The following is a 57,671-nucleotide window of genomic DNA, read 5'->3' as shown; positions in this document are numbered from 1 at the left end:
GGCTGTACACCGCTTTTTGTCAGGGGCGGCGCGCGGCCGCGACGAAGAGCGGCATGGCCAGGAGAAGCCGTCCGGTACGCGCGCGTTCGGCCTGTTCCGCCATCCACCCGTCGGCGTCGTCCGCGGTGATGGCGCCGGCGTCACGGGCGGCACCGGCGGTTCTCGCGAGTACGGGCAGCATCAGCGGGCCGGTGAGGACAGCGGTGTGGACCTCCACGGTGACGTCGTCGAATCCGGCGTCCAGCAGGAGGGCACGATAGGCGCGGGCGACGTGGGGGGTGGGGATGAGGTCGGCGCGGGTGTGCACGATGGTCCGGGTGAGTGCCGGAGTGTCGGAGTCGATGACGAAGGTGTCCCAGTCCTGCCCGATCAGGACGACGCGCCCGTCCGCGGCGAGCACCCGTCGCGCCTCGCCGAGCGCCCCGGCGGGGTCGTCGAGTTCGTGATAGAGCTTCTCGGCGCGATACCCGGCCAGTTCCCCGTCCAGGAACGGCAGTTCGCGGGCGTCGCCGACGCGGAGATCCGCGCCGGGCTCGCGCCGGCGGCCCTCGGCGATCATCAGCTCGCTGAGGTCGACGCCGGTCACCCGCGCGCCGCGTCCGGCCATCTCGGCGACGGCCAGGCCGGTGCCGCAGCCGACGTCGACCACGGACGCCCCCGGTGTGAGGTTGAGCAGGTCGTAGGAGCGGGCGCGCAACCGGACGAAATCGGGGAGGGCGTCGAGCGCGTCGAGCACCCGGATCAGCGCGATGACGGGGTCGCCTCCCGGCTCCTCCCTGCCTTCCCACTCTGCTCGGCCTGCGTCGCCCGCATGGTCCGCTCGGTTCGCGGTGGTGTTGTTGGACATGTCATCGAGGATGCGACTTAATGTCGACATGAAGTCAAGCGACGACGGCGCGATGATGAGCATCGGCGAGATCGCCCGGCGATTCGGCCTGCCCACCCATGTCCTGCGGCACTGGGAGTCCATGGGACTGCTGACCCCCGCCCGCATCAGGGCCGACCGTCGTCGCTACGACCGTGACCATCTCTATCGCGTCGCGATGATCCTGCGCGCCAAGGAAGCCGGGTTCTCCCTCGCCGAGATCCGGGAGGTGATCTCCACCCCTGACCCGGAGGCGCGACGCGACATCCTGCGCCGCAGGCACGCGGAGCTGACACGACGCGTCGCCCAGGCGCGGTCGTCGCTCCACTTGATCGAATGTGCCCTGGACTGCGACCACGAGGATTTCACCGGCTGCGCCCACTTCCAGCGCATGCTGGCCGAGAAGATCGGCGCGTGATCGTCCGCATCGGGCTCGGGAACGGCGACGCCCGTCGCGGCGCGCTCAGGAACGGACGAGGCGGGCGATGGCGTCGGTGGCCTCCCTGACCTTCTCCTCGGCCTCGGCGCCGCCCTTGGCGGTGGCCTCGGCCACGCAGTGCGCCAGATGCTCCTCCAGCAGGGACAGCGCGAAGGACTGCAGGGCCCGGTTGGCCGCCGACACCTGGGTGAGGATGTCGATGCAGTACTTGTCCTCCTCGACCATCCGCTGCAGGCCCCGCGCCTGCCCCTCGATCCGGCGCAGCCGCCGTAGATGGTCCTGTTTGTTGGCGGTGTATCCGTGCATCTCTCCCCCTCCGCTCGGCCTCCCCTGTTGAAGAATACCCCCCGACAGTATTTGAGGCAGCCTCGCGAACCGGATCCCCGCTACCCGCCACCGACCACCTCGGCGGGCGGCGACGCGAGCTCCCAGTCGCGCAGCAGACCCTGGGTGACGACCGTGACAGCGCAGCGCTGCGCGGCGTACGTGAGGGCCATGGTGTGGTGTTCCGCGGAGAAGTCGGCGACGGCGTCGGCGACGAGGAACGGCTGGAGGTCCTGCATGAAGGCGTCGCAGACGGTCATGAGACAGCCGATGTGCGCGTAGACACCGCAGACGATGATCTGGTCGCGACCCATGGCCTCCATCCGGGCGCGCAGGTCGGTCCTGCAGAAGGCGCTGTAGCGCCACTTGGTGAGCAGGATGTCGGGCTGCGCGGGAAGAAGGCTCGCGACGATCTCACTCTCCCGGAGGCCGGGGATCCCCGGGCCCCAGAAGTCCTGGAGCAGGCCGCGCTCGCGTTCGCTCTGGCCTCCGGGCTGCATCGAGTAGACGACGGGAACCCCCCGCGCGGCGCACGCGTCGCGCAGGAGGCCGATGTTGGCGATGAGCCCGTTCAGCGGCGAGGCGCCGGCGGCGAAGGGGGCGAGGAAGTAGTTCTGCATGTCGTGGACCAGCAAGATGGCGCGGCACGGATCAGGGCGCCAGCTCACCCGGTTCTCGGGAAGATCGTCCTCCCCCGGCAGCGGGTAGGGGGCGATCTGGGGAAGGGCCACGGGCACTGTCTCCTTTCCTGCGGTTTTCCTGCGGTTTTCCTGCGGTGACGGGTCTTTCCCGCGCCGGCGGGTCAGCGGTCCTGGTCCAGGCCGACGGCGCGGAGCATGGTCTGGAACTTGGCTGTGGTCTCGGCGAGCTCGGTCTCCGGCACCGACCCCGCGACGATCCCCGCGCCCGCGAACAGCCTCAGGGTGTGGTCGGCGACCTCGGCGCAGCGGATGGTCACGACCCACTCGCCGTCGCCCGTCGCGTCGCCCCATCCGACCAGGCCCGCATACAGGCCGCGGTCGAACGACTCGATCTCCTCGATGGCCTCGCGCGCGGCGCCCGCGGGCGTACCGCAGACGGCGGGGGTGGGGTGCAGCACCGTGGCCAGTTCCAGCGACGTGACCGCCGGGTCGTCCAGCACGCCGGTGATCCGGGTCGACAGATGCCACATGGAGGCGGTGGACAGCGGCGAGGGCCCGGCGGGGACCGACAGCTTGCGGCAGTACGGGCGCAGCGCCTCCACGATGCTCTCGATCACCAGGGCGTGCTCGCGGAGGTCCTTGTCCGAGGAGAGGAGGGCGCGGGCCCGTTCGCGGTCGACGACGGGGTCCGGGTGGCGGGGCGCGGACCCCGCGAGCGGGTTCGTCGTGACCCGGCGGCCCGAGCGGGAGACGAGCAGCTCGGGGCTGGCTCCCAGGAGGGTACGGGCCGTGTCGCCGCTCGACGGCAGGTCGACCGCGTAGCCGTAGGCCTGCGGGTCGCGCCGGACGAGATTGCGCAGTACACGGCCGACGTCGACGGGGGCGCCCAGGGTGATGTCCATGGTGCGAGCGAGCACGATCTTCTTGAGCTCTCCGGCGGTCAGCTTGACCAGCGCCTTCTCCACCCCGCGCACGTAGTCGCCAGGGTCGGAGACCGGCCCGAATCCGGTGAACGTCCCCGTGATCCGCTCGGGGGCGGCGGAGAGACCGGCCGGCGGGCTCGTCCAGCAGACGGCGGCGGGCACCAGCAGGCGCGCGGGCCGGTCGTCGCGGAAGGGAATCGCGCCCACCACGACGGGGTTGGGGTGGCCGGAGTCCAGCGCGTCGCGCAGGGCCGAGGCGACGCGTCCCTGCAGGCTCGTCGTCCCGGAATCGGGGACCTCCCGGAACACTCCCCGGGCGAGCAGGGTACGGGTCGGCGAGGTGAAGAAGAAGGTGCCGGGCTCGTAATCTCCCAGGAGGTCGGGCATTCGAGACATGGTGAGGGTGTCGTTCGACGGCATCGTGAAGAGGTCTCCTGTCGAGAGGGATCCAGGAATGGGAGGGGGCGACGCTACGACCGGAGCGTGGCGCCCCCGTCGACGTACAGGTCCTGCATGGTGATGTGCCTGGCACGGTCGGAGGCCAGGAAGAGGACGGCGTCCGCGATGTCGGAGGGATCGGCCAGCCTGCCGAGGGGGATGCCCACCCGGAAAGTGGCCGGCGACCCGTCGATGGCCGTCCGGGCGTCGTGGTCGCCGGTCCACAGGGCGCGCTGCATGGGAGTGTCGGTGGAGCCGGGCGACACCACGTTGCAGCGGATGCCGTACGGCGCCAGCTCCAGGCCGAGACACTTGGTGAACTGCGCGGCGGCGGCCTTGGAGGCGGCGTAGGCGGACATGTTCATCCGTGGCACGCCCGCGGCGTTGGAGCCCACGGTGACGATCGCCCCGGATCTGCGGGGGATCATCCGGCGGGCGACCGCGCGGGACAGGTGGAAGACCCCGCCGGTGTTGACGGCGAAGGTGCGGGCCCAGTCGTCGTCGCTGATGGCGACGGCCGGTCCTGAGCAGAGCACTCCTGCGACGTTGACGAGCAGCCCGATCGGGCCGAGATCGGCCTCGACCCGTGCGACCACGTCGTCGACGGCGACGCTGTCGGTGACCTGGCAGGGATAGGCGACCGCGATGCCGAGCTCCGCGGCGACGCGCTCGACCCGCTCCGCGTTCACGTCGAGCGCGGCGACGCGCGTGCCCGTCGCGGTCAGGGCTCGCGCCACCGCCTCGCCGATGCCCTGTGCCGCACCGGTGACCATGGCCACCGCGCCTTCCGTCACCATGTCCTCGCCGTCCCCGCCGTGCTCGCAGTTCTCGCCGCCGTCAGCCTGTGCCGGTACGCAGGCTAACCCCATTACTTTGGGTTGCGCAGCAAAAACTTATAGTTACTTTTCACAGATCAGGAGGACATCACGGGTGTTAAGGGGAACACTCCGGCCCACCGGACACGGTGGTCAGGGAGGGCCCGGGTGGCGGGAGGGCCCTTCGGCGGCGGCTCCGGGGACGGCACCGATCCTCGGGCTCCCAGCCGGTGGCGCGACTCGACGCGTTTATGTTCAATCAACGTTGCGTCAACCGCTATGTCTTACCATCATCCTTCGTGACAAGTCAGGATACTTCAGAGCGATCTACGTACATTCCCCCCGCACCCCCCGTTGAACCTTCCGTGCGGGCAGAACCTCCCGTCGAGGAGGAGAACACCAGCGCCCTGGCGATGATCGAGCGCATCGGCTCGATCATCGTCCCGATCGGTGTCGCGCTCTACGCCGTCCTCTACCTCGGCGTGGAGCAGATGTACGGGGTGTTCAACATCAGCCCGCAGCAGGCGGGCATCGACCAGTCCGTCCTGCTCGGCCGGTTGATGGGGACGCTGATCCTGCTCCTGCTGATCGTCGTGCCGCTCCTCGGCCTCGTCGTCGGGTTCGGCTGGCTGATCGACAAGGTGACCCGCGGCGCGGTCGGGAGGTTCACGGCGGCCGTACGGCAACGCCCCTGGATCGCCGCCCTGATCGCCGCGCTGTGGTGCGGCGCGACCTACTGGGGCCTGTTGAGCCTCGTCGGCGAACTCGACATCGCCGCCATGGTCGTCGTGGCGGTGGGGCTGGGTGTTCTGACGTTCCTGGTACCGTTCCGGCTGTTGCGCCGCAAGCCCGTCGGCCGCGCCGGCATGAAGGTGCTCACCGGCGCTCTCACGGGCATCGGCCTGGGGTTCCTGCTGATCCTGCAGATGGTCACGGGAGCGATCGAGGTCCAGGAGACGGGACAGGCCAACGACCTCCTGCCCTACGTCGGGTTCCAGGACCAGTGGACCGTCATCAAGAACGCCGAGGACGACAAGCCCCTCTACGAGGGCCGGTGGATGATGCTGCTCGGAGAGAGTGAGGGCACGTACGTCTTCTACGACTGCGACAAGCTGGACACCTTCCGGCGCCCGATCGAGACCACGAATCTCGGCAGCATCCAGCTCCAGCCCGAACGGGAGGCGGGCTACAAGTGCGGCACGCTCGTCGAGCAGGACGAGCAGGCGCAGGCCGGTGAGGGCGAGAGCCAGTAGACGTATACGAGCCCCCCGTCCCCCCGTCGCCCCCTCTTTCGCCTTCCCCTCGGGTTTCCCTTTCGAGCCGGCTCTCCCTTTTCGAGCTTTCTCGCGATGCCCGCCGGCGGCGGGACCCGATGTTCCGGGTCCCGCCGCCGGGGACGGCACGGGGGATCGGTGCGGAGGTCGGCTCCCGCACCGGTGCCGTCGGAACGGGATGCCGGTCCGGCACACCGTCGTCAACGAGGGACCGGGGCGGCACACCGTCGTCAGGACGGAACGCGAATCCGGCACTCCGGCGTCAGGACGGGGTACCGTCCGCGCCGCACTTGATGACCGGGCGGATGCAGTCGCGCACGCGACGCTCCATCTCGGCCACCGGCCAGGCGTTGAAGAAGTCGCCGTGCATCGTGTATCCGCGGCCCGACGCCAGCCGGAAGTTGGCCGGGTTCCCGTTCACCGGGTAGCGCAGCACCTGGCGCAGCTTCGGCACCGGCACCGGGTGCGAGGCCGGGCAGGCCTGGTTGACCGGGTAGGCCATGTGACTCTTGTGGTCGGCCGAGTCCAGGTCCCTGCCGTTCCAGCACTGCGGGAAGTCCAGGTAGGACTCCATCATGGTGCCCGCCGGGCAGGTCACGAAGTCCTTGGACGGCGGGACGTGACCTGCGTGCAGGCACGACCAGCGGGCGTTGCTGGTCGGGTCGTCGGGGGTGGTCGCCTTGGCGTTGCCCGCGACGATCCGCAGGCCCAGCGGGAGCGGCTGGGTCCGGGCGACGATGTCGTCGCGCACGCCCTCACCCAGGTAGTAGAACGTGGTGATGGTCGGCTCCACCGGGGTGTCGCCGTTGTAGAGGGTCGGCACCCAGTACGACGACAGGTCGGTGCGCGGGTTGCAGTTGGTGGGGGAGCTCTGCAGGGACGCGAGGGTCGTGTGGGCGTTGGTGGTGGTGCTGCCGAAGAAGCTGTGCATGTGCGACGCGCCGGGCAGGCCCGGGAAGATGATCGGGTCGTCGGGCAGCCGGTGGCTGAAGGGGCAGTCGGCGAGGAACTCCGCCACCCGTACGACCGCGGCGGACGAACCCCCCGCCTGGGCCTTCGACGTCGCGCTTGCCTGGGTGGTGTGGATGACGAGGGACGTGCCCAGCAGCGCCACTATGGCGGTCACCAGGGTCAGCGGGCGTAACCGGCGTCGTAGGCGGGCCGGGGAGAGTGCCGGGTGCATGGATGGACTCCTTTTGGGGGGACTTTCGACTGTTGGGACTCCGGTTCCGGGGAGGCTCCGGCACGGCTCGGGCGAGCCGTGCCGGAGCGGGGGGATCACTTGTAGACGCGCACGTAGTCGACGAGCATCTGCTTGGGGAAGCCGGTACTGGCGTCCGGCGGGCCGGGCCAGTCACCGCCCACCGCGAGGTTGAGGATGATGTAGAACGGGTGGTCGAAGACCCACGGCCCGCGCGTCGCCTCGACCTGCTCCTTGCTCAGGGTGAGGACCGTCCGGCCGTCCAGGGTGTAGACGATGCCCTTGCTGTTCCAGGTGGCGGCCCAGACGTGGAAGTCGTCCGAGAGGTCCGCGCCGCTGGGCAGCGTGTACGGGGCGCCGATGCCGCCGCCGCCGTTGTAGGCGGGGGCGTGGATGGTCGAGTAGGAGGTCTTGACGTCCTTGCCGAGCACCTCGAGGATGTCGATCTCCCCGTTGTACGGCCAGGGCCTGCCGGTGAGGAAGTCGGCGCCCATCATCCAGAACGCCGGCCACAGGCCGTTGCCCTTCGGGACCTTGACGCGGGCCTCGACCTTGCCGTACGTGAAGGTGAACTTGCCGCCGGTGTTGATGCGGCCGGAGGTGTACTGGCAGGGTCCGCCGGGGCAGGACGATCCGGCGGTGGTCTCCTGCCGCGCCGTGATGACGAGGTTGCCGTTGCCGTCCATGGCGGTGTTCTCGGGCTTGTAGTACTCGAGCTCGTTGTTCGGGCCGGTGCCCGGGTCCTGGGTCCACTTGGCCGCGTCGGGCCTGGTGCCCGCGCCACCGTTGAACTCGTCACTCCAGACGAGCGTCGTCGGCGGGTCGGCCGGGTCCGGCGGGAGCGGCGGCGGCGTGATCGGGGCGCCACCGGTGCCCCAGACCTGGAACTCCCACAGCGAGTAGCCGTACGGGGTGGCGCGCTGGGTGCCGTACATGCGCACGTAGCGGCCGGTGCCGTTGACGGTCAGCGTCTGCTTGAAACCGGTGCCGGTGGTCGTGGAGTAGATCGGCGTCCAGGTGGTGTTGTTGTCCGAGACCTGGATCTGGAAGGCCCTGGCGTAGGCCGGGTCCCACTGGAGGACGACCTGCTTGATCTGCGCGGTCGCGCCGAGGTCGACGGAGATCCAGCCCGGGTCGACCCAGCCGGTGGTGGAGCTGGTCGCCCAGCGGGAGGCGGGGTCGCGGTCGAACGCCCTGGCCGGGGTGCACTCCCAGCAGTTCCCGTCGCTCTGGGAGGTGGAGGCCGCGCCGGGCCTGCCGTAGGACAGCAGCTTGAGCGCGCCCGGGTCGGGGGTGGGAGTCGGGGTGGGGTCGGTGCCCCCGATGGTCCCGTAGACCTGGAACTCCCAGAGCGAGTAGCCGTACTGGGTGGCGCGCTGGGTGCCGTACACGCGCACGTAGCGGCCGGTGCCGCTGACGGCCAGCGTCTGGTTGCCGCCGGTGGCGGTGGTCGTGGAGTGGATCGGGGTCCAGGTGGTGCCGTTGGGCGAGGTCTGGATCTGGAAGGCCCTGCCGTAGGCGGCCTCCCAGTTCAGCGTCACCTGCGTGATGGTCGCACTGGCGCCGAGGTCGACCTGGATCCACTGCGGGTCGCTGAACCCGCTGGACCAGCGGGTGCCCGCGTTGCCGTCGACGGCCGCGGACGCGGGGAAGGCCACGTTCTCCGAGGACGAGGCGGTCGCCGTCTTGCCCTGGGAGAGCAGGGTGTCGGCGGCCGCCGCGGGCATGATCGCGAGACAGGACGTGACGAGGGTGACGGCCGCGGCTATCAGCAGGGCCATGCGGCGGCCGGGACTTCGGGACGAGGGCATCGCGTCTCCTCGGAGAGTGGGGGGTGCGTACCGGTATCGGGTCGGGGAGCGCTCTCTCAACCAGAGATTGCTCTCGTCCGACACGGGCTGTCAAGTGTCCGTTTAACCAGGACGAAACGGGCTACACATGATCCGGCAATCAACCGTGCATCCCAGGGAGCGCTCCCGGACAATCGTTTGCACCGTTACAACGGGCTGTGAACTGGGATTAAGAAGATCCTTATCGGGGAGCGATTTCTCCGATTTCCTCCGGCGGCCGTCGCGAGGGAAAATCTGGGTGAGTTCGGGACATTGACAGAAATCCTCCTTCCGGTCACCCTTTGTGAGGGAGCGCTCTCTTCATGATCATCGATTAAGCTGGGGAAGGGTGGGACCGCACGTTCAGGCACCACCGGTCAGCGGGCGGTACGAACTGCGGGAGAACCACATGAGACGACCCACCCTGGAGGCTGTCGCCACCCGGGCCGGCGTGTCCAAGTCAACGGTCTCCAGGGTGGTGAACGGTGAGCCGACGGTCGCCTCCGACATCCGCGACCTCGTCATGCGGGCGGTGAACGACCTGGGCTACATCCCCAACCCCGCGGCGCGCAGCCTGGTGACCCGGCGCACCGATTCCATCGCGGTGATCGTCTCCGACCCGTCGGCCGGACTCGTCTCCGACGATCCGATGTTCTCCACCGTCGTGCGCGCGGCCAGCCGCGAGTTCGAGGCGGCGGGCAAGCAGGTCATGCTCATGCTCGCCGGCTCCGACGACGCCCGCGTACGGGCCCGGCAGTTCGTGGCCGCCCGCCACGTGGACGGGGTCATGCTCGTGTCGATGCACGGCGCCGACCCCCTGCCCGCGGCGCTCGCCGCCACGGGCGTCCCCCTCGTCTCCCACGGCAGGCCCACCTTCCGGCTGGACGTGCCGTGGGTCGACAACGACAACACCGGAGGGGCCGCCCAGGCGGTGCGGCACCTGCTGGAACGGGGACGGCGCCGGATCGCCACGATCTCCGGGCCGCTGGACATGTCCGCCGCCCAGGACAGGATCGGCGCCTACCGCGAGGTCCTGAGCGAGACCGGACGGCGCTCGATCGTGGCCATCGGCGACTTCACCCGGATCTCCGGAGCCGAGGCCATGGCGCAGCTGCTCGAGGACGACCCCGCGCTGGACGCGGTGTTCGCCGCCAACGACCTGATGGCGATCGGCGCCATGCGGGCGCTGCGCCGGGCGGGCCGGCGGGTGCCCGACGACGTGGCGGTGGTGGGGTACGACGACATCGAGGCGGCCCTCTACACCGATCCCCCGCTCACCACGGTACGCAGCCCCATGGGCGAGCAGGCCGCCGCCTCGGCCCGCCTGCTGCTCGGCCTGCTGCGAGGCGAGCCCGCCGCCCCGGTGATCCTTCCGACCCAGCTCGTGGTCAGGGAGTCCAGCTAGCCGGGAGGACGGCCGGAGCGCACGGGGGCCGGCCGGTTCGGGTCCGACGGCGCGAGGGCACCGGAAGGCATCTGGCGATGCACCGAAAAAAGGGCAGCAAAAACTAGATAATCCATATGTTGACGGCTATCTGGACAATCATCTTAAAAATCCATACGGGCAATGGATGACCATCGTCCCGGAGGCGTGAGCCCAGAGAACGACCGTCCGCCGAGTACATGTGACGGGAAAATCAAATAATCTGGACATATTCCTCCAATTGACGAATCCGTTTAGCCCTCGTTAACGAGGGTTGCGCTTTGCCATGTCGATCATCGGGTAACTCCTGCTTGCCGCCACTATCGCGGTTCAAGCAATCCGACTCCCTTGAATCACAAAAGACATGGAAAGCGATGAATTCTAGCGGCAGAAGACGGATTTCGATTATCAATTCCGGCAAACGTGCTCGAAACTGGCCCGTCGCGGCAACGATCAGCGCTGTTCTGGCGCTTTCCTGTCAGGTTCCGGCTGACGCCGTCACCGGCATCACGGGAATCCCCTTCCTCGAAACGAGGACCGTCGGCGACGTGGTCGCTCCGGTTCGCGAGGCGGCCGGAAGGTGCGACCGCTCGCGTGTCCACGGGATGGGAACCGTCGCGCGGAAGAAATGCAAGTGCGGGAGAAGGCGCTGCTGTTGCCGCGACGGCCGTGACGGCCGTGACGGCGAGGACGGCCTGCCGGGCATCGGGCTGCGCGGCCCCTCGGGTCCGGCAGGCCCGACCGGCCCGACCGGCCCGGCGGGCGCGGATGGAGCCCCAGGACCGGCGGGACCCGCAGGAGCGACAGGACCCGCAGGAGCGGACGGGGCGACAGGACCCGCAGGACCTGCCGGGCCCGCGGGCGCCGACGGCGCGCCGGGAGTCGCCGGGCCTGCGGGACCGGCAGGACCCGCAGGAGCGGACGGCGCGACAGGACCCGCCGGACCCGCAGGAGCGGATGGCGCGCCGGGAGTCGCAGGACCTGCCGGACCCGCAGGACCCGCGGGCGCGGACGGGGCGACAGGACCTGCCGGACCCGCAGGACCCGCAGGAGCGGACGGGGCGACAGGACCCGCCGGACCCGCAGGACCCGCAGGAGCGGACGGCGCGATAGGACCCATCGGCCTGACCGGAGTCGCCGGAACGACCGGACCCGCGGGCGCCGACGGCGCGCCGGGTCCCGCCGGACCGGCGGGGCCTGCCGGGCCTGCCGGACCCGCGGGAGCGGACGGAGCGACAGGACCGGCGGGGCCCGCGGGGCCCGCGGGGCCCGCAGGGTCGAGCGCCCTGGCCACCAGGCAGGTCGCCGCGGGGACGCCGACTCTCGTTCCGGCCGACACGACGGTGACCGTTCTCGGCGGCGTGTGCCCTGCGGGCACGCTCGTCGTCGCCGGAGAATGGAGTGGCAGTGCCCTGGGGGTCGACGTGATCGCCTCCGAGTCGGTGATCGGCAACCGATGGAGCGTCACGTTCGCCAACGGCGGAGCGCTCCAGCCCACCGTGACGGTCTCCAGCTCGTGTGTCGGACCTGCGTAAGAAGCGTGGAAAGCGGCGGCGGGCGCCGGGTCCGGATCGGAAAATCATTGACGAAAACCGCACAGACCTTATCGCGGGCCACTGCCGGTGAATCACACCAAAATTCTCTCGACATCCAAGAACCCTAAATTCCGGTCATTGCCCACGGGACAGGAAATCTCTGGAGCACACGGTTTTCAAGCTCAACAACCTGGACACATCCCCGCCGTTGACGAATCCGTTTAAACCTTGTTAACGAGGGTTGCGCTTTGCCGTGTCGATCATCGGGTAGCTCCTGCTTGCCGCCACCGTCGCGGTTCAAGAAATCCGATTCCCTGGAATCATAAAAGACATGGAATGCGATGACTTCTAGCGGTAGAAGACGGGCTCAAATTATTGATTCCGGCAAACGTGCTCGAAACTGGTCCGTAACAACAGCGATCGGTGCCGTCCTGGCGCTTTCCTGCCAGACGCCGGCCAACGCCATGACCGACACCACAGGCATCAGTCCTCTCAACACGCGAGACCCCGGTGGCGAGGCCGTTCCGGTTCGGAGGGTGACCAGCCCGCTGGACGACGCGGGGGTGTCCCTGATGAGGCCCCTCAAGCGGGAAGACTGCAAGTGCCAGGGGAGGCACTGCGCGTGTGACCGTGACCGTGACCGTCCCGGCAAGCACAGCCGTACCGGCGGAAAGAACAGGGAGGGCCGCGACAGCGGAAGGAAAGCGTCGAACCTCGGACTGCCGTCGGAGTCCGCGAACCCGGCGAACCTTGCGAGCACGGCGAACCCAGCGAAACCGGGGAAACCGGCTGATCCGGCGGATCCGGTCGAGGCGAGCCTTCCGGACGGCCCGCTCGCGCCGACGGGACCGATGGGACCGATGGGACCCGAAGGACCGGCAGGCCCGATGGGCGCCATGGGAGTGGCCGGTCCGGCCGGACCGGCGGGAGCCACGGGAGCGAAGGGTGACACCGGCGCCCCCGGCGCACCGGGTGCGCCGGGTCCCGCGGGCGCGCTGGGACCCGTGGGCGCGACGGGCGCCATCGGTCCGGCCGGGCCGATGGGCCCGGCAGGACCCATCGGCCCGGCCGGAGCCGACGGGCTCACGGGACCGATCGGGCCGGAGGGACCGGCGGGAGCCGTCGGACCCGCGGGACCGGCAGGCCCGATCGGACCGGAAGGACCGGCGGGAGCGGAAGGACCGGCGGGACCCGCCGGGCCGATCGGGCCGATCGGGCCGATCGGGCCGGAAGGACCGGCAGGACCCGCGGGAGCCACCGGTGCCCCCGGGCCCGCGGGCCCGGAGGGCGTGGCGGGACCCGTCGGCCCCGCGGGCGAACCGGGTGCCGCCGGACCGGTGGGACCGACCGGCGCCACGGGAGCCGCGGGCACGCCCGGCGCACCCGGCCCTGCGGGACCCGCGGGGCCCGCAGGGCCCGCGGCGCCGACGTCCGCCGTGTCCGTGGCCTACCTGCTTCTCGAACCGATCACCGCGTCGGTTCGGAGCGACGGGACGGCGCGGATCCGCGACCCGCGAACGACTCCACGCTGGCACGACCTTTCGACGATCCCCGGCCATCCCACCGATGTGGTGGACGTCGCGGCGACGGTCCTTCAGGACGGCGCCCTTCCGTACCTTCACCTCACGGTTCAGAACTCGGCCGGTCAGGTCTCCTGGACGAAATGCCTGCTTGGCCGCCCGGTTCCGGTGACGGGAGGCTTCTTCGCTCCGGGAACGCCTCTCGGGCCTCCCGCGTACCCCGCCAACTGCGACAAGTTCACCAACGAGACACCGCCGGCCTGAACCCCTGCGGAGCCTCACCGGACAGCGGAAAACGCCGTGCCCGGCACCGGCCGGGCACGGCAGCGGAACCGTTCGGAGGACGTCCGCGGATCACGCGGCCCTCGGGCCGGGGGCGCGTCAGTTCCGGACGAGGACCAGCCGCGAGGGGTCTTCTCCGGCCAGCGGGACGCGGAGCCTGCGCCTGGCGGCGACCGCCCGGTACGCGGCGGTGCACGCGTTCGCACCCAGCGCGACGGCGACGAGCAGGCCGAGGCGGACCAGGTCCGGCCTGCCGAAGCTGAGCTCCCCGGCGCCGTTGACCAGGAAACCGGTACCGAAGAACCACGCCATGACGGCCGTCGCCAGCGCGACCACGGCGCGGACCCCGCAGGCGGCGTGGGCGCACACGGCGATCGCCATGATCAGTACGCGGCCGGCGACCTCCGCCGGCGCGAGGAGCAGCGAGGCGGCCATGGTGGCGGCGACGACGGTGACGAATCCTCCGGCGAGCGAGAATCCCGCCGGTTCGGTCCCGAACATCGCCACCACTCCTTTATAAAACAGACATTTGTTGCCTAGCGGACATTCGCCGAGCGGGCCGGTCTCTGCCCCTCCATGGAATCCCGGGAAATGCCCGCAGGCCAATGTCGATGTGTTCTCTTCACCCTTTCCCTACGTTCATTTGCGCCATTCCTCACCCGCCGCAGGTTTCCTACAGGCCCACGTCGCGGCGCATCAGGTCTTGCTCCATCTCCCTGCGGACGAGCAGCCTCGCCCGGCCGTCGCGTACGGCGACGACCGGGGGCCGGCCCATGAGGTTGTAGGTCGAGGCCATCGAGTGGTGGTAGGCCCCGGTGGCCGCCAGCGCGATGAGGTCACCCGGGCGCAGATCGGCGGGGAGCGGGACGTCCTCCGCGATCGTGTCGCCCGTCTCGCAGTGGTGGCCGACGACCGTGAACGAGCGCGGCCCCTCGCGGGAGACGCGCCCGGCGAGCCGTACGGTGTAGCGCGCCCCGTACAGGGCGGGACGGGGGTTGTCGCTCATCCCGCCGTCGACGGCGACGAACGTCCGCGAGCCCCCGCGCTTGACCGCGACGACACGGTAGAGCGTGGTCCCGGCGGTACCGGCGATCGCCCGGCCGGGCTCCACGATGAGCCGGGGCACCGGCAGGCCGAACCCGGCGGCCCGCTCCGTGAGCGCGGTGACGGCCGCGTTCGCGAAACGCCTCAGGTCGAGTCCCCCCGCGCCCGGCAGGTAGGCGATGCCGTGCCCGCCGCCCAGGTCGAGCTCGGGCAGGATCACGTGGTGGGTGTCGCGGATCCGGGCCATCTCGCCGACCAGGACCCTGACCGCCCGCTCGTACGGCTCGACGTCGTCGATCTGCGAGCCCAGGTGGCAGTGGAGCCCGGCCAGTTCCAGCCGGGGCTGGTGCAGGACCCTGGCCACGGCGTCCCCGGCGGCACCGCTCAGGATGGACAGGCCGAACTTCTGGTCCTCTCCCGCGGTACGGATCTTGGGGTGGGCACCCGCCTCGATGTCGGGCGTCACCCGGACCAGCACCTTCTGGCGACGGTCGATCGGGACGAGCGCGGCGAGCCTGTTGATCTCGGCGACGTTGTCCACCACGATCCTGCCGACGCCCTCGTCCACCGCCCTGCGCAGTTCGGCGGGCGTCTTCGCGTTGCCGTGCATGATGATCCGCCTCGCGGGGAACCCGACGGACCTGGCGACCGCCAGCTCGCCTCCCGAGCAGACGTCGAGGCTCATCCCCTCAGCCCGCATCCAGTCGGCCATCGCGCGGCAGAGGAACGCCTTGGCCGCGTACGCGATCTCGGCGCCCGGAAGCGCGGCCTGGTAGGCGCGGCAGCGCAGCCGCACGTCCGTCTCGTCGATCACGTAGCCGGGGGTGCCGAACCGATGGGCGATCTCGGTGAGGGACACCCCGCCGATCGTGACGTCTCCCGTGGCCGTGACGCGCGTGGTCGCCGACCACGGGGCGCCGGCGGTCTCACCGGGCGCGGTCGCCCTTCGCTCGGGGAAACCGGTGGAAGGGGCCTCAGGGCCCCTGCGGACGGGTAACGGCAACGGGATTTCACTCGCGTGCGAGACGCCCATGCTTCCTCCTGCTTTCGCGGCCCGGCCGGATGGCCGGACACAGGGGACGCTAGGTCGGCGAAGGGCGGATCGAACGGTTCCGGACGGGACCCTGACGCTCCTCCGCCCTACCCTGACACCTCCTTGACGGCCGGACGACGGCCGGACGACGGCCGGACACGAAGCGTGAGATCGGCAACGCGGAACATCCCCCCGGCACGGAGAACCGGCCAGAGGGACGCCCGGGGCCTTCGCCGACAGGTCGGCGAAGGCCCGGTGGGTGACCTAGCGGGCACTCTCCAGGAGCTTCTCGGTGGCGACGAGGCGCACGCAGGTGGCGAGGCCGGAGATGGCCGGTTCCAGCTCGTCGAGCTCGGGGTAGGTGGGGGCGATGCGGATGGTGCTGTCACGGGGGTCCGTCGCGTACGGGTGGGTGGCGCCCGCGGGGGTGAGGGCGATACCCGCCTCTCCCGCCCGCCGCACCACCTCGCGCGCGCAGCCCTCCAGCACGTCGAGGCTGATGAAGTAGCCGCCCGCGGGGCTGGACCAGGTCGCCAGGCCGCTGCCGCCCAGCTCCTTCGTGAGGATCGTCTCGACCGCGTCGAACTTCGGCCGGAGCAGCTCCCGGTGGCGGCGCATGTGCTCGGCCAGGCCGTTCTCGTCGCGCAGGAACTCCACGTGGCGAAGGTGGTTGAGCTTGTCGGGGCCGATGGTGCGCTTGGCGGTGTTCCCGAGCAGCCAGGCCACGTTGGCCGGGGACGAGCCGAAGAAGGAGACGCCGGAGCCGGCGAAGGTGATCTTCGAGGTGGAGCCGAAGACGAAGACGCGGTCGGGGTTGCCGTTCTCCGCGCACAGCGCCAGGATGTCGGCGATCTCCACGGGCGTGTCGGTCAGGTGGTGCACGGCGTAGGCGTTGTCCCAGAAGATCCGGAAGTCCGGGGCGGCGGCCGGCATGGCGGCCAGGCGCCGCACCGTCTCGTCACCGTAGGAGACACCGCCGGGGTTGCTGTACTTGGGCACGCACCAGATGCCCTTGACCTGGGGATCGTCGAGCACGAGGCTCTCCACGACGTCCATGTCCGGCCCCTCGGCGTTCATCGGCACCGGGATCAGCTCGATGCCGAACCGCTCGCACAGGGCGAAGTGGCGGTCGTACCCGGGAACCGGGCACAGGAACGCGATCCGCGGCTCGTCGGCCCAGCGGCGCTCGGCTCCGGGGAGCGTCCCGAGCAGGGCGTGGACGATCGAGTCGTGCATCAGCGAGAGGCTGGAGTTGTCCGCGGCGACGAGCTGGGCGGCGGGCACCTGCAGCGGGCCGCTGAAGATCTCCCTGAGCTCGGCCAGGCCCTGGAGCCCGCCGTAGTTGCGGCAGTCGGTGCCGTCCGCGGCGGTGTGACCGGCGGGCAGGTCCAGCAACGCCTCGGAGAGGTCGAGCTGCCGCGCCGACGGCTTGCCCCGCGTCAGGTCGAGGGACAGACCGCGCCGGACGAGCGCGTCGTAGTCACGCTGGGCACCGTCTCGCCGGGCGGTCAGCTCGTCGATGGTCAGGGCCGGAGAGGTCACGGGAGTTCCTTCGCCTGCTGGTGATCGGCTCCGGAGGCGGTCGGCGACCGGCTGGGAAGACGGTTGTGGAGCGGCTCCGAAGGTGGCCTGGTCGACTTCGAAGAATAGAAGACCACGACGCCCGATCGGAAGCCGGGCCGTTCGCGTCGCGCCGTCCCGGACGATTCAACGCTCGATCATGCGCGTCGTATGACCGGCTCGCCATACGATCGCCCTATGGCGGAGGTCATGGTGCGTGACGGAACCTGGACGTTCGACGGTGAGATCCTGCGCATCGTCCCCGGCCGCGACCGGAGCGTGAAGAAACTGCGGCAGCTGCTGGGCGAGGTGCGGGTCCCCCTGGAGGCCGTGGCCGGCATCGCCTACGAGCCCGGAAAGAAGGGCGGCAGGCTACGGCTGCGGCTGCGCGAGGGCGCCGACCCGTTCAACCAGGCGGCGGGCGGGCGGATCGCCGACGCCGCCGACCCGTACCAGCTGGTCGTGGACGCCGACCGCACCGGCGCCGCCGAGTACTTCGTCGACGAGGTACGCAACGCGCTGGTGATCGAGCAGGTGCCGGACGGTCCCTCGGAGCGCTATCTCATGCCCGGCCCCGCCCTGCCCGTGGTGGTTCCGGCGGGCGACGGCACGGCGACGTTCGACGGCGAGTCGATCCGCCTCGAATGGAACTGGGCCACCGAGGAGGCCAAGAAGTCGGCCGGTCCCCAGCGGATCGCGCTGAAGGACCTGAACGGCGTGGAGTGGTTCCCGACCGCGGGCCTGGAGAACGGCTACCTCCGTTTCCACCCGAAGGGCGTGGCACCGCACAAGCTCGCTCCCAAGCACGACCCGAGCTGCCTGGTCCTGTGGGGCTTCGACAAGGAGACCCGCACGACGGCGCTGCTCGTCGCCGCGATCCTCGCCAGGCTGCCGCACCCCTCGGACGCCCGGCTGCCCGCCGCCGCGGCGTCCCCGGCGATCGAGGCCGCCGCACCCGCGGCACCCGCCGGCGGCGACGACCCGGACTCGCTCCTGCGCCGCCTGCGCGAACTCGGTGACCTGCACAAGGACGGCGTTCTCACCGACGAGGAGTTCACCACCGCCAAGCAGGCCCTGCTCCGCCGCTTCTGAGCGGCGGCGCGGGCGTCACCGGCACTGGGCGAGCATGACGGTCTTGTCCGCGCGGGTGACCGGCAGGTTGTACTTCAGGGCCACCTGGGCGAAGCGGACGACGTAGGCGCAGCGGACCCCGCGTACGGGAGGGAGCCAGGACGCCGGTCCCGAGCCGCCCTTGGCCTCGTTGGCGTCGCCGTACACCGGGAGGAGGTTGAGCGGGTCGTTGGCGATGCGCTTCCGCTTGGACAGCGGCCACCGGGAGGCCCCCATCCGCCACTCGTAGGACAGCGGGACCACGTGGTCGACCTGGATCTCGTCGGAACGCTTCTTGGTCCAGCGGACGATCCGGCCGGTGTAGGGATCGCGCAACTTCATGGAGACGACCACGCAGTCGGATCCGCGGCGGTAGCGCACGTCCTCGCCGTCGCGGGCCAGCAGGTCGTCGCGGGTACGGCAGCCGTTGCGCGCGTACGGCACTCCTCTGGCGGTGTCGGCCCAGTTCTCGCCGAACCTGGCCCGGCTGTAGCCGGCCTTGGAACCCATCGGCGCGACCCGGAGTTTCCCGATCAGCCTGACGGCGACGCCCCGGTCTCCGGTCGACCTGACGGGCGCCAGTCCGGGGCCCATACCGTCCGGGTTGTCCAGCGGCGCGACCCGGGCCGGCGCGGCCCTCGCGCGCGTGTCGTCGTGCGTCGACAGTGAGAAGAGCACCGCGGCGCCGAGCACCACGGTGACCACCCCCCGCGTGCTCACCCATGCCTCCAGAAGCGTCTACGGGCTCTGCTTGACCGATTCCCGGTAATCCCCTGGTTGACACGGGGGTGTCCGCCGGCTGAGACCGTACCCGCAAGGCGGCCGGTCAGGGCTGGAAGCGGTCAGGGCTGGAAGCGGTAGCCCATGCCCGGTTCGGTGAGCAGGTGGACCGGGTGGGCGGGGTCACGCTCCAGTTTCTTGCGCATCTGGGCCATGTACTGGCGGAGGTAGTTGGTCTCCTTGCCGTAGGCGGCGCCCCAGACGTCGTTCAGCAGGCGGCGCTGGGTGATCAGCTTGCCGGGATTGCGGACCAGGATCTCCAGCAGGCGCCACTCGGTGGGGGTGAGCCGCACGCCGCCGGAGACGGTCTTGCCCGCCAGGTCCACCTCGTGCTCGCCGATCACGAACCGGGCCGGTTCCTCCTCGGTGACCGAGGCGCGACGCGACACCGCGCGGATCCTGGCGAGCAGCTCGTCGACGCCGAACGGCTTGATGACGTAGTCGTCGGCGCCCGCGTCGAGGGCCTCCACCTTGTCGCGGCCCTCGGCCCTGCCGGACAGCACGATGATCGGGACGGTGGTCCAGCCGCGCAGCCCGTGGATGACGTCCACCCCGTCCATGTCGGGCAGGCCGAGGTCGAGCACGACCAGGTCGGGGTGCCGGTCGGCGGCCTGGCGCAGGGCGGCGGCGCCGTCGCCGGCCACGGCCACCTCGTACCCGCGGGCGGCCAGGTTGATCCGCAGCGCCCGCAGGAGCTGGGGCTCGTCGTCGACGACGAGGATGCGCGTCACAGGTCCTCCACAGGTACGGGCGCGGCCCGGTGCCGCGGGAAGACGGGCAGGGTCAGGACCATGGTGAGGCCCCCGCCCGGTGTCTCGTCCGGTACGAGGGTGCCGCCCATCGCCTCCGCCAGCCCCCGGGAGAGCGCGAGGCCGAGACCGACACCGGTGGCGTTGTCGCGGTCGCCGAGCCGCTGGAAGGGCAGGAAGACCCGGTCGCGCGACTCCTCGGGGATGCCCGGCCCCCGGTCGACGACCCTGATCTCCACATGTCCGCCGTCGTCACCGTCCACGCTCGCGCCGACCAGCACGGCGACGCCCGGCGGGCTGTAGCGGACGGCGTTGGAGACGAGGTTGACCAGTACGCGTTCGAGCAGCGCGGGGTCGGCGGCGATCTCGGGGAGATCCTCGGGCAGGCGGTTCAGCACCCGGTCGTGCGGCGGGCCCAGCTCGTCGACGACCCGGGGGACGATCTCCTCGAGCGCCGTCGGCTGGAGCGTCAGCCCGAGCGCCCCCGCCTGCAGGCGGCTCATGTCGAGCAGGTTGACGACCAGGCGGTCCAGCTTGACCAGGGACTCGTCGGCCGTGGCGAGCAGTTCCTCCCTGTCCTGCGGCGACCAGTCGACGTCGGTGGCGCGCAGGCCCTCCACCGCCGCCCTGGCCGAGGCGAGCGGGGTGCGCAGGTCGTGGCTGACCGCGGCGAGCAGCGCGGTGCGCATCCTGTCGGCCTCGGCGAGCGGGCGCAGTCGCCCCGCCTGTTCGGCGAGGCGGCGGTGGCGCAGCGCCACCGCCGCCTCGGCGGCGAACGCCTCCAGCACCCTGCGGCCGGACGTGCCGGGCAGCCACCCGCGTACGGCCAGTACCAGGTCGTCGTCGACGACCACGTCGGTGCCGGCGACGCCGGGACGGGTGGACGGCTCCCCGCCCCCGGTCGCCACGATCCGCCAGCCGTCCGAGCGATCCGAGCCATCGAGACCGTCCGGTCCGTCCGAAGCCCCCGAACCGTCCGAACCGTCCGGACCGGACGGGCCGGGCGGGCCGGGCGGGCCGTCGGGCCGGCGTTCCAGCAGGGTGACGGAGGTCAGCCCGAAGATCTCCCTGAGCCGGGAGAGCAGGGACGGCAGCGCCGCCTCGCCCCGGAGCACGTATCCGGCGAGGGTCGCCAGCACCTCGGCCTCCGCGCCCGCGAGGGCGGCCTCCCTGGCGCGGCGGGCCGCCAGGTCGACGACCGCGCTCACCATGATCGCGACCAGCACGTAGACGACCAGGGCGAGCAGGTTCTCCGGTCGCGTCACGGCCAGCGAGTGGAACGGCGGCGTGAAGTACCAGTTGAGGAGGGCGAACCCGGCCACCGCGGCGGTGATCGCGGGCCACATGCCGCCCGTCAGCGCGACGCAGACCACCATCAGCAGGAACAGCAGTATCACGCTCGGCAACGTCGCGTGACCGATGCCCAGGAGGGCGGCGGTGAGCAGGGGGAGCCCGAGCAGCGCCGTCCCCCAGCCGGCGAGCCTGCGGGAGCGGGTGAGCGCGGCGCGCGACGGGCGGCGGCCGCCGGGCCTCCCCGCCTCCTCGTGGGTGACCATGTGGACGTCGACGGTCCCCGAGGACGCGGCCGTGGTCACCCCGACCCCCCGGAACAGGGCCCGCGCGAGCCGTCCGCGCCGGGAGACCCCCAGCACCAGCTGCGTGGCGTTCACCCGCCGGGAGAAGTCCAGCAGCGCCCGCGGCACGTCGTCGCCCACGACCTGGTGGTAGCCGCCGCCCAGGCTCTCCACCAGCGCGCGCTGCCGGGCCAGGCGCGCCGGATCGGCGTTCGCCAGGCCGTCGGCCATCGTCACGTGCACCGCCAGCAGGTCCGCCCGCGGGGACCTGGCCGCGATCCGCGCCGCCCGGCGCACCAGCGTCTCCCCCTCCGGGCCTCCCGCCAGCGCCACCACCACCCGCTCCCGGGTCTCCCGCACCTCGGCGGCGCGGTGCTCGGCGCGGTGGCGGCCGAGGCTGTCGCCGACCTCTCCCGCCACCCACAGCAGCGCCAGCTCGCGCAGCGCCGTCAGGTTGCCCGGCCGGAAGTACGTCGACAGTGCCGCCTCCGCTCTCTCCGGCGCGTACACGTCGCCGTGCGCCATCCGGCGGCGCAACGCCTCCGGGGCCATGTCCACCAGCTCCACCTGCCCGGCCCGCCGCACCACCTCGTCGGGCACCGTCTCACGCTGGACCACCCCGGTGATCTCCTCGACGGCCTCCCCGAGCGACTCCAGGTGCTGGACGTTGAGGGTGGAGACCACGTCGATCCCGGCCTCCAGGATCTCCTCCACGTCCTGCCAGCGCTTGGCGTTGCGCGAGCCCGGCACGTTGGTGTGGGCCAGCTCGTCGACCAGGACGACCTCCGGCCTCCGCGCGATGACGGCGTCCACGTCCAGCTCGCCGAACACGGTCCCGCGGTGCTCCACCGCCACCCGCGGGACGATCTCCATCCCCTCCAGCAGCCTCTCGACGCGCTCGCGACCGTGCGTCTCCACCAGCCCGACCACCACGTCCGTGCCGCGCTCCCCGCGCCCACGCCCCTCTGCCAGCATCGCGAAGGTCTTGCCCACCCCGGGGGCCGCCCCCAGGTAGACGCGCAGCCGTCCGCGTGCCATGCAGCTCGTTCCTCACCGATCGCCGAATCCCTGCCGGATGCCGGGCCGGACCCGGCCGTTCTCCCCTGAGGCCAGGCTACGGCGGGCGGTCTCCCGGCCGGTCAGGTGACCCGGTGGGGGACGGCTGTCACGTCAGAGCCAGTTGCGCTTCTTGAACGCCCGGTAGAGCAGCACCGTGCCCACGATGATCAGGATCGTGGACGTCCAGAACCCGATCGACTGGGCGAAACCGGGGTAGGGCACGTTCTGCCCGTAGAAACCGGTGATCATCGTGGGCACCGCGATGATGGCCGCCCAGCTGGTGATCTTCTTCATGATGTCGTTGAGCCGGAACCCCTGCTGGTTCATGTGGGCCTCGCGGACGTTGCTCACCAGGTCCTGCAGCGACTCGCTCCACTCCGCGGTGCGCAGGGTGTGGTCGTAGACGTCCTGGTAGTACGGGATGAGCTTGGGGTCCAGGACGTCCTGCCTGCGCAGCAGGCTGCCCACGACCTCGCGCGTCGGCACCGCCAGCCGCCGGAAGCGCACCAGCTTCTTGTGCATCTCGAAGGTCCGGCGCTGGATGTGCGGCATGTCCCCCGGGTTGTCCTGGAAGAGGTCGTCCTCCAGCTCCTCGACCCGGTCGTCCACCCCCTGCAGCACCTCGAAGTAGCCGTCCACGATGTAGTCGAGCAGGCCGTGCAGCAGGTACGGCACCCCGAACCTGACCATGGCGGCGTTGGCGTCCCAGCGCCTGATCACCTCGTCGATGTCGAACTCGGGGTTCTCCCGCACGGTGACCAGGGCGTTCCTGGTCGCGAAGATCGAGACCTCGACGAAGTCGATCCCCTTCTCCGCCGGTCTCGCCGCGTAGACGGTGACGAACAGGTGGCTGTCGTAGGTGTCGAGCTTGGGCCGCTGGTGGCTGTGCAGCGCGTCCTCGACCGCGAGGGGGTGCAGGCCCAGCTCCTCGCTGATCTTCGCCAGTTCCGCCTGCGTGGGCGAGCAGAGGTCGAACCAGACGACGGCGGACTCGTCCTCCACGTGTTCGGAGATGTCGTCGATGGGAAAGCCCTCGGCCTCCAGGACACCGTTGCGGTACAGGCGGGTACGGTCCATGGGCGTCAACCCTAGACCTGCCGCGACAGGCCCGGAATCTCCGGGAGATCCGCGTTTCCGCCCCTGGGCATCCCCAGTGACTTCCCCGCTCCGGCCGTGATCCCCTACGCCGCCGCGGAGGGAACCGGCTGCCCGGAAACGGCGGGTGCCGCGAGGAGGCGGCGGACGTGCCGCACGGCGGTACGGCCGGCGCGGTTGGCGCCGACGGTGCTGGCGGAGGGACCGTAGCCGACCAGGTGAACCCGGGGGTCGAGGAGGGCCCGGGTGTCCTCGACCCGGATGCCGCCGCCGGGCTCGCGCAGGCGCAGCGGGGCCAGGTGGCCGACGACGGGCCGGAAGCCGGTCGCCCAGAGGATCACGTCCGCCCCGACCAGGCGGGCGGGCCCGCCTGGCCCGGCGTCCCAGGCCACGCCCTCGGGGGTGATCCTGTCGAACATCGGCAGCCGGTCGAGGACACCCGCCGCCATGGCCGCCTCCACCCGGGGGGTCACCGGATAGCCGGTGGCCCCGACCACGCTGCCCGGTACGAGCCCGGCTCGGACGCGGGCGTCGACCCTGGCGACGGCCTCACGGCCGAGGTTCTCGTCGAGCGGCCCCCTGACGAAGGCGGGAGGGCGCCGGGTGACCCAGGTGGTCGTGGCGACCTCCGCGATCTCCATCAGGAGCTGCACGCCCGAGGCCCCGGCGCCGACCACCACCACGCGCATGCCCGCGAACTCCTCGCGGCTCACGTAGTCGGCGGTGTGGAGCTGGCGCCCCCGGAACGTCTCCTGGCCCGGATAGCGGGGCCAGAACGGGCGGTCCCAGGTGCCGGTGGCGTTGATCAGCGCGCGGGCCGACCAGTCACCGGCCCCGGTCTCCACCAGCAGCCGCCCTTCCGCGCCCTCCCGGACGGCCCGCACCTCGACCGGGCGGCGTACCGGCAGCTCGAAGGCCCGCTCGTAGGCGGCGAAGTATTCGGAGACGACCTCGGCCGAGGGCCGGGTCGTGTCGACGGCGCCCAGCGGCAGCCCCGGCAGGTCGTGCACGTGGTGGGTGGCGCCGAGGGTGAGGGACGGCCAGCGGAACTGCCACGCGCCGCCGGGCCCGGGGGAGCGGTCGAGCACCGTGAAGTCCAGCCCGGCCCGGCGCAGGAAGTAGGCGCTGGAGAGTCCCGCCTGCCCCGCGCCGATGACGACGACGTCGATGTTCGTGGCGTTTCGCGGCAGCTCGTCCTTCACATTCCCTGGCAACCATGGGGATCCGATGAATAATCCCGCTCACCGAGGGCAGCAGTGGCTACCACAACAGCCAAAGCCTGAGGTGGTAGCCACATGATAGTGCTGGGACTTCTCTTGATCGTACTCGCGGGTGCGACCGTGATCGCGGTCTCCTGGGACGAGACCGCAGCATCGACCACCACCGCTTCGTTCACCGTGTTCGACCGCCTGTTCCAGTTCACCCAGCTGGAGCTCTTCTTCGCGGGCGTGGCCACCGGAGCGGTCTTCCTGCTCGGCCTGGGGATGATGTTCTCCGGTATGCGGCGCTCGGCCGCGAAGCGTCGCAGCCTCCGCGCCTCGCGGATGGAGGCGCGTGACCGCGTCACCCGCCTGGAGGAGGAGAAGCGGGAGCTGGAGCGCAAGCTCGAAAAGACCCCCGCGACCGCGGCTCCCGCGACCGCCACGACCACGACCACGACCCCCGTGGTCGACCGTGACCGCGACGGCGTCGACGACCGCGTCGAGGACACCGCGCCCCACCCCCGGGTCGAGGTGCCCCGTCAGTCCTCCACCGACCAGCTCGTGGCCGGTCGCCACGGACGCTCGGACCACCGCTAGTCACATCCTCTCTCAGCCGGTGCGCCCCGCAGGCCGCACCGGCTGAGGCATGTACGGACCTCCCTCGCCCGCCTCCGGACCCTGATCCTGATCCTGATCCGGCACGGTCTCGTCCACCGGCGCCGCGTCGGCCGGGGTCCGAGCGGGTTTCCCGCGACGGTGCAGGAGCGTCATGAGCCCGCCCGCGACGAGCCCCCAGAACGCGGCGCCCACGCCCAGGAGCGTCAGTCCCGACGCGGTGACCACGAAGGTGACGACCGCGGCCTCCCTGCCCTCGGGGTCGGCGACGGCCGAGACGACGGCCGAGACGAGCGCGCCGAGCAGGGCGAGGCCGGCGACGGCCTCGACGAGCAGCGGCGGGGAGAGCAGCACGAGCGCGGTGGCCACCCCCGAGCCGATCCCGAGGACGATCATCGAGACGCCCGAGGCGACCGAGGCGATCCACCGGCGGGCCGGATCGGGGTCGGCGTCGGGTCCGGCGGACAGCGCGGCGCTGATCGCCGCCAGGTTCACCGCGTGGCCGCCCAGCGGGGCACCCAGCGTGCTCGCCAGGCCGGTGGAGACGAGGATCCCGCGCAGCGGGGGACGGTAGCCGTACCCGGCGAGGACCGCCATGCCCGGTACGTTCTGCGAGGCCATGGTGACCAGGAACAGCGGGAGCGCGATGCCGACCATCGCCTGGGCGCTCCAGGACGGGACGGTCACCTCCAGTACCGGCCGTACGTCCACCGCGCCCAGCCCTGGACCGGTCAGCGCGATGGCCGCGACGGCGACGAGGAGGGCCACCGGGACCGCCCACCTGCGGGCGAACCTGCTCAGCAGCGCCCAGGTGAGCACGACGGGAACCGCCGTCAGCGGTATCTCGGCGAGCGCCCTGACCGGCGCGACGCACAGGTCGAGCAGGACCCCGGCGAGCATGGCACCGGCGATCGGCGTGGGGATGGACGCGATCCACCGGCCCAGGACGGGGAAGAGACCGGCGGCGGTGAGGAGGAGTCCCGAGACCGCGAACGCCCCGACCGCGACGGGAAAACCGCCCTGTACGGTCCCGGTCGCGACCAGCAGCGCCGCCCCCGGGGTGGACCAGGCCACGACGATCGGGACGCGCTGCCGCAGGCCCAGCCAGACGGCCACCACGCCGTTGGCCACGCAGAGGGCGAGGAGTCCCGACGCCGCCTGCCGCCCGTCGGCGCCCACCGCCCTGAGCCCCGCCAGGACCACGGCGAAGGAGCCGGCGAAACCGACCACCGTGGTCACCACCCCGGCCAGCACGGGTTGAAGCATGCGTGTCATGTTCGGTCCTTGTGGGGATGACGCCGACCGTTCCGTAAACGGAACGGCTCTCATGCTGCACGATAACCCCATGGACTCCGGAGCACAAAGCCCCAGGCCCGCCAAGGACACCGGCACGCCCGACCGGCCCGCTGCGGCCGCCCGTGCGCCCGGCACGCCCTCGGCGGACACCGACGCGCTCGACCGGCTCTCAGGGAACGCCGGCGCGCCCGGCGAACCCGCCGTGGACGGCGGCACCCCCGGCATCGGGCGGCGGATCCGCCGGCTGCGCGAGGAGCGCGGCATCTCCCTGTCCGCCCTCGCCCGCGCCGCCGGTGTCGGCAAGGCCACGCTCTCCGGCCTGGAGAACGGCACCCGCAACCCCACCCTGGAGACCCTCTGGGCGATCACCGCCGAGCTCGGCGTCCCCCTGGCGATGGCCGTCGGCACCCCGCCGCCGGTGGACGCGGGCGGAAGCGAGCGCGCCCAGGTGGTCCCCGTCGTCCACGGCACGGCCGTCGAGGGGACGCTGCTCCAGGTCTTCGAGGACGAGAAGGTCACCTACGAGCTCTACCGGCTGGTGCTCCGGGCGGGGACGACACAGGTCTCGCCCGCCCACCACGAGGGTGTCACCGAGCACGTCACCGTCTTCGCCGGAACGCTGAGCGCCGGACCGGCCGGGGCTCCCCTGCGGGCCGGTCCCGGTGAGCACATCTCCTGGCGGTCGGACGTCCCGCACGCGTACGCCGTCCTCGGCGACCGGGACGTCCACGCCAGCCTGCTCATCCGCTACCCGCGCCGCTGATCCCGGCGCCCCTCGCGGACCCGATCGCATTCCTAAAATACGTAAAAAGTAATATTTCCCCCATGAAACCACGGTCCATGGCGATCTTCTTCTGGGCCACGGGCGTGGTGGCCTACGTCATCGCCGTCTTCCACCGGCAGTCACTGGGCGTGGCGGGCATCGAGGCGGCGGCGAGGCTCGACGTCGGCGCGGCGGGGCTCTCGGTCCTGGCCATGTGCCAGCTGCTGGTCTACGCGGGCATGCAGGTGCCCGTCGGGATGCTGGTCGACCGCCTCGGTTCCAAGCGCATGCTGGTCCTGGGTGCCGCGGTGATGGCCTGCGGCGAGCTCGTCTTCGCCCTGGCCGGAGGGCTGCTGCCGGGGGTCGCCGGGCGGGCGCTGATCGGGTGCGGGGACGCGATGACGTTCATCAGCGTGATCAGGCTGGTCGGCCTGTCCTTCCCCGCCCACCGTAACCCGCTGATGGTCCAGCTCACCGGCCTGCTCGGCCAGCTCGGCGCGATCGCCTCCGCGGTCCCCCTCATCTACTCCCTGCACACGTACGGCTGGACGCCGACCTTCCTGGGCGCCGCCTTCCTTGGCGTGGTCTCCGTGTTCCTGCTGGTCACGGTGCTGCGCGACCCCCGCCCCGAGCGTACGGGGGAGCCACCGAGCCTGAAGGCCGCCTGGGCCGAGCCGGGCACCCGGCTGGGCATGTGGACCCACGCGGCCACTCAGTGCTCGGGCGCGGCGTTCCTGCTGCTGTGGGGATATCCGTTCCTGGTCCAGGGCCAGGGGCTGGCCCCCGCGACGGCGGGCGTGCTGCTGACCACGCTGACCCTGTGCGGCATGGTGTGCGGGCCGCTGCTCGGCTATCTCGCCGGGCGGTTCCCCTTCCACCGCTCCCGGATGGTGCTCATCGTGATCGGCACCACCGCCGGGGCGTGGACCGCCGTGCTGTTCTGGCCGGGACGGGCGCCGTTCTGGCTGCTGGTGGCGCTCGTGGTGGTGCTGGCCGCGAACGGCCCCGGATCGATGATCGGCTTCGACTACGCCAGGACCTTCAACCCGGCCACCCGGATCGGCGCGGCCACCGGCATCGTGAACGGCGGCGGCTTCGTCGCGTCCGTGGTGGTGATCGCCCTGATCGGCGTCACCCTCGACCTCCTGGGCGACACCGGCCTGGACTCCTTCCGGTGGGCGCTCGCCACCCAGTACCCGATCTGGGCGCTGGGCGCCGTCCAGGTCGTCCGCTACCGGGGCAAGGCGCGACGCCGCCTGCTCCCGGCCGCCCAGGCGAGCCTGTGACGATCCCGGCTCGGACGAGCCTCGCGGAAGACTCCGGCTCGGACGACCTCGCGGTTCAGGCGAGCCTGGTGAAGGGCTCGGCGAAGTGGGCGGTGCCGATCATCCCGCCCTCCGCCCTGACCCGGTCGAGCAGTTCCACGCGCGTGGTGGCGGCCAGCTCGGGGTCGGCGTCGTAGAGGTAGGGCACCCGCGGGTCCTCCAGCTGCACCGGATGCAGCACCACGTCGCCGGTCAGCACCAGATCGCCGACCTGCACCACCTGGTGGCCGGGGGTGTGCCCCGGGGTGAGCAGCACCCGGATGCCGGGCAGCACCTCCGCCCCGCCGTCCACCGCCTGCACCCGCTCGCCCAGCGGCCGGACGACGTGGTCGAGGACCGCCCCACCCGCCGCGTCGATCTCGGCGCGCTGCAGGACGTGCCGGGCGTTGGCGAAGACCGGCGCCCCCGCGACCACCGCACCGCTCGCGTGGTCGCTGTGCAGGTGCGTGATGACCACCGCGTCCACCTCCTCGGGGGCCGTCCCCACCCGGGCCAGCTCCGCGCCCAGGGCGCCGGGCACCGGCGCCCAGCTCGCCGCGGGCGAGTCGCGGGGACCGATGCCGGTGTCGACCAGCACCGTGCGGCCCGCCGCGTCGCGCAGCAGGTAGCAGTGGAAGTGCAGGATCCACTCGTCCGACTCGCCGTGGCGGCCACCGGGGAACATCTGCGGCATCGGGCGCCGGATCGCGTCGCCCATCGGTCCCACCGCGTCGCACAGCGGGAACACCTCGACCCCGGCGACCGTTATGGGTTGATGTAGCATCCGCTCTCCTGTTCGGGATGGGGCGACGGTGCTACCGTGATACCGGGCGTGACGCACCGCTGGCTAGGCCGCGTGCGATGATCCGCCCCCGTTTCTCGCTTTTTCTCCCGGCACCGCCCCTGTCCCAGGCGCGCGGTCCCGATCTCCCGATCTCCCGATCTCCCGTGAAAGGTCGTTCATGACCACCGAACCCGTTTTCAAAGAACCCACCGTCGAAAAGATCACCGCCAAGAAGGTGCCGCGTCCCCGCGGAGGCGACTCGGGCACCATCAGGAAGACCCCCCGAGGGAACGGCGCGACCACGACCGGACGGTCCCCCGGACGCGACGCCCCCGCCGAGACCGTGACCGGCCTGCTCGACGTCCGCGACCGGACCGGACACCTGCGGACAGGCGGTTACCTGCCGTCCCCGCGCGACGTCCGCGTGCCCCCCTCCCAGATCTCCGAGTACGGCCTGCGCCCCGGCGACCACGTCGTGGCCACCGCACGCGCCCCGTACGAGAGGCTGGAGGGAGTGGAGAGCGTGAACGGCGCCGCCGCCTGGCGGCACCGGCCCGACTTCGCGGACATGACCCCGATCCACCCGCGCGACCGGCTCCGCCTGGAGACCGGGTCGCTGACCGGCAGGGTCGTCGACCTGTTCACGCCGGTCGGCAAGGGCCAGCGCGGGCTGATCGTCGCCCCGCCCAAGGCGGGCAAGACGATGGTCCTGCAGGACCTGGCCGCCGCGATCACCGCCAACCACCCGGACTGCCACCTCATGGTCGTGCTCGTCGGCGAGCGCCCCGAGGAGGTCACCGAGATGCGCGAGTCCATCCGCGGCGAGGTCGCCGCGTCCACGTTCGACCGCCCCGACCGCGACCACACCGCCGTCGCCGAACTCGCCGTCGAGCGCGCCAAGCGCCTCGCCGAGGCAGGGCACGACGTCGTCCTCCTGCTCGACTCCCTCACCCGGCTCGCCCGCGCGTACAACAACCTCGCCCCCGGCGGCGGGCGCACCCTCGCCGGAGGCATCGACGCCACGGCCCTGCTCCCCCCGCGCCGCTTCTTCGGCGCCGCCCGCAACCTGCGCGACGGCGGCTCGCTCACCATCCTCGCCACCGCGCTGGTCGAGACCGGCTCGCGGATGGACGACAGCCTCTTCGAGGAGTTCAAGGGCACCGGCAACATGGAACTGCGCCTCAGCCGCGCCCTCGCCGACAAACGCCTCTACCCCGCCGTCGACCTCGACGCCTCCGGCACCCGCCGCGAGGAGATCCTCCTCGACCCTCAGGAGCGGCAGCTCACCTGGCGGCTGCGCCGCACGCTGGGCGGCCTCGAGCGGCAGCAGGCCCTGGAACTCCTCACCGGCAGGCTCAGCGAGACCCCCTCCAACGCGGCCTTCCTCCAGCAGATCCAGCAGACCGCCTGACCCGCCGCCCCCGAAGACCCACGAGGCCCCCGCAGACCCCCGCAGACCCCGCGGGTCCGCGTCCGTCGGGACGATCCGGCTTCGGCGGGACGCGAGATGATGGGGAGATGCTGGACGATGTCGTCGAACACCTCGCCTGCCCGGTCTGCCGCGGCTCCCTGGAGCTCGGGGAGCGGGTCCTGCGGTGCGCCCTGGGGCACGGCTTCGACGTGGCCAGGCAGGGATACGTCAGCCTGCTGACGGGGTCCCGGGTGCCGGGAACGGCCGACAGCGCGGCCATGGTGGCGGCCAGGGACGCGTTCCTCGCCGCCGGGCACTACGCCCCGCTGGCGGAGGCGGTCGCCGGCGCCTGCCGTCCCGGCGCGAGGGTGGTGGCCGACGCCGGTGCCGGAACGGGCCACTATCTCGCGCGGGCGCTCGACGGACTGCCCGAGGCCGCCGGGGTGGCGCTGGACGTCTCCAAACACGCGATCAGACGGGCCGCGCGGGCCCATCCCCGGCTGGGGGCGGTGGTGGCCGACGTGTGGAGACCGCTGCCGCTGGGAGATGACACGATAGATGTGCTTCTCAATGTGTTCGCCCCCAGAAATGGGGCAGAGTTCGCACGAGTGCTCAAGGGGGGCGGTGAGCTCGTAGTGGTCACCCCGACCTCGCGGCACCTATCGCCACTGGTGGAGCGGCTGGGGCTCCTGTCGGTGGACGACTCGAAGGAGCGGCGTGTGGCGGAGAGCCTGAACGAGCACTTCGTCGAGACCGGAGGGAGCACTCTCGCGTTCGAGATGGCCCTGGGGCATGATGCGGTCGAGGCGGTCGTGGGAATGGGGCCCAGCGCCTGGCATACGGATACGGAAGTTATGCGAAGAAAGATCGCACAGCTCCCAGAAATGTGCCTCGTGGAGGCTTCTTTCCGTATGTCTATCTTTAAGCACCACCTCTGAGCAAGCTGTGTGCTTGACAGCCCCTTCGGGGCACCTGTTACTGATGTGACTTTTAGTCCGAAATTCCCTGACATTACTCAAGCAATTAGCCGGTGAAGGCGACATACTGGACCGCAATCCGGCGAGCCCGCGCCTGGACGCGTGAAGCTGACACCTTGACGGAGGGAAGCGCCATATGAAGGCGGAGGAGCGCTGGCAGGCCAGGTTCCGTGCGCCGCGCGCGACGTTGCCCGTGTGGGCGAGCCAGGCTCCCAGCCGGTCCGTCTACCGCAGCAACGCCTCGGGGGCGTGGGAGGTCTACGCCTGGGACCGCGCGGGCGGCTCCGCCCGTCAGGCGACCTCGCGCCCCAAGGGCACCTCACACGGCGCGATCGATCCCACCGGGCAGTGGATCTGGTGGTTCGACGACACCGACGGCGACGAGTGGGGCCGGTGGATGCGCCAGCCCTTCTACGGCGGCCCCGACCAGCCGGTCGACCTCGCCCCCGGCTTCCCCGCCGGGCTCGGGCTCTCGGCGACGGGCGACGCGGTCATCGGCATGGCCAGGCCGGGACAGGGTTTCACCATCCATCTCGTACGGCCGGGCGAGCCCGCCCGGACGATCTACGAGCACACCGAGGCGGCCGCCGTCTCCGCGGTCTCCCTGGACGGCTCGCTGATCGCGATCAGCCACAGCGAGCACGGCGACGCCCGGCACCCCGGGCTGCGCGTGATCCGGCGCAACGGCGAGGTCGTCGGCGACCTGCACGACGGCCCCGGCAAGGGGGTCGTCGGCCTGCGCTTCGCCCCGCTGTCCGGGGACCGCCGCCTGCTCACCCTGCACGAGCGCAGGGGCCGCCGCGAGCCCCTCGTCTGGGACCCCGAGACCGGCGACCAGCGGGAGATCTGGCTGCGCGACCCGGGCGAGATCACCGCCGACTGGTACGACGACGGCCGCTCGCTGCTCGTCGTGCGCGGCAACCGGGGGCGCACCTACCTGACCCGCTACGACCTTCCGGGCGGCGGGCTCTTCCCGATCGAGACCCAGCACGGCGTGATCGACGCCGCCGCCCCCCGCCCCGACGGCTCCGTCGAGTACTCCTGGTCCAGCGGGGCCCACCCGCCGCTGATCCGGTCGACCAGCGGCCACGTGGTGATGAACCACGGCGGCCCCACCTCACCCCCGTCGGTCCCGGTCGAGGACGTGGACGTGGAGGGGCCGGGCGGCCGCATCCACGCCCTGGTCTCCCGCCCCGAGCGGGGCTCGGGCCCCTTCCCCACGGTCTTCATGCTGCACGGAGGGCCCACCGCCCAGGACGACGACTCCTTCGTGCCGCAGGTGGCCGCCTGGGTGGATCTCGGCTTCGCGGTCGTACGGGTCAACTACCGGGGCTCCACCGGATACGGCTCGGCCTGGCGGAACGCCCTGAACGGCGACGTCGGGCACATCGAGCTGGCCGACGTGGCCGCCGTCAGGGACACGATGGTCGACCGCGGCGTCTGCGACCCCGACCGGCTGGTGCTGTCCGGCGCCTCCTGGGGCGGCTACCTCACGCTGCTCGGCCTGGGCACCCAGCCCAAGATGTGGGCGGCGGGCATCGCCACGGTGCCGATCGCCGACCACGTCGCCACCTACGAGGAGGAGACGGAGGCGCTGCGCTCCTACCACCGCGCGCTGCTCGGCGGCTCGCCCGAGGAGCAGCCCGAGCGGTACGTGAACAGCTCGCCGATCACCTACGTCGACCAGGTCGAGGCCCCGCTGCTGATCCTCGCCGGGGAGAACGACCCGCGCTGCCCCATCGGGCAGATCGAGGCGTACGTGGCCCGGCTCGCCGAGCGCGACCACGAGCACCAGGTGTACCGCTACGACGCGGGCCACGGCTCCCTGGTCGTCTCCGAGCGGATCGCGCAGATGTCGGCCCAGCTGGACTTCGCCAGGAAGCACGTGAATACCGACATCTAGCCCACATCGCCCGATGAGGGGGTGACGGTCTCCGCCCGTGCGGTCCCCAGGTCGTGCGGGCGATCTCGCCCGGCCGGTGAACGGCCCCGTCCACGGCCCGTCCGGCCGGCGGGCGGCCCGTCAACGGTCTCGTCCACCGGGTGGACGACCCTCGTCAGCGGGCTCGCAGGACCACGATCGCCATGTCGTCGGCGCTCGGCTCGGGGGCGAAGTCCTGGACCGCGCGGCGGATCCGCTCGGCGACCGCCCGCGCCGACAGCCCCGCGCACTCGGCCAGCAGCTTGGCCAGCCCCCCGTCGTCGTCGAGCAGCCGCCCGTCCCTGCGACGCTCGGTGACCCCGTCGGTCACCGCGAGAAGCACGTCACCGGGATCGAGATGGACGAGCTCCGCCTTGAAGGTCGCCTCGGGGAAGACGCCCAGCAGCGACTGCGAGGTCACCACGGCCTCCACGACGCCGCTGGGCCGCAGCCGCAGCGCCTCCGGGTGCCCCGCGGAGACCATCGCCACGTCCAGGCCGGTCGGCACGGGCTTGATCTCCCCGTGCAGCAGCGTCAGGAAGCGGGCGCGCTCGCCCTCGTCCAGGATCGCCTGGTTGAGGCGGTCGAGGACGGCGGCCACCCCGTACCCCTCCCGCGCGAGCAGGCGCAGGGTGTGGCGGGCCAGGCCGGTGACCGCGGCGGCCTCGGGGCCGGTCCCGCAGACGTCGCCCACCGCGAACCGCCAGGAGCCGTCGCCGGCCGCGAAGAGGTCGTAGAAGTCGCCGCCGACCTCGTTGGTCTCCCCCGCGGGCTCGTAGACCACCGCGGGGTCCAGGCCGGGGATCTCGCCGGGCTCGTCGGGAGGGAGCAGGCTGCGCTGCAGGGCCCGGTTGGCCGCCGCCTGGGTGGCGTACAGCAGGGCGTTGTCCAGGGCGAGCGCGGCGCGGCGGCCGATGTCCTCGGCGTACTGGAAGACGTCCTCGGCGAACCGGTCGGGCCGCCCCAGGCACATCGCGCCCAGCGTGCGCCCGCGCGCGAGGAGCGGGATGACCAGCACCTGCGAGTCGGCGAACTGCATGGAGCCGCCGGCCTGCGGGATCTGGACGCTGGCGAGCTCCTCCCGGAGCTCGTCGATGCGCCGCTCGTCGGTGTGCCAGAGGTAGGCTGGACGCTGCGGGCCGCCGCCGTTGCTCCAGGTGTAGACGGCACACCAGGTGGCCAGCCGTGGCACCACGATCTGCGAGATGATCGCGGGCACCATGTCAGGGTCGAGGGTGCCCGCCAGCAGGTCGCTGGCATCGGCGAGAAAACCCATCCAGATCGGCCCGCGGCTGGGTTCTTCGGCGGTCCACTCCGAGGACGGCCGCCCGGAGGAGCCGGGCAGCCGGATCCTGGCCCAGTGCGTGCGCTGCTGACCGGCGAAGGTGACACCCCATTCCTCCACCGGTACGGACGGGGCGCCGGGGCTCCCGTCGGGGGCCCGCCTCTGGCGCACCTCGATCTGCAGCCCGTCGCCCAGATGGCTCCAAACGATCTCAAAAGAGGCATCGGTCACCTGTGACGACAGGTCGGCCGCCAGCCGCTCGGCGACCGCCAGAACGGGCGCGGCGGCCCAGGCGGTCATCACCTCGATGGTGAACCGCCTGGCGGCAGGAACGGCCGTGTGTCCTGGGGCGAAGGTCGCCGCCAGGACGGCGCGTGGAGCACTGGTCACTGTTCCGTGACTACCACACTTCCCGTTGACATGGGGTGAATCGAAGGTGGGACTACACATTGCGCACCGTGACAGACTGGGGTGACTCACGGCTGCGCCCCCGGGAGTCAAGGAGGTCATATGACCACGGTCAACACCGTGCCCGACGTCGAGGAGCGACGTTACAGCGAATCGGATCTGCGACCGATCTTGCAGACGCTCATCACCTGGCGCGACGGTGACTTCCGCCGCCGGGTGCCGCACGCCCCACCGGGAATCCTCAGCGAGATCCGCCTGCTGCTCAACGAGGTGGCCGATCGCCGCGAGCACCTGGCCAACGAGCTGCACCGGGTCCGCCGCGAGGTGGTGAAGGAGGGCCGCTTCGGCGAGCGCCTCACCCCCGGTCCCGGCGTGGGCTCATGGGCCGAGAGCGTAGATTCGGTCAACACGCTGATCGACGCGCTCGTGGGCCCGGTCAGCGGGGCCGCGGACGTGATCGACGCGGTGGCCAAGGGTGATCTGTCCCGCCGGATCGATCTCGACCGCGGCGCCAGGGGCGAGGTGCGCCGCCTCGGCAAGGCGATCAACGGCATGGTCGACCAGCTGTCGCTGTTCACCTCCGAGGTGACGCGGGTGGCCAGGGAGGTCGGCACCGAGGGCCGCCTGGGCGGCCGGGCGAACGTGCGCGGCATGTCGGGAAGCTGGCGCGACCTCACCGAGGCCGTCAACACCATGTCCAGCCGCGTCTCCGCGCAGGTTCGCGACATCGCCGCGGTGACCACCGGGGTCGCGCGAGGCGACCTGAGCCGCAAGGTCACCGTCGACGCGGTCGGCGAGATGTTCGAGCTGAAGAACACCGTCAACACCATGGTCGACCAGCTGCTGGCGTTCGCCGAGGAGGTCACCCGCGTCGCCCGCGAGGTCGGTACCGAGGGCCAGCTCGGCGGCCAGGCGCAGGTGCGCGGCGTCTCCGGGGTCTGGAAGGACCTGACCGACAACGTCAACGTGATGGCGGGCAACCTGACCACCCAGGTCCGCGCCATCGCGGCGGTCTCCACGGCGGTGGCGCAGGGTGACCTGTCCAAGAAGATCACCGCGGACGCGCAGGGCGAGATCCTCCAGCTCAAGGACACCCTGAACACCATGGTGGACCAGCTGTCGATGTTCGCCGACGAGGTCACCCGCGTCGCCCGCGAGGTCGGCACCGAGGGCCAGCTCGGCGGCCAGGCCCGCGTACGCGGCGTCTCCGGGGTCTGGAAGGACCTCACCGACAACGTCAACTCCATGGCCAACAACCTCACCTACCAGGTCCGCAACATCGCCGAGGTCACCACCGCGGTCGCGTCCGGCAACCTGACCCGCAAGATCGACGTGAACGCGCAGGGCGAGATCCTCGCGCTGAAGACCACGATCAACACCATGGTCGACCAGCTGTCGTCGTTCGCCTCCGAGGTGAGCCGCGTCGCCCGCGAGGTCGGCTCGGAGGGCCAGCTCGGCGGCCAGGCGCAGGTGCCCGGTGTCTCCGGCACCTGGAAGGACCTCACCGACAACGTCAACGTGATGGCGAACAACCTGACCACCCAGGTCCGCCAGATCGCCGCGGTGTCCACCGCCGTCGCCCAGGGCAACCTGTCCAAGAAGATCACCGCGGACGCGCAGGGCGAGATCCTCCAGCTCAAGGACACCCTGAACACCATGGTGGACCAGCTGTCGATGTTCGCCGACGAGGTCACCCGCGTCGCCCGCGAGGTCGGCACCGAGGGCCAGCTCGGCGGCCAGGCCCGCGTACGCGGCGTCTCCGGGGTCTGGAAGGACCTCACCGACAACGTCAACTCCATGGCCAACAACCTCACCTACCAGGTCCGCAACATCGCCGAGGTCACCACCGCGGTCGCGTCCGGCAACCTGACCCGCAAGATCGACGTGAACGCGCAGGGCGAGATCCTCGCGCTGAAGACCACGATCAACACCATGGTCGACCAGCTGTCGTCCTTCGGTGCGGAGGTCACCCGCGTCGCCCGCGAGGTCGGCTCCGAGGGCAAGCTGGGCGGCCAGGCCCGCGTCGAGGGCGCCGAGGGCATCTGGAAGCGCCTCACCGAGAACGTCAACGAGCTCGCCGCCCGCCTGACCACCCAGGTGCGCGCCATCGCCGAGGTCACCACCGCCGTGGCCACCGGCGACCTGACCCGCTCCATCACCGTCGACGCCGAGGGCGAGATCGGCGAGCTGAAGGACAACATCAACATGATGGTGGCGGTGCTGCGCGACACCACCACCGCCAACCAGGAGCAGGACTGGCTGAAGTCCAACCTGGCGAGGATCTCCCGCCTCATGCAGGGCCACCGCGACCTGATGGAGGTCGCCAAGCTCATCATGAGCGAGCTGACCCCGCTGGTGTCGGCCCACTACGGCGCCTTCTACCTCGCCGAGCCCACCGGCGACCGCGACCTGCACCTCATCGCCGGGTACGGCGCCCGCTCCGGCAACGGCCCCCGGCAGCGGTTCGCGACCGGCGAGGGAATCGTGGGACAGGCCGCGATGGAGGGCAGGGGGATCATCCTCGGCAACGTGCCCGCCCGCTACCTGACCGTCGACACCGGGCTGAGCACCTCCACGCCCGCGCAGATCGTCGTGCTGCCGGTCCTGTTCGAGACGCAGGTGCTCGGCGTGCTGGAGCTGGCCTCGTTCAGCGAGTTCAGCGAGATCCACCACGACTTCCTGAACCAGCTCGTCGAGACCATCGGCGTCACGATGAACACGATCATCGCCAACTCCAGGACCGAGGACCTGCTGACCGAGTCGCAGCGCCTCACCACCGAGCTGCGGGAGCGTTCCGACGAGCTCCAGCGCCAGCAGGAGGAGCTGCGCCGCTCCAACGCCGAGTTGGAGGACAAGGCCGCGCTGCTGGCCAAGCAGAACCGGGCCATCGAGATCCAGAACTTCCAGATCGAGCAGGCCCGCCGCACGCTGGAGGAGCGCGCCGAGCAGCTCGCGGTCTCCTCCCGCTACAAGTCCGAGTTCCTCGCCAACATGTCCCACGAGCTGCGCACCCCGCTGAACAGCCTCCTCGTGCTGGCCAAGCTGCTCACCGAGAACGCCGAGGGCAACCTCACCGCCCAGCAGGTGGAGTTCGCCAGGACCATCCACGGCGCCGGCTCGGCCCTGCTGCAACTGATCAACGACATCCTCGACCTGTCGAAGGTCGAGGCGGGCCGGATGGACATCCACCCCCAGCAGATCTCCCTGCCCAAGCTCGTCGACTACTTCGAGGCCACCTTCGCGCCGCTGGCCCAGGACAAGGGCCTGTCGTTCACCGTCGAGGTCGATCCCTCGATCCCGCAGGAGCTCCGCACCGACGAGCAGCGCCTCCAGCAGGTGCTGCGCAACCTGCTCTCCAACGCGATCAAGTTCACCCCCAAGGGAGAGGTGCGGCTGCGCGTGATCCACGCCAGGCGCGCCGTCTCCTTCGTGGACGACACCCTGCGCGGCGCCGACGGCATCCTCGCCTTCGAGGTGGTCGACACCGGCATCGGGATCGCCTCCGACAAGCTGGAGGTCATCTTCGAGGCGTTCCGCCAGGCCGACGGGACCACCAGCCGCAAGTACGGGGGGACGGGCCTGGGCCTGTCCATCTGCCGCGAGATCGCCCGCCTGCTCGGCGGCGAGATCCACGTGGTCAGCGAGGTCGGCGAGGGCAGCACCTTCACCCTCTACCTGCCCCCGTCGTACGGCGGGCCGCTGGCCTCGCGCGACGGCGGGGCGAGCGCCCCCAGCTCCTCCTCCCGCGAACCGGCGCTCATCGGCGTGCTGGAGGAGCCGGACGACCTGCCGGAGCTGACGTTCAACGACGACATGCCCCTGCCGCAGTTCCCGCAGGGCGAGGGCAAGCCGTGGAAGGGCGACGACCCGCTGACCGGGGCGAAGATCCTGATCGTGGACGACGACATCCGCAACGTGTTCGCGCTGACCAGCGTGCTCGAACGCTACGGCTCCACGGTGATCTACGCGGAGAACGGCCGCGAGGGCATCGAGCAGCTCGAGCGCAACGAGGACGTCGCCCTCGTCCTGATGGACATCATGATGCCGGAGATGGACGGTTGGGCCACCACCTCCGCGATCCGCCGGATGCCCCAGTTCGCGGATCTGCCGATCATCGCGCTAACCGCTAAGGTCATGCGAGGTGACCGGGAGAAGAGCATCGCGTCCGGCGCCTCCGACTACGTGCCCAAGCCCGTGGACGTCGACCGCCTCCTGGAGAGGTTGCGCGGCTGGCTGACCCGGGGCAAGCCGGCCGGCGACTCCAACGAAGGCGTGTGATCGATGCCGGACAGAGCCAAGATCCTCCTGGTCGACGACCGGGAGGAGAACCTGATCGCGCTCGAGGCCATTCTCAGCTCGCTCGATCTGATACCCGTGCGGGCGAAGTCGGGGGAGGAGGCGCTGAAGGCCCTGCTCGGCACGGAGTTCGCCCTGATCCTGCTCGACGTCCGGATGCCGGGCATGGACGGGTTCGAGACGGCGGCCCACATCAAGCGCCGCGAGCGCACCCGCAACATCCCGATCATCTTCCTGACCGTGGTCGACAGCGCGCCCGACTACGCCTTCCGCAGCTACGCCGCGGGCGCCGTCGACTACCTCACCAAGCCCTTCGACCCGTGGGTGCTCCGGGCCAAGGTCGCGGTGTTCGTGGAGCTCTACAACATGAACCGCAGGCTGGCCGAGCAGGCCACCATGCTCCGCGAGCGCCTCGGCGCGGAGCTGCCGCCCGGTGAGGCGTCCGACCAGGCCGCCGTGCTGCCCGAGCTGTCCAGGCGCCTCACCGCCGTCGAGGAGGAGCTCGGCCGGGTCGCCGAGCTGGCCCGCAAGAGCGGCGACCCCGGCCTCGCGGGACCGGTGGCCGACCTGTCCAACCGCCTCAGCCACCTGCGCGCGGGCTTCGACGCCCTTACCTGACGGACCGTTCCCGCGGTTGCGGCCCGGAGCCACCTGACGGGCTTTCCCGCCGTGCGGTCCGAGCGGCGGGCGCGTCTCAGCGGCGGGCGCGCTCCAGGGCGTCCCAGAAGCCGCGGCGCAGGGCGTGGCGGACCTCGTCGTGCAGGAGGAAGTCGATCGGCAGGGAGGAGCCCTGGAGCAGGCGCGCCTCCAGGTCCGAGGGCATCCGGGGCTTGCGGGCGAGGACCGCCTCCAGCCACAGGGCGGGCGCGTCCTTGGCCACGGACTCGCCGAAGTCGTGACCTTCCTTGTGGGCGGCCTGCACCGCGTCGGAGAGAGTCGTCGCGGTGCCGGTTCCGGAGCTCTGCGGGGGGACCGGGGCCGGCTGGGGACCGGTGTAGGCGCCCATCTGCGGGGACTGGTAACTCGGCATGCCGCCGGTGTTGCCCAGCGAGTACTGCGGCGCGGCCGGCAGCGGGCCGGTCTGGTTGCCGACGGCCGCGTGCGAGGGCGCGGAGGCGGGCGGGGACGGCGGGGAGGGCGGGGACGGCGGGGACGGCGGTGCGGCGGGAGTGACCGGGGTGATCGGCGACTCCTGGGTGTAGCTCGGGTAGGTGGAGGGCAGCGCGGGCTGGGCGTGGGCCGCGCGGGAGGTCTGGACCGCGGGGATGGGGCTGGTGGCCGGGGCGCCGTTGCTCCCGCCGGCACCGCGGGAGGTGGCGGGCTGGCCGTTGCCGGAGCCGTGCTGGTGGCCGTTGGCCACCAGGGCGGGCGTCTCGCCGCTGAGCAGGCTGACGTGGGGGCGCAGATGGCCGGCGCCGATCTCGATCAGGTCGTCGCACTCCTGGCGCAGCGTGCGGGAGACGGCCCAGCTGCCGTCGGCGCTGATGTGGACCACGGTGACCCGGATGCCGAGGTCCTGGGCGTCGCAGACGACCTGCGCCAGGTCCTCGTCACCGCTGACCACGACCGCGTCGCAGACCGCGCCGTTGCGGGCCAGCGTCATCAGGTCGCGGTGGACCTGGGCGTCGACGCCCTCGCGGCGGCCGGGGCGGATGCGCGACAGGCGGAGCTTGAGGCCGGGGATGTCTGCCAGCGTGTCGTGTTCCGGGGTGCGGCGGCCCTCCACGGTCGCCTCGTACCAGTAGCAGCGCAACAGCGGCAGGCCAGTGCGCTCTCTCGACAGCTTGTTGAGCAGCTGGAGCAGCCCCGGGTAGTCCCAGGAGACGGACTCGCGGTGGCGGGTACCGTGCACCGCCATCGCGCCGTCGGCCAGCAGGTAGCCGGCGTCCACGAACAGCGCGCAACGATCCACACGACACCGCCCTTCCTACGTGGCCCGATCCTTCGGTTCAGACAAGCCTGAAAGAACCCCTAAGAGACCGGACAGACGGCCCTTCCTCAGGGTAATCAAGCAGCTGACCATCCGAGGGTGAATCCCGACGATTCCACCCGCGCTCGACCATACGCTGGATCGTTCACGCCGACCGTACCAGTTTGTCCCGTTCGTGGATCCCCCCGGCGAGGTGCCATTCGCTCGGGTTTCCCGCCACCCCGACCCATGTGTCCCCCCGCCCCGCATGACGCCTTCGCCGCACAGCGGACCCGGGCGAACGGTGCGCCCCGTCAGAAGGCGGTCTGTACGCTCACCGCCGCCGCGCCGAACAGCAGGACGTCCTGGTGCGTGCTGAGCTCCAGCACCGGGTCGCGGCCGAGGGGCGTCCGGAAGCGGTCCACGTCCGTACCGAAGGTCGTGCCGGTGCCCCGCGCCCCGGCGGCGGACCCGTCGAAGGGATTGCGCGGGTCCCGCTCCCCGCCCGCGGGCCGCAGGGGCCGGCCGCCGAGCCTCACCCGATCGCCCATGACGCCCGCGTCACCCTCCCAGGTCACCAGGGCCAGCCTCGCGGGGGCGTCGGAGCCGGAGGGGGTGAGCCCTCCGAGCGGCATCCGCGCCGAGCGGTGCTCCCCGTCCAGCACCGTCGCGGTGTCCACGACGACGGCCTGGCTGTACGGCCGGCGCGGGTCGGCCACGATGATCACCAGGCTCCAGCCGGCATGGCGCGCCACCCCGGACCGCACCGAGGCGTCGGCCACCCAGTACGTCCCGCGGACCGTGCCCAGCAGACGCGTCACGTCGGCGAACGCCTGGTAGCCGCGCCCCGCGGGCAGTTCCCGCTCCACCACCTGCGTGGCCCTGACCTGCCGGTACCGCTCCTCGCCCGGCACCTTGAGCTTGATCCGCCCGCTGGGGGGCGCGCTCGCCGACCAGTAGAGTCCCGCCCAGACCACCTTGCTCGCGGCCGGCACGACGAGCCGGGCGGCGCTCGAACTGCTCGTCGACGGATCCCCGTCGCGGTCGAGGGGGCGCATCTCCCAGCTGTTGTTGTCGCGCCTGCCGCCCCGCCGCGAGTGGGCGGCCTCGCACGCGGGCTCCGAGGGCGCGCAGCTCATCAGGGTGTTGCCGATCGCGGAGACGGCCACCCTGCCGTCGGTGGCGAACCGGGCCGGGGCCCCCGTCGCCCGTACCCCGCCGCGCGACCTGGCCGCCACCCGCGTCCCCGCGGTGGAGACCGTGACCGAGGGCACCGCCCCGTAGGGCGCGTCGCCCGACACCAGGACCCTCAGGAAGACCGCCGTGGCCCGGCCCGCCGGCAGCGGGCCGCGGACGCAGCGGGCGCCCCGGCTCCTCGCGCGGCAGGACCAGCCGTCGACCGTGCCGACCGGCGTGACGCCGCCGACGGCGTTTCCCCTGCGGGACCCGGACGGCAGCGTCACGCCTCGCGGCAGGCCGACATCGGCGACGACCTCCTCGCTCTGCCCCAGGCCCGCGTTGCGGAGACGCACCACGACGATTCCGGCCTCGGACCTGACCAGGGCGCCGAGCGCGTCGATTCTGGCCACCAGGCGGGGGGCGAGCCAGGAACCCGTCCGGCCGTCCTGCCCCGCTCCCGCCGTCCCCTGCGGCGCACCGGCCGGGTCACCGCTCCCGGCTCCCGTTTCCCCGAGCCCGGCGCCGGGTGCCGCACCGGCACTCACCCCACCGGATCCGGGCGTCGTCCCGGTCTCGGCGGGCTCGCGGTCGGGACCCGTCGGCCGCCCGGGGAGTGACGGTACGGGCGAGCCGGAGGTGTCCGGCCCGTCCGAGGACTCTCGCGGGGCGGGAGAGTCGGGCGCGGGGGCCACGACGATCGGCTCGGAGGCCGTGCTCGGCCCGGGGGCGGGCGCCTCGGCCGACACCAGCACGAGGGCCGCGGCCACCGCGACCGCGGTCGCCATCGCACCGGTCGCGACGGCGCGCCGTACGGACCGGGGAGCCCGATGCCAGCGCCCGGACAGCCCGCCGCCCGCCGTGGCGCCCATCCTGGCGAGTGCCGTCAGGTAGGCGGGGAACGCGGGACCGGCGACGAGCGGTCCGATCACCGAACGGATGCCCTGGCCGATGCCGGCCAGCTCCGCGAGCACCGCGCGGCAGCCGGAGCAGCCGTCCAGATGCCCTTCTATGACCCTGCCCTGTTCCCTGGGCAGGCCGCCGCGGGTGTAGGGACCCAGCCTGGTCAGCACGGGCCGGCACTCGGGGGCGGACGTCTCGGCCAGGTGGATGCGCAGGCACGCCTGGCGCGTCCCCTCCCGTGCCCGGTGGGCGAGCGCGGCCGCGCCGTTGACCGTCAGGCCCAGCAGGAGCCCGACGTCCTCGACCCTGAGCCTCTCGACCTCGGCGTGCCACAGGACGAACTGCCACCGCTCGGGCAGGGAAAGGAACGCCCTGGCCACCGGCGAGCGTTCCAGGCCCGCCACCGACGGGTCGACGAGAAACGCGCGCGGGCCGAAAGGGGACTCTCCGTCCGCCCGCTCGTCGATCTCCCCCCGCGCCCGCTCGCCGGTCGCCCCGGCCTCTCCGCCCTCCCCCTCCGCCCCTTCGCCGTCCTCCCCGTCCGCCCGCTCGTCGATCTCCCCCTCCGCCCGCTCGCCGGTCGCCCCGGCCTCTCCGGCCTCTCCGCCCTCTCCGCCCTCTCCGCCCGCGCTCTCGCCGACCTCCCCCTCCGCCTTCCCGCCGGCTTCCGGTACGGCTTCCGGCCCGGTGGCCGCCGGGCCGTTCCCCGTGCCGGGCGTACCGGGACGGGCGTCGGCGGTGCGGCGGAGGGCGGTGAGCAGGTGGACGCGGAACGCCTGTTCAGGGCCGTGTCCCTGGGCGATCACGTGGTGGACGTCGGCGAACGTCCTCTCCACGACGCCCTCGACGTCGGCCCCGCCCGGCAGGAGCAGGCGGGCCAGCGCATGCGCCGCGGGGGCGTGCCGCTGATGGAGCACCCGGTAGGCGGCCACGTCGCCGTTCCTGGTGGCAGCCAGCAGTTCAGCGTCGCCTTGAGATGTTTTCATACTCATTGTGACCTCGCCATTACCTGGAGTTGCCCGCCGGATAATCCCGCAGTACGCGCCGCGAGTAAACCCGGATCGCACTTTTGCCACCTCCGGCCCGAAACTCGCGTTACGGCGGCCCGGTTTCCCGGCGGGGTCCGATCGGACGGGTTCCGGGATCGCCCTAACCTTGTGCCATGAGCGATCGCGAGAACCTGCTGGCGGAGATCAAGGGCAAGGCCGTGGTGCACGGCAAGGTCGTGCTGTCCTCGGGCATGGAGGCCGACTTCTACGTGGACATGCGCAGGGTGACCCTTGACGGGCAGGCGGCGCCGCTGGTGGGGCGGGTCATGCTGGACATCACCGGGGGCCTCGACTACGAGGCGGTCGGGGGCCTGACGCTGGGCGCCGACCCGGTGGCGGCCGCCATGATGCACGCGGCGGCCGCGCGCGGCGGGAGGCTCGACACGTTCGTGGTCCGCAAGGCGCAGAAGACCCACGGCATGCAGCGCCGGATCGAGGGACCGGACGTGTCGGGGCGGCGGGTGCTGGTGGTCGAGGACACCTCCACCACCGGCGGATCCCCGCTGACCGCGGTGGAGGCGCTGCGCGAGGCGGGCGCCGAGGTCGTGGCGGTCGCCACGATCGTGGACCGGGGGGCCGCCGCGGCGATCACCGGGGCAGGACTGCCGTACCTGACCGCCTACGACCTGGCCGACCTCGGCCTGGCCTAGAGCCACACCCGCCGACCACTGCCCGGCACGGTCCACCCGGGCCCGGTCTGCCCGGCCCGGTCTGCCCGGTCTGACCTGACCCGGAGCCACGGACAGGGGGCGGAGGGCTTTTCGCGCGGGGGTCCGGAGCCGGCGGGAGAGCCGGGATCAGTTGCGGGAGACCGTGAACTCCTGGCGCTCCCCCGCCTTGCCCGGGGAGCGGACGGCCCCGTTCACCTGGACGCGGACGGCGGCGGAGTCGGCCAGGACGACGTCGATCTTGGAATCGAAGGCCTGGAACCGCTCGCCGCGGGTCAGCTCCCGGTCGAGGAGCACGTCGCCCCCGGTGACCTTCAGGAAGACCGTGGGGCAGTGCTCCCGCAGGCACTCGACGAGGACCGTCGGGACGCGCTCGGGGGTGGCGGAGGGGGGCGGGGGGACGGCGGCGGACGACACGCCGGCCGAGGGGGCGGGCGACGCGACCGTGTCCGCGCCGGAGCCCAGGCTGCCGAACAGCGAGAGGGCTCCGAAGACGATCAGGGCGACGAGCGCCAGCACCGCCAGTCCGACGAGGACCAGGCGCGCGATACCCATGGGGTCAGACCTGTGGCGTCCCACACTGTGGAGGTTAGCGGTTCGTGAGGAGATTTCACGACCGTCCCGGCGGATCGGTCAGGAAGAACCGCGATCTGGAAGATCGTCCGCACCCGCCCAGGTCGTGCGCCCCCGGGCTCTCCGGCCGGGGCGGGGCCGGGGATAGGTTGGAGACACGGCCGGGGCACATCGGTACGGATCGAAGTGGTACTGGAGCTATCCGGCCGGGCATGAACCCGGGATACTGGCCCACGGGCTATGTCCTCATAGCCACGCGCCAGCTGTTCACAGCCGTCTCCAGGGAGATGACACGATGCCTATCGCTACTCCAGAGGTCTACGCCGAGATGCTCGACCGGGCCAAGGCGGGCGGTTTCGCCTACCCGGCCATCAACGTGACCTCGTCACAGACCCTCAACGCGGCGCTCAGGGGGTTCGCCGAGGCGGAGAGCGACGGCATCGTCCAGGTGTCCACCGGCGGTGCCGATTTCCTCTCGGGCACCACGGTCAAGAACATGGTGAGCGGCTCGGTGGCGCTGGCGGAGTACGCCCGCGTCGTCGCGGCCAACTACCCCGTGACGATCGCCCTGCACACCGACCACTGCCCCAAGGACAAGCTGGACGGTTTCGTGCGCCCGCTGCTCGACATCTCCCTCGAGCGGGTGGCCAGGGGCGAGGATCCCCTTTTCCAGTCGCACATGTGGGACGGCTCCGCCGTGCCGCTGGACGAGAACCTGGAGATCGCCAGGGAGCTCATCGAGAAGACGGCCCGCGCGCGGATCGTCCTGGAGGTGGAGATCGGCGTCGTCGGCGGCGAGGAGGACGGCGTCGTCGGAGAGATCAACGAGAAGCTCTACACCACCACCGAGGACGCCCTCGCGACCGCCGAGGCCCTGGGCCTGGGCGACCGGGGCCGCTACATGCTCGCCGCGACCTTCGGCAACGTGCACGGCGTCTACAAGCCGGGCCACGTCAAGCTCCGCCCGAGCGTGCTCAAGGAGATCCAGGACGCGGTCAGCGCCAAGTACGGCACGGAGAAGCCGTTCGACCTGGTCTTCCACGGCGGCTCCGGCTCGCTGCTCGAGGAGATCCACGAGGCCATCTCCTACGGCGTGGTGAAGATGAACATCGACACCGACACGCAGTACGCCTTCACCCGCCCGATCGCCGACCACATGTTCAGGAACTACGACGGCGTGCTCAAGGTCGACGGCGACGTCGGCAACAAGAAGGTGTACGACCCCCGCTCCTACGGCAAGGCCGCCGAGACCTCGATGGCGGCGCGCATCGTCGAGGCCGCCCAGCACCTGAAGTCCGCGGGCACCAAGATCTCCTAAGGCCGCGAAAGCGCCACGGCGGGGATCGCGCGAGATCGGCTTCCGGAAAGACTCCGGGGGCCGATCTTGGCCTGACGCGGGTACACCGGGTAGGACTGTCGTTATGGAATCGCACGAGAACCTCCTCGCCGGCCCGCCGCCCACCCTGCTCCCGGACCTGCCCGAGGCCCGGGAGGCGCTGGAATCCGGCGCCCAAGCATCCGACGTCGCCGCGCGCTTCCCCGCGTACCCGGCCGCCTGGGCCGTACTCGCGGACGAGTACTTCGCGGCGGGGCACGCCGTGACGTCGTACGCCTTCGCCCGCACCGGCTACCACCGCGGCCTGGACCAGCTCCGCAGGGCGGGATGGAAGGGGCACGGCCCGATCCCGTGGGAGCACCTTCCCAACCAGGGGTTCCTGCGCTGCCTGCACGCGCTGGCCCGCGCCGCCCAGAGCATCGGGGAGAAGGAGGAGGCCGAGCGGTGCTTCCAGTTCCTGAAGGACTCCAGCGCCGAGGCGTCCGAGGAGCTGACCAGCCGCTGACCAGGCGCTGACCAGGTGGTGTCCCGTCCCCGGCCCCGCGGCCGGTCCCACCCCTGATCCGCCTCGCTGAGCCGCCGGTCAGCGTCCGATTCGCCCCCGGGATCTCTCACCGCACCCCCTTTCGCGAGGTGGGAGATCCCCATTTCGGACGCCGTCGGGTATTCTCTCCACGCAAGAGCCCCTGTCGCGATTGCGCCAGGGGTTTTCGTTTTTGTGGTGGGAGACTCACGATGCCGGCTGTCGTTCTCGTTGGTGCCCAGTGGGGCGATGAGGGCAAGGGTAAGGCGACCGACCTGCTTGGAGACCAGGTCGACTACGTCGTCAGATACCAGGGGGGCAACAACGCGGGCCACACGGTCGTCATCGGCGACCAGAAGTACGCGCTGCACCTGCTGCCCACGGGAGTGCTCTCCCCGAACGTCGTCCCCGTGATCGGCAACGGTGTCGTCATCGACCCGGGCGTGCTGCTGAGCGAGATCGACGGGCTCGAGGCCCGCGGCGTCTCCTCCGAGCGCCTGCTGATCTCCGCCAACGCGCACCTGATCATGCCCCACCACAAGGCCCTCGACAAGGTCACCGAGCGCTACCTCGGCAAGGCCAAGATCGGCACGACCGGGCGCGGCATCGGTCCCGCGTACGGCGACAAGATCTACCGGATGGGCGTGCGGGTCCAGGACCTGCTGGACCCGGGCATCTTGCAGAAGAAGATCGAGGTCGCGCTGGGCGAGAAGAACCAGATCCTCACCAAGATCTACAACCGCCGGGCGATCGACGCGGGCAAGGTCCTGGAGGAGTATCTCGGCTACGCCGAGCGCCTCACGCCGCACATCGCCGACACCTCGCTGGTTCTCAACAGGGCGCTGGACGAGAACAAGGTCGTGCTGCTCGAGGGCGGGCAGGGCAACCTGCTCGACATCGACCACGGCACCTACCCCTTCGTCACCTCCTCCTCCCCGACGAGCGGCGGCGCCTGCTCCGGTTCCGGCATCCCGCCGACCCGGCTCACCGGCGTGATCGGCATCCTGAAGGCGTACACCACCCGCGTCGGCGCCGGCCCGTTCCCGACCGAGCTCGACAACGAGATGGGCGAGTGGCTGCGCACCACCGGCGGCGAGTACGGGGTGACCACCGGTCGCAACCGCCGCTGCGGCTGGTTCGACGCGGTCATCGCCCGCTACGCCACCCGGATCAACGGCGTCACCGACTACTTCCTCACCAAGCTGGACGTGCTGTCCGGCCTGGACACGATCCCCGTCTGCGTCGCCTACGAGGTCGACGGCGTCCGCCACGACGAGATCCCGATGACCCAGACCGACTTCCACCACGCCAAGCCGGTGTACGAGGAGTTCCCCGGCTGGAAGGAGGACATCACCGGTGCCCGGAGCTTCGAGGACCTGCCCGCCAACGCGCAGGCGTACGTGAAGGCCCTGGAGGAGATGAGCGGCGCCAGGATCTCGGCCGTCGGGGTCGGCCCCGGCCGTACCGAGACGCTCCAGATCCACTCGATGCTCTAGTTTCCGCCGGTACGGCCCGCGCCCGGCGTCGCCGAGGGGCGAGCCGTACCGGACGATCGGCGCTCGGGGTGGATAAGGTCCCTGTGTGCATGCCGAGATTCACGGTCACCGCGGCGCCCGCGGGCTCCGTCCCGAGAACACCCTGCCCGGCTTCGCCCACGCCCTCGAACTGGGTGTCGACGCGCTGGAGCTCGACGTCGCGCTGACGGCCGACCGGCGGCTGGTGCTCACCCACGATCTCACCGTGTCCCCGGTGACCAGCGCCGACGTCCGTCCCGCCTTCGCGGGCGACCCCGCCTTCCCGTACGTGGGCCGGCCCGTCGGCGCGCTCACGCTGGCGCAGCTGCGCACGCTGGAGTGCGGGGTACGGGTGCCGCGCCACCCCGACGACCGTTTCGCCCCGACCCAGGTGCCGGTGCCGAACACCCGGATGCCGACCCTGGGCTCCGTGCTGGGGCTGATGGACGCGTACGGCGCCGACGGGGTGCGGGTGCACGTGGAGCTGAAATCCGATCCGACCCGGCCCGACCTGAGCGCCGACCCCGCCGAGTTCACCGAGATGGTGGTCGCCGAACTCGACCGCCACCACCGGCTCGACAGGGCGGCGATCCTCAGTTTCGACTGGCGCGTCCTGCGGATCGCCCGCTCGCTGACCCCCGCGACCCTGCGGTACGCCCTGATCGAGCGCGCCACCATGGACAGCGTCTGGCTCGACGGCCTCCGCCTGGAGGACTTCGACGGCGACGTCCCGGCCGCCGCGGCCGAGGCCGGGGGCACCACCCTCTCCCCCGAGCACGTGATGGTCGACCGGGAGTTCGCCCGGCTGGCCGAGAAGGCCGACCTGCCGCTGGCCGTGTGGACCGTCAACGACCCGGGGCGGGCCGCGGAGCTGCTCGACCTCGGGGCGGCCGCGATCGTCACCGACTATCCCGACCGGATGATCGCCCTGTGGGCCGGACGGGGCATGCGCGTCCCCAGGCCGATCACCCCCGCGCACCCCCTGAGCGCCTGAGGACCGGGGTGCGGAGCCGGGCGATCACATCCAGCCGTTGCGGCGGAAGCCCCGGTAGAGCAGTGTGCAGGCGATGACCATCACGCCGATCACCAGCGGGTAGCCGAACACGGAGTCGAGCTCGGGCATGTGCTCGAAGTTCATCCCGTAGATGCCGGCGATCATCGTGGGGACGGCCATGATGGCGACCCACGAGGAGATCTTCCGCATGTCCTCGTTGGCGAGCGCGTTGGAGCGGGCGAGCGCCGCCTGCAGTATGGAGTTGCAGAGCTCGTTGGACGACTCGACCTGCTCGCAGACGCGGGCGAGGTGGTCGACGACGTCGCGGAAGTACTCGCGCATCTCGGAGGGGATCATCCGGCGCTGGGCCAGCGTGGACATCGGCGACTGGAGCGGCATGACGGACCGCTTCATCTCGATCATCTCGCGCTTGAGGTTGTAGATCCGGCCGATGTCGCGGGCGCTGACGTCGGCGAAGACCATGGCCTCGACGTCCTCCAGCTCGGCCTGCATCCGGTCGGCCACGCTGAGGTACCTGTCGACGACGTGGTCGGCGATCGCGTGCAGCACCCCGGTGGGGCCCCGGTTGAGGAGCTTGGGCTTGTCCTCGAGGCGGGCGCGCACCTCCGAGAGGGGGCAGTGGCTGCCGTGGCGCACGGTCACCACGAAGTCGGGGCCGACGAACACCATGAGCTCGCCGGTGCCGATGATCTCGCTGGTGGCGGTCAGCACGTCGTGGTCGATGTAGGCGACGGTCTTCAGGACCACGAACACCGAGTCGCCGTAGCGCTCGACCTTGGGCCGCTGGTGAGCCTTGACGGCGTCCTCGACGGCGAGCGGGTGCAGGGCGAAGACCTCCGCCAGCCACTCGACCTCGGGGGCGTCGGGCTCGTGCAGGCCGACCCAGACGAAGGCGTTGCCTCCGCCGGAGCCCCCGTCGGCGGCGGCGTTGTGGGCGCGGACGATCTCCAGGGCGTCGGGGATGCCCAGGGCGTCGATCTTCTTGCCGCCGACGTAGGCGGCGTACTCGACGAGCGAGTCGCTCGGCGGGACGCAGACGCCGGTCATCCGCTCACGGAGCGAGACGGCGGGCGTGTGCGCGGCACGGATCGTACGGGTGTGCTTGATACGGGGAAAAAGAAGCGAGGAGCGCATGGCGAGCCTTTCCCGCCCAACCTGGCGGGATCCACACGCGATGCGATGTCACCCCCGGTGAGGGAGGTGATGCGTGTGGCGCCGATCGGGCACCGAGATGGGGTGGTCGAGGGTGCGCACAGCGGGCGTGCGCGAGCACGTACTGCTGGGATCGCCAGAGGACATCCCGAACCACCTCCAATCAGTAAGAGACACGCAAAGCCACCCAAAAGTTAACACGATCGGGGGGACGTCTCTCAGCTTACTCCCAGGTTCAAGTGTTGATCATGCACAACCAGACAAAATTCACACGCCCTTTACGGCACCTCTCTCCCGCGCACGGGCACCCGGAGTTGTCCACAGGCTGTGGACAACTCCGCGGATCCCGGGAACGGGCGCGGCCCCGAGGGGGACGCCGGGGGGACGATAGGCTCTGACGAGTGCGCGTTCTTGTGATTGGATCCGGCGGGCGTGAGCATGCCCTGTGCCGGTCGCTGGCGGCGGACCCCCAGGTCACCGAGGTTCACTGTGCTCCCGGAAACGCGGGTGTCGCGCAGGTCGCGACCCTGCACCCGGTGGCGCCGACCGACCCGGCCTCGGTCACCGGCCTGGCCGGGAGACTCCGGGCGGACCTGGTCGTGATCGGCCCCGAGGCACCCCTGGTGGCCGGGGTCGCCGACGCCGTCAGGGAGGCCGGGATCCCCTGCTTCGGGCCCTCGCGCGAGGCGGCGCTGATCGAGGGTTCCAAGGCCTTCGCCAAGGACGTCATGGTCGCGGCGGGCGTTCCCACCGGGCGGTCGCACACCTGTGTCACGCCCGAGGAGGTCGCCGCCGCGCTCGACGAGTTCGGCACGCCGTACGTGGTCAAGGACGACGGCCTGGCAGCCGGCAAGGGCGTGGTGGTCACCGGCGACCGCGACGAGGCGCTCCGGCACGCCGCCGCCTGCGGGCGGGTCGTGATCGAGGAGTTCCTCGACGGTCCCGAGGTGTCGCTGTTCGCGCTCTGCGACGGCTCCACCGCCGTGCCGCTACAGCCCGCCCAGGACCACAAGCGCGCCTACGACGGCGACCAGGGCCCCAACACCGGCGGGATGGGCGCCTACACCCCCCTGCCGTGGGCGCCGGACGACCTCGCCGACCAGGTGATGGCCGAGACCGTCATGCCGACCGTGACCGAGCTGGCCAGGCGCGGCACGCCGTACACGGGGGTGCTGTACGTGGGGCTGGCCCTCACGTCCAAGGGCCCGAAGGTGATCGAGTTCAACGCCAGGTTCGGCGACCCGGAGACCCAGGTCGTGCTGGACCGGCTGGAGACGCCCCTCGCGGGCCTGCTGCTCGCCTGCGCGAACGGGACGCTCGACCGGTTCGGGCCGCTCTCCTACCGCGACGGCGCCGCGGTGACCGTGGTGATCGCCGCGGAGAACTACCCGGCGGAGCCGGTGAAGGGCGACGTGATCGAGGGGCTGTCCGACCCGGTCGAGGACGCCTACGTGCTGCACTCGGGCACCGCCCTCGACGGTGACCGGATCGTCTCCAACGGGGGCCGGGTGCTCAGCGTGGTCGGCACCGGGCCCGACGTCCCCGCCGCCCGGGCGGCGGCCTACGAGGCCGTGGAGCGCATCCGGATGCGCGGCTCGCACCACCGCACCGACATCGCGGGCCGCGGCGCCTGACCTGCGGTTCCCCGGGGACGCTCATGGCCGCGGGGACGACGTGCCGATTTCCCGCGAGCGCCTGAACTCCCGGTTTTCCCGGGGGCGTAGCGCCTGATCGGCATGTCGCGGTAAGCCTGGGGCAGTCGGCAGTGTCCGTCCCAGGCCCGCCCCAGGCCGCTCCCTTCGGAGGAACGATGTCGCTTGACCCCGCGATCCCCCCCGAGCGGATCGGCGACACCGGCGTGCTGCGCTGGCCCGGCACCTGGCGGGTGTACGTGGCCACCCGCAGCGAGGAGATCAGGGCGGACGCCGAGCGTGCCCTCACGATGCGCGACGAGGCGGGCCAGCTGGTCTCGGTGGGCGAGGGCATCGGCACGCACCTGGCCCGCGCGGAGACGTACGCGCGCAGCAGGCACGGCGTGCGGCGCTGGCTGACCGGCCAGGCCATCGAGGGCGCCTGGTCCAACGTCAACAGCGCGACCGTGATGCTGTACGGCGTGCTGCCGACGGCGGAGCTGTGCGGGCGGGGCCCGGAGGTGGCGGCGATCGGCCGGGCGTACCTGCCCGGCGACGACCCCCGGCTGGTCCACCTCCAGGCCAGGCTCGCGGCGGGGGACCTGGGGGAGAACGACAGGCCGCTGATGCAGTCGGTGCTGCGGGCCGCGTACACCGCGCAGGCGATGGAGACCGGGCGGGTCCGCAGCTTCCGCAACCTGCTGCTCGGCGGGGTGGTCATGCTGAGCCTGATCGTGCTGGGCGTGGTGGTCATCGGCGCGATCTGGCCGAACGTCATCCCGATGTGCGGCAACCAGTCGGTGATCCGCACCCAGGGGCTGATGCCCGCCCAGATCTGCCCGACGGGCGGCCTGCAGCCCGGCCACGGCGACGTCCCGCTCGTGGCCCTGATCGGCATGCTGGGCGCGGCGCTGGCCACCGCGGCCTCGCTGTCGACCCGCTCGGAGCTGTCCACCCGCTACTCGCTGGCGGTCGTCCAGAACCTTCTCAAGGCGCCCGCGGGGGTGGCCACCTCGGTGCTCGGGCTGCTGATCCTGAACTCGGGCTTCGTGCCCGGTTTCGCGGGGCTGGGCTCGCAGCCCGCGATCCTGGTCTGGGCGATGGCGTTCGGGTACGGCCAGCAGGTCGTCACCCGCTTCGTGGACCAGAGGGCCGACAACCTCCTGTCGGCCGCCTCACCGCTCACCGCCGCGGGCGGCACGAAGAGCAGATGACGCCCGCCCGCCAGGGCTGCGCCCCTCCATGTCCCACGGTCGCCGGACCATGAGATGATCTTCTGCGCGGTCCGGCCGCGGGCGGTGCGGGAGACATGGTCGAAGGGGCGCGGGGACACCGGGGAGCACGGGCGGGCGGGCCGTCGGCGCCCGCCGCCGCGAGGGCCGATGATTACCGGCGATCCGAGGGGTAGTTCCCCCCTGAAGTGGCCGTTTCAGGGGCATCCAACGGCTACTGTTGGCCGGATAAACCTCGGCTGCCGCCCCGCGCCACATGAATCACTCAAATCACTTCAAGGAGCATGACGCATGGTCCGTTACCGCGTGCGCGGTGGCAACCCACTTCGTGGAACCGCCTTCATCCAGGGCGCCAAGAACGCCGTGCTTCCCATGATCGGCGCGGCGCTGCTGGCGTCCAGAGGCCGGACGGTCCTGCGCAACGTCCCCATCATCGAGGACGTCCGCCGCGCGGTCGAGCTGGCCGAGACGGTCGGTGCCACGGTCGAGCTCCACGAGGCGGAGCGCACACTGGTGATCGACGCCTCGACGCTCAGCAGCCCGGTCCTGCCCGCCGAGATCGCCCGTCGCTTCCGCGGTTCCGTGTTGTTCGTGCCCGCCCTGCTGCACCGCCTCGGTGAGGCGATCATCGAGGGCGTGGGCGGCTGCAACCTGGGCAGCCGCAACCTCGACTTCCACTACCTGGGCTACAAGCGCCTGGGCGCGCTCGTGGACGAGGGCGACTCGGTCATCCACGTCAAGTCGGCGGGCCTCACCGGCGCCACCCTGTACCTGGACACCCCCTCGCACACCGGCACCGAGAACCTGATCATGGCCGCCGCCCTCGGGCGCGGCACCACCGTGATCGAGAACGCGGCGCTGGAGCCCGAGGTCCTCGACGTGATCGAGATGCTGACCCGGATGGGCGCGAGGATCAGCGGCGGCGGCACGGGGTTCATCACCGTGGAGGGCGTGGAGGAGCTCCAGGCCGTCGAGCACACCGTGATGCCGGACCGCCTCGACGCGGGCGTGTTCGCCATGGCCGCCGCCGTCACCGGCGGCGAGGTCAACCTGGTCGGCGCCGACCTGGACCACCTCGGCGTGGTCCGCTACAAGCTGGAGCAGATGGGGGTGGAGTTCGCCGACCACGGCGCGGTGCTCCACGTGCGCAGGGACCGCCCGCTGCGCCCGATCAACGTGATCACCGACACCTACCCCGGTTTCGCCACGGACCTGCAGTCGCCGATCATGACGGTCGCCTGCCTCGCCGACGGTGCCAGTTACATTCATGAACGCATCTTCGACGGGCGTTTCGCTCTGGCCTCAGAGCTGAACAAGATGGGCGCCGATATTGAAGTGAAAGAGAACAGCGCTGTCGTTCGCGGCGCCACTCCGCTCACCGGAACGCGAGTGACCGCACACGATCTGCGTTCGGGAATCGCGCTCGTGCTCGCGGGCCTGGCCGCCGAGGGGGAGACCGTGATCGAATCGGGATATCTCATCGACCGCGGGCACTCTTATCTGGCCGAGCGTATGCAGTCCCTGGGGGCCGATGTGCGACGAGAGATTTCAGCTTCATAATCAGCAGGTTTGAGACGCTCAAAAACCGCTCTGACCTGTGTAAACGATGCCAGTCATGGCTTTAACCCGGAAGTTGCTTCCGGAATTGGCCGCAAATCGGGCGTGACATTACGGCCCTCGCGAGCGATCGTTCCAAAAGAGAGCCGAAAACAAACGGACGGCATGATGGGACGAACATTGGTCGAGCGGGCCGAAGAAGCGCCACGAGTGTCACGCCCGGGTGCCATGACACCGGACCTCACTATCGGTGTGGTGGGCCCCCATGACCTCGTCGAACGGGTGATGTTGATGGGGCATGCGGCTGCCCCGTTACCCTGCCGCCTGGTGGCGGCGGCATACCGCGACGAGCAGGAGGCAGCCGACAAGGTCACCCGGCTGGGAGCCGGGGTGGACGCATGCCTGTTCGCCAGCCCGGTCCCCTACGACCTGGCCCGGCGATCGGGGGTGCTGACGATGCCCGCGACGTATGTCCAGCTCGGCGGCGCCGCGCTGATCGCCGCGCTGGCGAGGGCCGCGCTGGACGAGCGGATAGACCCGCGCAGGGTCAGCATCGATGTCCTGGGCAGAGCGGAGGTCGAGGAGGCGTACAACGATCTGAGCCTTCCCTCAGGGGATGTGCAGAGCCGCGACGAACCGGGCGCCACCGGTACGATCGCGGCCTTCCACGAACGCCTCGCCCGCCAGGGCAGCACGAGCGGGGCGCTCACCTGTCTGCCCGCGGTCGCCGACCGCCTCCAGACCGCGGGGGTGCCCGTGGTGAGGATCCGCCCCACCTCCGCCGCGGTGCGCACGGCGCTGCACACGGCGGCCCTGCTGGGCGCGCACCACAGGCTGGAGGAGTCGCAGCTCACCGTGGTCCTGGTGGAGGTGCCCACGCTGCGCGAGCCGGTCCGCCGGGCCGCGCCGCGCTACTGGCGCGACGAGCTCCGGCTGTCCCTGCACCGGCTGCTGGTGCAGGAGGCCAACCGGATCAACGCGTCGGTCACCGCGGTCGACGACCACAGCTACATGGTCACCGCGACCCGCGGTTCGGTCGCCGCGGCCACCGAGGGATTCCGGGTCCTGCCGTTCGCCGCGCGGGTCCGCGACGAGCTGGGCCTGGCGGTCGAGGTGGGCGTCGGCATGGGCCGTACCACCCACGACGCCGAGTCGCACGCCAGGGCCGCGCTGGCGCGCACCCAGGCGGGCAAGCAGGCCCAGGGCTTCGCGGTCGACCGTGAGGGCAGGGCGCTGATCCCGGCGCCCAGGATGCCCCCTCAGGGCGCCGGACCGCTGAAGCCGAAGGGCGTGGAGGTCCTGGCCCGGCTGGCGGCCAAGCTGGAGGGTGGGGACACGGTGGTGGACGCGGAGGGCGCGGGCAAGATGCTCGGCGTCACCCCGCGCACGGCACGACGGTTGCTGCGCACGCTGGTAGACGAGGGACTCGCGTGGCCGCTTCCGCCGAACCGGACGCCGCAGCCGGGGCGCCCCCGGCAGCTGTACCGGCTGATCGTGGAGAAGCTCGGCACCCGCTGAGCCCCGCGCACGGTCTGCACCGACCTGGAGGCTTCCGCCGCGCCCGGACGGCGGAACCTCCCAGGTCACGGCGCGCCGGGCCTGGCGTGGCGTGACCCGCCGGCTCGCGGTGTGTTCGCCGCGGCCTGTTCACCACGGCC

General features: G+C 71.4%; 45 protein-coding genes. 23 read left to right on the top strand and 22 right to left on the bottom strand.

Annotated features, from left to right (window positions below; all coding sequences use genetic code 11):
• Positions 1-19: 19 nt before the first annotated feature.
• The gene (locus ACTOQ1_RS15750; RefSeq protein WP_440067787.1) at positions 20-847 is read right to left on the bottom strand and encodes a methyltransferase domain-containing protein; all 828 of its coding nucleotides are present in this window, start codon (positions 845-847) and stop codon (positions 20-22) included.
• Between the two features lie 28 nt (positions 848-875).
• Here ACTOQ1_RS15750 and ACTOQ1_RS15745 point away from each other — a divergent pair, with 28 nt between their 5' ends.
• Positions 876-1,283, top strand: a complete 408-nt coding sequence (locus tag ACTOQ1_RS15745; protein ID WP_440067785.1) for a helix-turn-helix domain-containing protein — start codon at positions 876-878, stop codon at positions 1,281-1,283.
• 45 nt (positions 1,284-1,328) lie between these two features.
• Here the strand turns inward: ACTOQ1_RS15745 and ACTOQ1_RS15740 are convergent, their stop codons facing one another.
• From ACTOQ1_RS15740 to ACTOQ1_RS15725, 4 genes are all read right to left on the bottom strand, one after another.
• A complete protein-coding gene (locus ACTOQ1_RS15740; protein WP_440067783.1) occupies positions 1,329-1,610 on the bottom strand; it encodes a metal-sensitive transcriptional regulator in 282 nt (93 codons plus the stop codon).
• An 80-nt stretch (positions 1,611-1,690) separates the two neighbouring features.
• The gene (locus ACTOQ1_RS15735; protein WP_440067781.1) at positions 1,691-2,359 is read right to left on the bottom strand and encodes an isochorismatase family protein; all 669 of its coding nucleotides are present in this window, start codon (positions 2,357-2,359) and stop codon (positions 1,691-1,693) included.
• A gap of 71 nt (positions 2,360-2,430) precedes the next feature.
• Positions 2,431-3,579 (bottom strand): isochorismate synthase DhbC, encoded by a 1,149-nt coding sequence (gene dhbC, locus ACTOQ1_RS15730; RefSeq protein WP_440067780.1) that lies wholly within the window; start codon positions 3,577-3,579, stop codon positions 2,431-2,433.
• An 83-nt stretch (positions 3,580-3,662) separates the two neighbouring features.
• Positions 3,663-4,427, bottom strand: coding sequence for a 2,3-dihydro-2,3-dihydroxybenzoate dehydrogenase (locus tag ACTOQ1_RS15725; protein ID WP_440068138.1), 765 nt, complete (start codon positions 4,425-4,427; stop codon positions 3,663-3,665).
• 383 nt (positions 4,428-4,810) lie between these two features.
• Between ACTOQ1_RS15725 and ACTOQ1_RS15720 the strand changes: the two genes are divergently transcribed.
• On the top strand, positions 4,811-5,698 hold the full coding sequence (locus ACTOQ1_RS15720) for a hypothetical protein (protein WP_440067778.1): 888 nt from the start codon (positions 4,811-4,813) through the stop codon (positions 5,696-5,698).
• A gap of 283 nt (positions 5,699-5,981) precedes the next feature.
• Here the strand turns inward: ACTOQ1_RS15720 and ACTOQ1_RS15715 are convergent, their stop codons facing one another.
• Positions 5,982-6,902, bottom strand: a complete 921-nt coding sequence (locus ACTOQ1_RS15715; RefSeq protein ID WP_440067777.1) for a DUF1996 domain-containing protein — start codon at positions 6,900-6,902, stop codon at positions 5,982-5,984.
• Between the two features lie 95 nt (positions 6,903-6,997).
• Entirely contained in the window at positions 6,998-8,731 is a 1,734-nt protein-coding gene (locus tag ACTOQ1_RS15710) for a discoidin domain-containing protein (protein WP_440067775.1), read from the bottom strand.
• 427 nt (positions 8,732-9,158) lie between these two features.
• On the opposite strand from ACTOQ1_RS15710, the gene ACTOQ1_RS15705 reads away from it, so the two are divergent.
• The 3 genes from ACTOQ1_RS15705 to ACTOQ1_RS15695 all read left to right on the top strand — a co-directional run bounded on the left by ACTOQ1_RS15705 (position 9,159) and on the right by ACTOQ1_RS15695 (position 11,707).
• Positions 9,159-10,154: a LacI family DNA-binding transcriptional regulator gene (locus ACTOQ1_RS15705; protein ID WP_362689874.1), complete on the top strand. Its 996-nt coding sequence runs from the start codon at positions 9,159-9,161 to the stop codon at positions 10,152-10,154.
• A 786-nt stretch (positions 10,155-10,940) separates the two neighbouring features.
• Positions 10,941-11,285 carry a hypothetical protein gene (locus ACTOQ1_RS15700; RefSeq protein WP_440067773.1) on the top strand — a complete coding sequence of 115 codons (345 nt, stop codon included), beginning with the start codon at positions 10,941-10,943 and terminating at the stop codon, positions 11,283-11,285.
• A gap of 230 nt (positions 11,286-11,515) precedes the next feature.
• A complete protein-coding gene (locus ACTOQ1_RS15695) occupies positions 11,516-11,707 on the top strand; it encodes a hypothetical protein (protein ID WP_362689871.1) in 192 nt (63 codons plus the stop codon).
• Between the two features lie 1,901 nt (positions 11,708-13,608).
• On the opposite strand, the gene ACTOQ1_RS15690 is transcribed toward ACTOQ1_RS15695, so the two are convergent.
• The 3 genes from ACTOQ1_RS15690 to ACTOQ1_RS15680 form a co-directional block, all read right to left on the bottom strand.
• Entirely contained in the window at positions 13,609-14,010 is a 402-nt protein-coding gene (locus tag ACTOQ1_RS15690; protein ID WP_440067771.1) for a hypothetical protein, read from the bottom strand.
• Positions 14,011-14,182: 172 nt separating this feature from the next.
• A complete protein-coding gene (lysA, locus tag ACTOQ1_RS15685) occupies positions 14,183-15,586 on the bottom strand; it encodes a diaminopimelate decarboxylase (RefSeq protein ID WP_440067769.1) in 1,404 nt (467 codons plus the stop codon).
• Between the two features lie 264 nt (positions 15,587-15,850).
• The gene (locus tag ACTOQ1_RS15680; RefSeq protein ID WP_440067767.1) at positions 15,851-17,128 is read right to left on the bottom strand and encodes an aminotransferase class I/II-fold pyridoxal phosphate-dependent enzyme; all 1,278 of its coding nucleotides are present in this window, start codon (positions 17,126-17,128) and stop codon (positions 15,851-15,853) included.
• A gap of 216 nt (positions 17,129-17,344) precedes the next feature.
• Between ACTOQ1_RS15680 and ACTOQ1_RS15675 the strand changes: the two genes are divergently transcribed.
• The gene (locus ACTOQ1_RS15675) at positions 17,345-18,238 is read left to right on the top strand and encodes a DUF4429 domain-containing protein (protein WP_440067765.1); all 894 of its coding nucleotides are present in this window, start codon (positions 17,345-17,347) and stop codon (positions 18,236-18,238) included.
• Between the two features lie 15 nt (positions 18,239-18,253).
• Here the strand turns inward: ACTOQ1_RS15675 and ACTOQ1_RS15670 are convergent, their stop codons facing one another.
• From ACTOQ1_RS15670 to ACTOQ1_RS15650, 5 genes are all read right to left on the bottom strand, one after another.
• Positions 18,254-18,976, bottom strand: coding sequence for an HNH endonuclease family protein (locus ACTOQ1_RS15670; RefSeq protein ID WP_440067763.1), 723 nt, complete (start codon positions 18,974-18,976; stop codon positions 18,254-18,256).
• 122 nt (positions 18,977-19,098) lie between these two features.
• On the bottom strand, positions 19,099-19,767 hold the full coding sequence (locus tag ACTOQ1_RS15665; RefSeq protein ID WP_440067761.1) for a response regulator: 669 nt from the start codon (positions 19,765-19,767) through the stop codon (positions 19,099-19,101).
• A complete protein-coding gene (locus ACTOQ1_RS15660) occupies positions 19,764-22,397 on the bottom strand; it encodes a DUF4118 domain-containing protein (protein WP_440067759.1) in 2,634 nt (877 codons plus the stop codon). The genes ACTOQ1_RS15665 and ACTOQ1_RS15660 overlap by 4 nt, the downstream gene beginning before the upstream one ends.
• Before the next feature lie 132 nt (positions 22,398-22,529).
• Positions 22,530-23,495, bottom strand: a complete 966-nt coding sequence (locus ACTOQ1_RS15655; protein WP_440067757.1) for a magnesium transporter CorA family protein — start codon at positions 23,493-23,495, stop codon at positions 22,530-22,532.
• 104 nt (positions 23,496-23,599) lie between these two features.
• The gene (locus tag ACTOQ1_RS15650; protein WP_440067755.1) at positions 23,600-24,715 is read right to left on the bottom strand and encodes an FAD-dependent oxidoreductase; all 1,116 of its coding nucleotides are present in this window, start codon (positions 24,713-24,715) and stop codon (positions 23,600-23,602) included.
• A gap of 93 nt (positions 24,716-24,808) precedes the next feature.
• On the opposite strand from ACTOQ1_RS15650, the gene ACTOQ1_RS15645 reads away from it, so the two are divergent.
• On the top strand, positions 24,809-25,312 hold the full coding sequence (locus ACTOQ1_RS15645) for a hypothetical protein (protein WP_440067753.1): 504 nt from the start codon (positions 24,809-24,811) through the stop codon (positions 25,310-25,312).
• A 12-nt stretch (positions 25,313-25,324) separates the two neighbouring features.
• On the opposite strand, the gene ACTOQ1_RS15640 is transcribed toward ACTOQ1_RS15645, so the two are convergent.
• On the bottom strand, positions 25,325-26,605 hold the full coding sequence (locus ACTOQ1_RS15640) for a benzoate/H(+) symporter BenE family transporter (RefSeq protein WP_440067752.1): 1,281 nt from the start codon (positions 26,603-26,605) through the stop codon (positions 25,325-25,327).
• A gap of 70 nt (positions 26,606-26,675) precedes the next feature.
• Here ACTOQ1_RS15640 and ACTOQ1_RS15635 point away from each other — a divergent pair, with 70 nt between their 5' ends.
• Positions 26,676-27,389, top strand: a complete 714-nt coding sequence (locus tag ACTOQ1_RS15635) for a helix-turn-helix domain-containing protein (RefSeq protein ID WP_440067750.1) — start codon at positions 26,676-26,678, stop codon at positions 27,387-27,389.
• Positions 27,390-27,451: 62 nt separating this feature from the next.
• Positions 27,452-28,675 carry an MFS transporter gene (locus ACTOQ1_RS15630; RefSeq protein ID WP_440067748.1) on the top strand — a complete coding sequence of 408 codons (1,224 nt, stop codon included), beginning with the start codon at positions 27,452-27,454 and terminating at the stop codon, positions 28,673-28,675.
• Positions 28,676-28,730: 55 nt separating this feature from the next.
• On the opposite strand, the gene ACTOQ1_RS15625 is transcribed toward ACTOQ1_RS15630, so the two are convergent.
• A complete protein-coding gene (locus tag ACTOQ1_RS15625) occupies positions 28,731-29,477 on the bottom strand; it encodes an MBL fold metallo-hydrolase (protein WP_440067747.1) in 747 nt (248 codons plus the stop codon).
• A 178-nt stretch (positions 29,478-29,655) separates the two neighbouring features.
• On the opposite strand from ACTOQ1_RS15625, the gene rho reads away from it, so the two are divergent.
• The 3 genes from rho to ACTOQ1_RS15610 all read left to right on the top strand — a co-directional run bounded on the left by rho (position 29,656) and on the right by ACTOQ1_RS15610 (position 33,768).
• A complete protein-coding gene (gene rho, locus ACTOQ1_RS15620) occupies positions 29,656-30,888 on the top strand; it encodes a transcription termination factor Rho (protein ID WP_440067745.1) in 1,233 nt (410 codons plus the stop codon).
• Positions 30,889-30,995: 107 nt separating this feature from the next.
• Positions 30,996-31,826, top strand: a complete 831-nt coding sequence (locus tag ACTOQ1_RS15615) for a putative RNA methyltransferase (protein ID WP_440067743.1) — start codon at positions 30,996-30,998, stop codon at positions 31,824-31,826.
• A 175-nt stretch (positions 31,827-32,001) separates the two neighbouring features.
• On the top strand, positions 32,002-33,768 hold the full coding sequence (locus ACTOQ1_RS15610; RefSeq protein ID WP_440067741.1) for a S9 family peptidase: 1,767 nt from the start codon (positions 32,002-32,004) through the stop codon (positions 33,766-33,768).
• Between the two features lie 154 nt (positions 33,769-33,922).
• Here ACTOQ1_RS15610 and ACTOQ1_RS15605 read toward each other — a convergent pair whose 3' ends face one another.
• A complete protein-coding gene (locus ACTOQ1_RS15605; protein ID WP_440067739.1) occupies positions 33,923-35,461 on the bottom strand; it encodes a PP2C family protein-serine/threonine phosphatase in 1,539 nt (512 codons plus the stop codon).
• Between the two features lie 120 nt (positions 35,462-35,581).
• On the opposite strand from ACTOQ1_RS15605, the gene ACTOQ1_RS15600 reads away from it, so the two are divergent.
• Both ACTOQ1_RS15600 and ACTOQ1_RS15595 read left to right on the top strand, forming a co-directional pair.
• Complete coding sequence (locus tag ACTOQ1_RS15600; RefSeq protein WP_440067737.1) at positions 35,582-39,757, top strand: HAMP domain-containing protein; 4,176 nt, start codon at positions 35,582-35,584, stop codon at positions 39,755-39,757.
• A gap of 3 nt (positions 39,758-39,760) precedes the next feature.
• On the top strand, positions 39,761-40,393 hold the full coding sequence (locus ACTOQ1_RS15595) for a response regulator (protein ID WP_440067735.1): 633 nt from the start codon (positions 39,761-39,763) through the stop codon (positions 40,391-40,393).
• Positions 40,394-40,469: 76 nt separating this feature from the next.
• Here ACTOQ1_RS15595 and ACTOQ1_RS15590 read toward each other — a convergent pair whose 3' ends face one another.
• Together ACTOQ1_RS15590 and ACTOQ1_RS15585 are read right to left on the bottom strand one after the other, a co-directional pair.
• Complete coding sequence (locus tag ACTOQ1_RS15590; protein WP_440067733.1) at positions 40,470-41,687, bottom strand: NYN domain-containing protein; 1,218 nt, start codon at positions 41,685-41,687, stop codon at positions 40,470-40,472.
• 311 nt (positions 41,688-41,998) lie between these two features.
• Positions 41,999-44,749 carry a zf-HC2 domain-containing protein gene (locus tag ACTOQ1_RS15585; protein ID WP_440067732.1) on the bottom strand — a complete coding sequence of 917 codons (2,751 nt, stop codon included), beginning with the start codon at positions 44,747-44,749 and terminating at the stop codon, positions 41,999-42,001.
• Positions 44,750-44,925: 176 nt separating this feature from the next.
• On the opposite strand from ACTOQ1_RS15585, the gene pyrE reads away from it, so the two are divergent.
• The gene (pyrE, locus tag ACTOQ1_RS15580; protein ID WP_440067730.1) at positions 44,926-45,462 is read left to right on the top strand and encodes an orotate phosphoribosyltransferase; all 537 of its coding nucleotides are present in this window, start codon (positions 44,926-44,928) and stop codon (positions 45,460-45,462) included.
• A 147-nt stretch (positions 45,463-45,609) separates the two neighbouring features.
• On the opposite strand, the gene ACTOQ1_RS15575 is transcribed toward pyrE, so the two are convergent.
• A complete protein-coding gene (locus ACTOQ1_RS15575; protein ID WP_440067729.1) occupies positions 45,610-46,035 on the bottom strand; it encodes a hypothetical protein in 426 nt (141 codons plus the stop codon).
• A 313-nt stretch (positions 46,036-46,348) separates the two neighbouring features.
• Here ACTOQ1_RS15575 and fbaA point away from each other — a divergent pair, with 313 nt between their 5' ends.
• From fbaA to ACTOQ1_RS15555, 4 genes are all read left to right on the top strand, one after another.
• A complete protein-coding gene (gene fbaA / locus ACTOQ1_RS15570) occupies positions 46,349-47,371 on the top strand; it encodes a class II fructose-bisphosphate aldolase (protein WP_440067727.1) in 1,023 nt (340 codons plus the stop codon).
• A gap of 103 nt (positions 47,372-47,474) precedes the next feature.
• Positions 47,475-47,894, top strand: coding sequence for a DUF3151 domain-containing protein (locus tag ACTOQ1_RS15565; protein WP_440067725.1), 420 nt, complete (start codon positions 47,475-47,477; stop codon positions 47,892-47,894).
• A 230-nt stretch (positions 47,895-48,124) separates the two neighbouring features.
• Positions 48,125-49,408 (top strand): adenylosuccinate synthase, encoded by a 1,284-nt coding sequence (locus ACTOQ1_RS15560; RefSeq protein WP_440067723.1) that lies wholly within the window; start codon positions 48,125-48,127, stop codon positions 49,406-49,408.
• An 85-nt stretch (positions 49,409-49,493) separates the two neighbouring features.
• A complete protein-coding gene (locus tag ACTOQ1_RS15555) occupies positions 49,494-50,420 on the top strand; it encodes a glycerophosphodiester phosphodiesterase family protein (RefSeq protein WP_440067721.1) in 927 nt (308 codons plus the stop codon).
• A gap of 24 nt (positions 50,421-50,444) precedes the next feature.
• Here the strand turns inward: ACTOQ1_RS15555 and corA are convergent, their stop codons facing one another.
• A complete protein-coding gene (gene corA / locus ACTOQ1_RS15550) occupies positions 50,445-51,575 on the bottom strand; it encodes a magnesium/cobalt transporter CorA (RefSeq protein WP_440067719.1) in 1,131 nt (376 codons plus the stop codon).
• Between the two features lie 419 nt (positions 51,576-51,994).
• Between corA and purD the strand changes: the two genes are divergently transcribed.
• The 4 genes from purD to ACTOQ1_RS15530 all read left to right on the top strand — a co-directional run bounded on the left by purD (position 51,995) and on the right by ACTOQ1_RS15530 (position 57,531).
• Positions 51,995-53,227: a phosphoribosylamine--glycine ligase gene (purD, locus tag ACTOQ1_RS15545; protein ID WP_440067717.1), complete on the top strand. Its 1,233-nt coding sequence runs from the start codon at positions 51,995-51,997 to the stop codon at positions 53,225-53,227.
• Between the two features lie 176 nt (positions 53,228-53,403).
• Complete coding sequence (locus tag ACTOQ1_RS15540) at positions 53,404-54,438, top strand: hypothetical protein (RefSeq protein ID WP_440067715.1); 1,035 nt, start codon at positions 53,404-53,406, stop codon at positions 54,436-54,438.
• 309 nt (positions 54,439-54,747) lie between these two features.
• A complete protein-coding gene (gene murA / locus ACTOQ1_RS15535; protein ID WP_440067713.1) occupies positions 54,748-56,016 on the top strand; it encodes a UDP-N-acetylglucosamine 1-carboxyvinyltransferase in 1,269 nt (422 codons plus the stop codon).
• Between the two features lie 225 nt (positions 56,017-56,241).
• Positions 56,242-57,531 carry a GTP cyclohydrolase IIa gene (locus ACTOQ1_RS15530; protein WP_344746819.1) on the top strand — a complete coding sequence of 430 codons (1,290 nt, stop codon included), beginning with the start codon at positions 56,242-56,244 and terminating at the stop codon, positions 57,529-57,531.
• Positions 57,532-57,671 lie beyond the last annotated feature (140 nt).

It is taken from the genome of Streptosporangium sp. OZ121 (assembly GCF_051918885.1).
In the GTDB taxonomy this organism is placed as follows: domain Bacteria; phylum Actinomycetota; class Actinomycetes; order Streptosporangiales; family Streptosporangiaceae; genus Streptosporangium.
Note: the sequence above shows the minus strand (reverse complement) of the source record. Positions and strands in the feature narration are given on the sequence as shown.

Coding starts and splice junctions, on each gene's coding strand:
- ACTOQ1_RS15610 (WP_440067741.1), top strand. CDS start 32,002: ATGAAGGCGGAGGAGCGCTGGCAGGCCAGGTTCCGTGCGCCGCGCGCG.
- ACTOQ1_RS15690 (WP_440067771.1), bottom strand. CDS start 14,010: ATGTTCGGGACCGAACCGGCGGGATTCTCGCTCGCCGGAGGATTCGTC.
- ACTOQ1_RS15600 (WP_440067737.1), top strand. CDS start 35,582: ATGACCACGGTCAACACCGTGCCCGACGTCGAGGAGCGACGTTACAGC.
- ACTOQ1_RS15750 (WP_440067787.1), bottom strand. CDS start 847: ATGTCCAACAACACCACCGCGAACCGAGCGGACCATGCGGGCGACGCA.
- ACTOQ1_RS15705 (WP_362689874.1), top strand. CDS start 9,159: ATGAGACGACCCACCCTGGAGGCTGTCGCCACCCGGGCCGGCGTGTCC.
- ACTOQ1_RS15640 (WP_440067752.1), bottom strand. CDS start 26,605: ATGACACGCATGCTTCAACCCGTGCTGGCCGGGGTGGTGACCACGGTG.
- murA (WP_440067713.1), top strand. CDS start 54,748: ATGGTCCGTTACCGCGTGCGCGGTGGCAACCCACTTCGTGGAACCGCC.
- ACTOQ1_RS15530 (WP_344746819.1), top strand. CDS start 56,242: ATGACACCGGACCTCACTATCGGTGTGGTGGGCCCCCATGACCTCGTC.
- ACTOQ1_RS15635 (WP_440067750.1), top strand. CDS start 26,676: ATGGACTCCGGAGCACAAAGCCCCAGGCCCGCCAAGGACACCGGCACG.
- ACTOQ1_RS15700 (WP_440067773.1), top strand. CDS start 10,941: ATGGAGCCCCAGGACCGGCGGGACCCGCAGGAGCGACAGGACCCGCAG.
- ACTOQ1_RS15595 (WP_440067735.1), top strand. CDS start 39,761: ATGCCGGACAGAGCCAAGATCCTCCTGGTCGACGACCGGGAGGAGAAC.
- ACTOQ1_RS15715 (WP_440067777.1), bottom strand. CDS start 6,902: ATGCACCCGGCACTCTCCCCGGCCCGCCTACGACGCCGGTTACGCCCG.
- ACTOQ1_RS15725 (WP_440068138.1), bottom strand. CDS start 4,427: ATGGTGACGGAAGGCGCGGTGGCCATGGTCACCGGTGCGGCACAGGGC.
- ACTOQ1_RS15740 (WP_440067783.1), bottom strand. CDS start 1,610: ATGCACGGATACACCGCCAACAAACAGGACCATCTACGGCGGCTGCGC.
- ACTOQ1_RS15615 (WP_440067743.1), top strand. CDS start 30,996: ATGCTGGACGATGTCGTCGAACACCTCGCCTGCCCGGTCTGCCGCGGC.
- ACTOQ1_RS15625 (WP_440067747.1), bottom strand. CDS start 29,477: ATGCTACATCAACCCATAACGGTCGCCGGGGTCGAGGTGTTCCCGCTG.
- rho (WP_440067745.1), top strand. CDS start 29,656: ATGACCACCGAACCCGTTTTCAAAGAACCCACCGTCGAAAAGATCACC.
- ACTOQ1_RS15540 (WP_440067715.1), top strand. CDS start 53,404: ATGTCGCTTGACCCCGCGATCCCCCCCGAGCGGATCGGCGACACCGGC.
- ACTOQ1_RS15655 (WP_440067757.1), bottom strand. CDS start 23,495: ATGGACCGTACCCGCCTGTACCGCAACGGTGTCCTGGAGGCCGAGGGC.
- ACTOQ1_RS15660 (WP_440067759.1), bottom strand. CDS start 22,397: ATGGCACGCGGACGGCTGCGCGTCTACCTGGGGGCGGCCCCCGGGGTG.
- dhbC (WP_440067780.1), bottom strand. CDS start 3,579: ATGCCCGACCTCCTGGGAGATTACGAGCCCGGCACCTTCTTCTTCACC.
- ACTOQ1_RS15675 (WP_440067765.1), top strand. CDS start 17,345: ATGGCGGAGGTCATGGTGCGTGACGGAACCTGGACGTTCGACGGTGAG.
- fbaA (WP_440067727.1), top strand. CDS start 46,349: ATGCCTATCGCTACTCCAGAGGTCTACGCCGAGATGCTCGACCGGGCC.
- lysA (WP_440067769.1), bottom strand. CDS start 15,586: ATGGGCGTCTCGCACGCGAGTGAAATCCCGTTGCCGTTACCCGTCCGC.
- ACTOQ1_RS15575 (WP_440067729.1), bottom strand. CDS start 46,035: ATGGGTATCGCGCGCCTGGTCCTCGTCGGACTGGCGGTGCTGGCGCTC.
- ACTOQ1_RS15710 (WP_440067775.1), bottom strand. CDS start 8,731: ATGCCCTCGTCCCGAAGTCCCGGCCGCCGCATGGCCCTGCTGATAGCC.
- ACTOQ1_RS15560 (WP_440067723.1), top strand. CDS start 48,125: ATGCCGGCTGTCGTTCTCGTTGGTGCCCAGTGGGGCGATGAGGGCAAG.
- pyrE (WP_440067730.1), top strand. CDS start 44,926: ATGAGCGATCGCGAGAACCTGCTGGCGGAGATCAAGGGCAAGGCCGTG.
- ACTOQ1_RS15630 (WP_440067748.1), top strand. CDS start 27,452: ATGAAACCACGGTCCATGGCGATCTTCTTCTGGGCCACGGGCGTGGTG.
- ACTOQ1_RS15745 (WP_440067785.1), top strand. CDS start 876: ATGAAGTCAAGCGACGACGGCGCGATGATGAGCATCGGCGAGATCGCC.
- ACTOQ1_RS15585 (WP_440067732.1), bottom strand. CDS start 44,749: ATGAAAACATCTCAAGGCGACGCTGAACTGCTGGCTGCCACCAGGAAC.
- ACTOQ1_RS15645 (WP_440067753.1), top strand. CDS start 24,809: ATGATAGTGCTGGGACTTCTCTTGATCGTACTCGCGGGTGCGACCGTG.
- ACTOQ1_RS15565 (WP_440067725.1), top strand. CDS start 47,475: ATGGAATCGCACGAGAACCTCCTCGCCGGCCCGCCGCCCACCCTGCTC.
- corA (WP_440067719.1), bottom strand. CDS start 51,575: ATGCGCTCCTCGCTTCTTTTTCCCCGTATCAAGCACACCCGTACGATC.